This is a genomic window from Conexibacter sp. CPCC 205762 (assembly GCF_030646155.1).
GTDB lineage: Bacteria > Actinomycetota > Thermoleophilia > Solirubrobacterales > Solirubrobacteraceae > Conexibacter.
On record NZ_JAUTDN010000044.1, the window covers coordinates 1 to 45,988 of the forward strand.

The 45,988-nt window shown below is 73.4% G+C and carries 41 protein-coding genes; 17 read left to right on the forward strand and 24 right to left on the reverse strand.

All coding sequences use genetic code 11. From position 1 onward, the window contains the following. Positions 1 to 44 precede the first annotated feature (44 nt). Positions 45 to 1,541, reverse strand: coding sequence for a diguanylate cyclase (locus tag Q7L73_RS24190; RefSeq protein ID WP_304693626.1), 1,497 nt, complete (start codon positions 1,539 to 1,541; stop codon positions 45 to 47). Positions 1,542 to 1,985: 444 nt separating this feature from the next. Between Q7L73_RS24190 and Q7L73_RS24195 the strand changes: the two genes are divergently transcribed. The 3 genes from Q7L73_RS24195 (at position 1,986) to Q7L73_RS24205 (ending at position 4,383) form a co-directional block, all read left to right on the forward strand. Then, entirely contained in the window at positions 1,986 to 2,213 is a 228-nt protein-coding gene (locus Q7L73_RS24195) for a hypothetical protein (protein ID WP_304693624.1), read from the forward strand. Positions 2,214 to 2,314: 101 nt separating this feature from the next. Next, on the forward strand, positions 2,315 to 3,241 hold the full coding sequence (locus Q7L73_RS24200; protein WP_304693622.1) for an aldose 1-epimerase: 927 nt from the start codon (positions 2,315 to 2,317) through the stop codon (positions 3,239 to 3,241). Between the two features lie 197 nt (positions 3,242 to 3,438). Next, positions 3,439 to 4,383 (forward strand): magnesium and cobalt transport protein CorA, encoded by a 945-nt coding sequence (locus Q7L73_RS24205; RefSeq protein WP_370552442.1) that lies wholly within the window; start codon positions 3,439 to 3,441, stop codon positions 4,381 to 4,383. Between the two features lie 125 nt (positions 4,384 to 4,508). On the opposite strand, the gene Q7L73_RS24210 is transcribed toward Q7L73_RS24205, so the two are convergent. Together Q7L73_RS24210 and Q7L73_RS24215 are read right to left on the reverse strand one after the other, a co-directional pair. Beyond that, positions 4,509 to 5,522, reverse strand: a complete 1,014-nt coding sequence (locus Q7L73_RS24210; RefSeq protein WP_304693620.1) for a GGDEF domain-containing protein — start codon at positions 5,520 to 5,522, stop codon at positions 4,509 to 4,511. Positions 5,523 to 5,594: 72 nt separating this feature from the next. Beyond that, positions 5,595 to 6,380: a CPBP family intramembrane glutamic endopeptidase gene (locus Q7L73_RS24215; RefSeq protein ID WP_304693618.1), complete on the reverse strand. Its 786-nt coding sequence runs from the start codon at positions 6,378 to 6,380 to the stop codon at positions 5,595 to 5,597. A 114-nt stretch (positions 6,381 to 6,494) separates the two neighbouring features. Here Q7L73_RS24215 and Q7L73_RS24220 point away from each other — a divergent pair, with 114 nt between their 5' ends. Together Q7L73_RS24220 and Q7L73_RS24225 are read left to right on the forward strand one after the other, a co-directional pair. Further along, positions 6,495 to 8,399, forward strand: coding sequence for an alkyl/aryl-sulfatase (locus Q7L73_RS24220; protein ID WP_304693616.1), 1,905 nt, complete (start codon positions 6,495 to 6,497; stop codon positions 8,397 to 8,399). 42 nt (positions 8,400 to 8,441) lie between these two features. Next, entirely contained in the window at positions 8,442 to 9,431 is a 990-nt protein-coding gene (locus Q7L73_RS24225) for a Crp/Fnr family transcriptional regulator (RefSeq protein WP_304693614.1), read from the forward strand. On the opposite strand, the gene Q7L73_RS24230 is transcribed toward Q7L73_RS24225, so the two are convergent. The 4 genes from Q7L73_RS24230 to Q7L73_RS24245 all read right to left on the reverse strand — a co-directional run bounded on the left by Q7L73_RS24230 (position 9,428) and on the right by Q7L73_RS24245 (position 15,637). Next, positions 9,428 to 11,293, reverse strand: a complete 1,866-nt coding sequence (locus Q7L73_RS24230) for a CheR family methyltransferase (protein ID WP_304693612.1) — start codon at positions 11,291 to 11,293, stop codon at positions 9,428 to 9,430. The genes Q7L73_RS24225 and Q7L73_RS24230 overlap by 4 nt on opposite strands. A gap of 16 nt (positions 11,294 to 11,309) precedes the next feature. Continuing rightward, positions 11,310 to 11,924, reverse strand: a complete 615-nt coding sequence (locus Q7L73_RS24235) for a chemotaxis protein CheB (RefSeq protein ID WP_304693610.1) — start codon at positions 11,922 to 11,924, stop codon at positions 11,310 to 11,312. Between the two features lie 354 nt (positions 11,925 to 12,278). Next, positions 12,279 to 12,854 carry a hypothetical protein gene (locus Q7L73_RS24240; protein WP_304693608.1) on the reverse strand — a complete coding sequence of 192 codons (576 nt, stop codon included), beginning with the start codon at positions 12,852 to 12,854 and terminating at the stop codon, positions 12,279 to 12,281. A 143-nt stretch (positions 12,855 to 12,997) separates the two neighbouring features. Continuing rightward, positions 12,998 to 15,637, reverse strand: coding sequence for a hypothetical protein (locus Q7L73_RS24245; protein WP_304693606.1), 2,640 nt, complete (start codon positions 15,635 to 15,637; stop codon positions 12,998 to 13,000). A 206-nt stretch (positions 15,638 to 15,843) separates the two neighbouring features. Between Q7L73_RS24245 and Q7L73_RS24250 the strand changes: the two genes are divergently transcribed. Then, positions 15,844 to 17,142 (forward strand): PP2C family protein-serine/threonine phosphatase, encoded by a 1,299-nt coding sequence (locus Q7L73_RS24250; RefSeq protein ID WP_304693604.1) that lies wholly within the window; start codon positions 15,844 to 15,846, stop codon positions 17,140 to 17,142. A gap of 9 nt (positions 17,143 to 17,151) precedes the next feature. Here Q7L73_RS24250 and Q7L73_RS24255 read toward each other — a convergent pair whose 3' ends face one another. The 7 genes from Q7L73_RS24255 to Q7L73_RS24285 form a co-directional block, all read right to left on the reverse strand. Continuing rightward, complete coding sequence (locus Q7L73_RS24255; RefSeq protein ID WP_304693602.1) at positions 17,152 to 17,781, reverse strand: ferritin-like domain-containing protein; 630 nt, start codon at positions 17,779 to 17,781, stop codon at positions 17,152 to 17,154. A 29-nt stretch (positions 17,782 to 17,810) separates the two neighbouring features. Then, on the reverse strand, positions 17,811 to 18,491 hold the full coding sequence (locus tag Q7L73_RS24260; protein ID WP_304693600.1) for a ferritin-like domain-containing protein: 681 nt from the start codon (positions 18,489 to 18,491) through the stop codon (positions 17,811 to 17,813). Between the two features lie 35 nt (positions 18,492 to 18,526). Continuing rightward, entirely contained in the window at positions 18,527 to 18,889 is a 363-nt protein-coding gene (locus Q7L73_RS24265) for a cupredoxin domain-containing protein (protein WP_304693598.1), read from the reverse strand. 177 nt (positions 18,890 to 19,066) lie between these two features. Beyond that, complete coding sequence (locus tag Q7L73_RS24270; protein ID WP_304693596.1) at positions 19,067 to 19,351, reverse strand: hypothetical protein; 285 nt, start codon at positions 19,349 to 19,351, stop codon at positions 19,067 to 19,069. Then, positions 19,339 to 19,515 carry a hypothetical protein gene (locus Q7L73_RS24275; RefSeq protein ID WP_304693594.1) on the reverse strand — a complete coding sequence of 59 codons (177 nt, stop codon included), beginning with the start codon at positions 19,513 to 19,515 and terminating at the stop codon, positions 19,339 to 19,341. The genes Q7L73_RS24270 and Q7L73_RS24275 overlap by 13 nt, the downstream gene beginning before the upstream one ends. Positions 19,516 to 19,564: 49 nt before the next feature. Beyond that, complete coding sequence (locus Q7L73_RS24280) at positions 19,565 to 20,245, reverse strand: anti-sigma factor (protein WP_304693592.1); 681 nt, start codon at positions 20,243 to 20,245, stop codon at positions 19,565 to 19,567. Further along, complete coding sequence (locus tag Q7L73_RS24285; protein ID WP_304693590.1) at positions 20,238 to 20,810, reverse strand: RNA polymerase sigma factor; 573 nt, start codon at positions 20,808 to 20,810, stop codon at positions 20,238 to 20,240. Before Q7L73_RS24285 ends, Q7L73_RS24280 begins: the two co-directional genes overlap by 8 nt. 134 nt (positions 20,811 to 20,944) lie before the next feature. Between Q7L73_RS24285 and Q7L73_RS24290 the strand changes: the two genes are divergently transcribed. The 4 genes from Q7L73_RS24290 (at position 20,945) to Q7L73_RS24305 (ending at position 25,734) form a co-directional block, all read left to right on the forward strand. Then, positions 20,945 to 23,149 (forward strand): hypothetical protein, encoded by a 2,205-nt coding sequence (locus tag Q7L73_RS24290; protein WP_304693588.1) that lies wholly within the window; start codon positions 20,945 to 20,947, stop codon positions 23,147 to 23,149. 65 nt (positions 23,150 to 23,214) lie between these two features. Further along, positions 23,215 to 23,532, forward strand: coding sequence for a hypothetical protein (locus tag Q7L73_RS24295; protein WP_304693586.1), 318 nt, complete (start codon positions 23,215 to 23,217; stop codon positions 23,530 to 23,532). 97 nt (positions 23,533 to 23,629) lie between these two features. Next, the gene (locus Q7L73_RS24300) at positions 23,630 to 24,580 is read left to right on the forward strand and encodes an MbnP family copper-binding protein (protein ID WP_304693584.1); all 951 of its coding nucleotides are present in this window, start codon (positions 23,630 to 23,632) and stop codon (positions 24,578 to 24,580) included. After that, on the forward strand, positions 24,577 to 25,734 hold the full coding sequence (locus Q7L73_RS24305; RefSeq protein WP_304693583.1) for a methanobactin export MATE transporter MbnM: 1,158 nt from the start codon (positions 24,577 to 24,579) through the stop codon (positions 25,732 to 25,734). Before Q7L73_RS24300 ends, Q7L73_RS24305 begins: the two co-directional genes overlap by 4 nt. Here Q7L73_RS24305 and Q7L73_RS24310 read toward each other — a convergent pair. Both Q7L73_RS24310 and Q7L73_RS24315 read right to left on the reverse strand, forming a co-directional pair. Further along, positions 25,715 to 26,548 carry a sulfite exporter TauE/SafE family protein gene (locus Q7L73_RS24310; protein ID WP_304693582.1) on the reverse strand — a complete coding sequence of 278 codons (834 nt, stop codon included), beginning with the start codon at positions 26,546 to 26,548 and terminating at the stop codon, positions 25,715 to 25,717. The two genes, Q7L73_RS24305 and Q7L73_RS24310, sit on opposite strands and share 20 nt — an antisense overlap. Before the next feature lie 20 nt (positions 26,549 to 26,568). Next, positions 26,569 to 26,961 carry a helix-turn-helix transcriptional regulator gene (locus Q7L73_RS24315; protein ID WP_304693628.1) on the reverse strand — a complete coding sequence of 131 codons (393 nt, stop codon included), beginning with the start codon at positions 26,959 to 26,961 and terminating at the stop codon, positions 26,569 to 26,571. 18 nt (positions 26,962 to 26,979) lie between these two features. Between Q7L73_RS24315 and Q7L73_RS24320 the strand changes: the two genes are divergently transcribed. Then, complete coding sequence (locus tag Q7L73_RS24320; protein ID WP_304693580.1) at positions 26,980 to 28,218, forward strand: MFS transporter; 1,239 nt, start codon at positions 26,980 to 26,982, stop codon at positions 28,216 to 28,218. On the opposite strand, the gene Q7L73_RS24325 is transcribed toward Q7L73_RS24320, so the two are convergent. Continuing rightward, the gene (locus Q7L73_RS24325) at positions 28,199 to 28,414 is read right to left on the reverse strand and encodes a sigma-70 family RNA polymerase sigma factor (RefSeq protein WP_304693578.1); all 216 of its coding nucleotides are present in this window, start codon (positions 28,412 to 28,414) and stop codon (positions 28,199 to 28,201) included. The genes Q7L73_RS24320 and Q7L73_RS24325 overlap by 20 nt on opposite strands. A 101-nt stretch (positions 28,415 to 28,515) precedes the next feature. Between Q7L73_RS24325 and Q7L73_RS24330 the strand changes: the two genes are divergently transcribed. Beyond that, positions 28,516 to 29,730: a murein hydrolase activator EnvC gene (locus tag Q7L73_RS24330; RefSeq protein ID WP_304693576.1), complete on the forward strand. Its 1,215-nt coding sequence runs from the start codon at positions 28,516 to 28,518 to the stop codon at positions 29,728 to 29,730. Between the two features lie 24 nt (positions 29,731 to 29,754). On the opposite strand, the gene Q7L73_RS24335 is transcribed toward Q7L73_RS24330, so the two are convergent. Then, positions 29,755 to 30,960 (reverse strand): CdaR family transcriptional regulator, encoded by a 1,206-nt coding sequence (locus Q7L73_RS24335; RefSeq protein ID WP_304693574.1) that lies wholly within the window; start codon positions 30,958 to 30,960, stop codon positions 29,755 to 29,757. 142 nt (positions 30,961 to 31,102) lie between these two features. On the opposite strand from Q7L73_RS24335, the gene Q7L73_RS24340 reads away from it, so the two are divergent. Further along, complete coding sequence (locus Q7L73_RS24340) at positions 31,103 to 32,635, forward strand: flavin-containing monooxygenase (protein WP_370552441.1); 1,533 nt, start codon at positions 31,103 to 31,105, stop codon at positions 32,633 to 32,635. A 30-nt stretch (positions 32,636 to 32,665) separates the two neighbouring features. Here the strand turns inward: Q7L73_RS24340 and Q7L73_RS24345 are convergent, their stop codons facing one another. Together Q7L73_RS24345 and Q7L73_RS24350 are read right to left on the reverse strand one after the other, a co-directional pair. Beyond that, the gene (locus Q7L73_RS24345; protein ID WP_304693570.1) at positions 32,666 to 33,055 is read right to left on the reverse strand and encodes a helix-turn-helix transcriptional regulator; all 390 of its coding nucleotides are present in this window, start codon (positions 33,053 to 33,055) and stop codon (positions 32,666 to 32,668) included. Beyond that, the gene (locus Q7L73_RS24350; RefSeq protein ID WP_304693568.1) at positions 33,052 to 35,391 is read right to left on the reverse strand and encodes a cation-translocating P-type ATPase; all 2,340 of its coding nucleotides are present in this window, start codon (positions 35,389 to 35,391) and stop codon (positions 33,052 to 33,054) included. Before Q7L73_RS24350 ends, Q7L73_RS24345 begins: the two co-directional genes overlap by 4 nt. 72 nt (positions 35,392 to 35,463) lie before the next feature. On the opposite strand from Q7L73_RS24350, the gene Q7L73_RS24355 reads away from it, so the two are divergent. After that, positions 35,464 to 35,739, forward strand: a complete 276-nt coding sequence (locus Q7L73_RS24355; RefSeq protein ID WP_304693566.1) for a cupin domain-containing protein — start codon at positions 35,464 to 35,466, stop codon at positions 35,737 to 35,739. A gap of 4 nt (positions 35,740 to 35,743) precedes the next feature. On the opposite strand, the gene Q7L73_RS24360 is transcribed toward Q7L73_RS24355, so the two are convergent. From Q7L73_RS24360 to Q7L73_RS24370, 3 genes are read right to left on the reverse strand one after another with little or no spacing between them, the layout of a single operon-like run. After that, positions 35,744 to 36,730 carry an aldo/keto reductase gene (locus Q7L73_RS24360; protein WP_304693564.1) on the reverse strand — a complete coding sequence of 329 codons (987 nt, stop codon included), beginning with the start codon at positions 36,728 to 36,730 and terminating at the stop codon, positions 35,744 to 35,746. A 20-nt stretch (positions 36,731 to 36,750) separates the two neighbouring features. Next, on the reverse strand, positions 36,751 to 37,341 hold the full coding sequence (locus Q7L73_RS24365; RefSeq protein ID WP_304693562.1) for a TetR family transcriptional regulator: 591 nt from the start codon (positions 37,339 to 37,341) through the stop codon (positions 36,751 to 36,753). 48 nt (positions 37,342 to 37,389) lie between these two features. Beyond that, positions 37,390 to 37,983, reverse strand: coding sequence for a TetR/AcrR family transcriptional regulator (locus Q7L73_RS24370; protein ID WP_304693560.1), 594 nt, complete (start codon positions 37,981 to 37,983; stop codon positions 37,390 to 37,392). 126 nt (positions 37,984 to 38,109) lie between these two features. Here Q7L73_RS24370 and Q7L73_RS24375 point away from each other — a divergent pair, with 126 nt between their 5' ends. The 3 genes from Q7L73_RS24375 (at position 38,110) to Q7L73_RS24385 (ending at position 44,134) form a co-directional block, all read left to right on the forward strand. Continuing rightward, positions 38,110 to 39,069, forward strand: coding sequence for an SDR family NAD(P)-dependent oxidoreductase (locus Q7L73_RS24375; RefSeq protein WP_304693558.1), 960 nt, complete (start codon positions 38,110 to 38,112; stop codon positions 39,067 to 39,069). A gap of 122 nt (positions 39,070 to 39,191) precedes the next feature. Continuing rightward, entirely contained in the window at positions 39,192 to 41,402 is a 2,211-nt protein-coding gene (locus Q7L73_RS24380; RefSeq protein WP_304693556.1) for a hypothetical protein, read from the forward strand. Next, positions 41,399 to 44,134, forward strand: a complete 2,736-nt coding sequence (locus Q7L73_RS24385) for a hypothetical protein (protein ID WP_304693554.1) — start codon at positions 41,399 to 41,401, stop codon at positions 44,132 to 44,134. Before Q7L73_RS24380 ends, Q7L73_RS24385 begins: the two co-directional genes overlap by 4 nt. A gap of 57 nt (positions 44,135 to 44,191) precedes the next feature. Here the strand turns inward: Q7L73_RS24385 and Q7L73_RS24390 are convergent, their stop codons facing one another. Then, positions 44,192 to 45,565: an NAD-dependent succinate-semialdehyde dehydrogenase gene (locus tag Q7L73_RS24390; RefSeq protein ID WP_304693552.1), complete on the reverse strand. Its 1,374-nt coding sequence runs from the start codon at positions 45,563 to 45,565 to the stop codon at positions 44,192 to 44,194. Positions 45,566 to 45,988 lie beyond the last annotated feature (423 nt).

Consider the following 45,988-nt stretch of genomic DNA (forward strand, 5'->3'; position numbering starts at 1 on the left):
TGCACTGACGACGGCGAGGCGTCTCCGACGGTCGGCGGTCTGCGTCAGTCGATCGCAATCGCGGTCTGGTTGCGCCCGCGTTGCTTCGCGAGATAGAGACCGCGGTCTGCTCGATCGAGCAGCCGCCGCGCGTCGAGCGTGCCGGAACCGTCGAGCGCGACGCCGATCGAGACGGTCACGCCGCCGGGCACGAGCCCGGCGAGGCTCGCCGTCGTCGCGGCGCGCAGGCGCTCGGCGGCCGCGAGCGCGCCGGCATGGTCGGTGTTCGGCAGCACGACGAGGAACTCCTCGCCGCCGAGACGGATCGGGACGTCCTGCTCACGGGCGTGCTCGCGCAACAGCTCGCCGAACCGCTCGAGGACGCGATCGCCGGCATCGTGGCCGTGGTCGTCATTGACGCGTTTGAAGTGGTCCAGGTCGCACAGCAGCAGCGCGACCCCCGGCTGGGCTGCGATCAGCGCGTCCAAGCCGCGCCGGTTGCGCAGCCCGGTCAGAGCGTCGTGCCCGGCGAGCCTGTCGAGCGACTCACGCTGGAGGACGCCGCGGTGCGCGGCCGCCGCGAGATCGATCAGCAGCGCGATCGACTGGCAGCGTTCCTCGGTCGGGATCAGCCGGTCGACCGGGTCCTGCGCGATCACCAGCCCCGCGAGCTCGCCGGCTGCGTACCACGGCGCCAGGAGACAGTGGTCAGACCATCCTCGCGGGCCACGGCCGTTGCTCGGCGACCGGACGTGCTCCGCGGGCAGCAGGTCGCGGGCGGCGAGCAGCCAGCACCCGGAGCTGCGGGCGGTCGCGGCGAGCACCGCCGCGACCGCGGACCGCTGCAGCGGCGGCGGCCGCTCGTCGCCGCCGCGCCGCATGCTCGCGGCCAGCGGCGCCGCGACGCCGTCGGACCGGTACACGGTCACGCGGGCGAAGCCGAACTCCCTCTCGATCGTCGTCGCGAGCAGTCTGTCGACCGCATCGCTGGAGGCGCACCCGACCAGCTGCGCGGAGACCTGGCTCAGCCGTTCGAGCTCGAGCCGCCCGACCTCCGCCGTCCGTGCGCGTCGTGCCGCGCGCAGCGCCTGCTCGGCATAGGAGCAGATGACGCGCAGGAGACGCAGATCGCCATCGCCGGGGCGCTGGCCGGATGCGGGTTCGTCCATCGACATGAAGCCCAGCGGCGAGCCGTCGACGTCGGTCAGCGTCACCAGCAGCGCGTCTTCTGCCGTCCACGCTTGCGGATCGGCGGACGGCGCGATCTCCGGCACGTACACCTGCTCGATCTCGCTCCACGCCGAGGACCCGCCGTCGGAGCGGAAGAAGAAGACGTTCGCGGCACGCCGGTCGGCCTGGGCGAGCAGCCGGCGCAGCAGCTCGAGCGGCGTCGTGCTGCCGAGCAGCTGCTCTCGGCATGCCTGCTGACCGACGACGAGGGTGGCCTCATAGTCGTCCCACTGCGGCCGGTAGACGTTGAACACCACCGTGCGGTACCCCGCAGCGTGCAGAACCGTGTCAGCGACCACTTCCAGCACCTGCGGCAGCGGATCCTCGCTCACGCTGCGCGACAACCGCAGCAGCCGCTCCAGCGTAACGGGACCAGTGACAGTTCCCGAATTCTCAACCATCGACCAACCGCATACTAGAGCGGTCTGCGGTTGAATCCAATCCCAGGCCGGCGCGCCGGCTCGAAGACGTCGTCGTCACCGCGTCGCGCGTGCACCCGAGGCCTGACCGCGTCGGGGCGTTGACGAAATCTTGATGCGCGGGCGCCCGATCTTGACGAAGCCTCGACAGGGGCGGCGCGATCGTGTGAAGCGACCCGTCGTGCTTGTCCGAAAGTGAGTCGCGTTGTGCACCACGTCGCGCGCTACCGCCACCTGCTCCCTGTCCAGACGCGAGCCTTGCTGACCGTCCCTCGGCAACCGTCCCGCATCGATCGCATCCGTGCGTCGCTCGATCAGAGCGCGCTCGATCGGAAGATCGCAGCAGGCGTCGCGACCGTGGACGACGGGCCGCTGACGACCCGCTGCTGGCAGCTGACGCGCCCGCGCACGCGGCAGCATCTCGCCGACGCGCTGGACCGCGTCCTCGTCGGGGGCGCGCTCGTGTCGATGCTGCCGGCGGACGCCAACGGGCCGCCGTACGTCGCCGCGAGAGAGCGCAACCGCCTGTGGCACGAGCTGCACCAGTCACGCGAAGCGCTCGACCATGCGGCCGGAGGGATCTAGGGATGCCTCCGATCGTCAGCTCGGACTCGCCTGCGGTCCTGGACGAACCTCCCGCCCTACCAGATGCCCCGATCCTGGCGCCGTGCAGTCGCACGGTCGCGATGCACGACGGGTTCGAGGTCGTCACGCTCGCGTCGGCCGACGGGCTGGAGGCGTCGTTCGCGCCGCGCGTGGGCATGACCTGCTGCTCGCTGCGCGACCGCGGCGTCGAGCTGCTCGGGGAGCGGTTCGGGCTCGCCGCCTACGCGAGCTGCGGCCTTTCGACCGGGCTGTCGCTGATGCATCCGTGGACGAACCGGCTGTCGAGCTGGCGCTACACCGCCGGCGGCACGACCGTGAGGCTGCCGGTCTCGCCGCTGCTGCACACCGACCGCTGGGGCCTGCCTGTCAACGGCGTGCAGTCCAAGGGCCACGACTGGCACGTCGAGGACAGCGGCGCCGACGCCTGCAGCGCCTGGTTGGAGGCGACGCTGGCGTTCGAGCGCCCCGAGCAGCTCGCGCTGTTCCCGTTCCCCCACCGTGTTCATCTGCGGATCGAGCTGCGCGGGCGCGCGCTGTCGCTGGAGACGCGGGTCGAGGCGACGGGCAGGGTGCCGGTTCCGGTCTGCTTCGGCTACCGCGTCTACGTCAGACGCGATCCGGTCGCGTGCGCGGTCGTGCTGCCGCGCCGCCGGCAGCTCGTGACCGACGAGCGCATGCTCCCGACCGGCGCCGCCGAGCCGCGCGGCGGGCGCGCCTTTCAGCTCGAGCGGGGCGACGTGCGCGAGTTGTTCGCGCTCGGCGACGGCGGCCGCGTCGCGGTCATGGGGACCGGCCGGCGGCTGACGCTGGAACCGCTCGCGGGCTTCCCGTTCGCGCAGGTCTGCACGTACCCGGAGGAGCCGCACGCGACGTTGGAGGCGATGACGGCCGAGCCCGACGCGCTCAGCCACGACACCTACCCGGTCGCGACCGCCGCACGCCCGTACCACGCCGCGCTGCGGATCGCGGTCGACGACGCCTTCGAGCCGGCGGCGGTGGCGGCGTGACGCCCGCGAACGTGCAGCGCTCTGGCATGCGCCTGGGCGCGAGCCGTCCCGCGCTGATCGCCTCGGTCCGCCACCTCATCAGGGCACGCGCCGACGCCAGAACGCGGCAGGCGCCGCGTGGGCGCGCTGCCGCCGGAGGGCGCGAGTAGGGTGTCGGCGTGATCGTCGACGGGGCCATCTATCGCGATGGCAGACGGATGGCGGCGCCTGACAGCTTGGCGGAGCTGAACGCGGCTTGTCGCGGCGGTGAGGGGATCGCGTGGATCGGCCTCTACCGGCCCAGCGCGGAGGAGTTCGCGCACGTCGCGAGCGAGTTCGACCTGCACGACCTGGCCGTCGAGGACGCGGTCAAGGCCCATCAGCGGCCGAAGCTGGAGCGCTACGGCGACGCGCTCTTCCTGGTGCTGCGCCCGGCGCGCTACGTCGACGCGACCGAGACGGTCGAGTTCGGCGAGGTGCACGTCTTCGCCGGCCCGCAGTTCGTGATCACCGTGCGGCACAGCGAGGCGCCGGACCTGGCGAGCGTGCGGCACAAGCTGGAGACGCGGCCGGACCTGCTGCAGCGCGGGTCGGTCGCGATCGTGCACGCGATCCTCGACCAGGTCGTCGACGACTACGAGCCGGTCGTCGCCGGCGTGCAGAACGACGTGGACGAGATCGAGGACGACGTCTTCGACGGCAGCCCGAACGCCTCGCGGCGGATCTATGAGCTGTCGCGCGAGGTGATCGGCTTCGAGCGCGCGACCAAGCCGCTGCTGACGATCCTCGACGCGCTGATGAGCGAGCACGGGATGGAGGCCGAGGAGCGCCGCTATCTGCGTGACGTGCGCGACCACGCGGTCCGGATCGAGGAGCGCGTCAGCGCGTTCCGGCAGCTGCTGCAGAACATCTTGAGCGTCAACCTGACGCTGGAGACGAAGTCGCTCAGCGAGGCGGCCAACAGGACCAACGAGGAGGTCAAGAAGATCTCCGCTTGGGCGGCGATCTTCTTCGCCCCGACCCTGATCGCGACGATCTACGGCATGAACTTCAGACACATGCCCGAGCTCGGCTCGACGCTCGGCTACCCGCTCGCGCTCGGCGGCATGGTCCTCAGCTGCCTCGTCCTCTACGCGATGTTCAGACGGCGCGACTGGCTCTGAGAAGGAGACGCTGACGCCGATCCGCCCAGCGCGGCGACGCCGATCAGATGGGACGGCAGACGACCTTCCCCGTAAGGGTCTCGACGACGCCGGACGGCTCGTCCGCGGGCGGCTGGTCCTGCCCGCTACCGCGCCGTGCGGATCGTGTTGCGGCCGCCGTCCTTGGCGGCGTAGAGGGCGCGGTCGGCGAGGGCGAGGAGGGCTTCGGCGTCGTGGCCGCTGCCGTCGAAGGTCGTGATGCCGAGGCTGATCGTGAACGGCAGGCCGGCCGCGGAGGAGGCGGTCGCGACGCGGGTGCGGACGTCCTCGGCGTAGGCGAGCGCGTCATCGGTGTCGGCGCCCGCGAGCGTGACGGCGAACTCGTCGCCGCCGAGGCGGCCGAGCGCGTCGCCGCGGCGGAGGCGGTCGGTGACGGTGCTGGTCAGGATCCGCAGCGCCTCGTCGCCGGCGGCGTGGCCGCCGCGGTCGTTGATCGCCTTGAAGTCGTCGATGTCGAAGACGACGACCGAGGAGCAGCGGGTCGCGCGCGCGGCGGTCTCGGCGTCGAGGTGCTCGACGAAGGCACGGCGGTTGAAGGTGCCGGTGAGCGGGTCCTCGCGGGCGAGCGTCTCGAGCTGGCCGAGCAGCGTCTCGACCCGCTCCTTGAGCGCGACGGCGCAGAGCAGGACGCCCCCGCCGACGATCGCGACGGTGAGCCAGAGGATCGTCCGCGGCGCGTCGGTCTCGACCGCCGGCAGGATCGCGCCGAAGCTGCCGACGACGACCAGATAGGTCAGCAGCGCCTCGCGCCGGCGCAGGAACGACCCGGCCATCAGCAGCGGCAAGGCGTAGAACATCGGCGTCAGCGCCAGCGGCGGGTCGAGCAGGGCGACGGCCGTCACGGTCAGCCCGGCGACCGGGAAGGCCGCCAGCAGCACGACGTCGCTCGCCTCGCGCCACAGCAGCATCAGCGCCGCGACGGCGGCGGTGAAGGCGATCGCGCCGAAGGTGAAGTACCGCTCGTCGGCGGGGTCGCCGTCGGTCAGCAGCGCGAGCGCGAGCGTGACCGCCGCCGCGCCGTAGATCCCCGCGTGCATCTGGCGGATCAGCCGTCGCGTCTGCAGCGAGGCGAAGGGGCTGGTGAAGGGGTACGGGCTCAACCGCCGCAGCGTAGCGCCGCGCCAGGCCGTCAAACGCCTACGCTGCGGCGGCGACCAGGGGCGCGCGCCCGCTCAGGGCGCGGGCTCGATGCGCCGCCGGCGGTGCCAGACGAGCAGCGCGAGCGCGAGCATCGCGACGATCACGACGGCGACGAGCGGGGAGGCGTCGGGGTCGACGCCGACCTGGCCGGAGAGGATCGTGAAGTCCTGCGAGGCGTGGACGGCCATCGCCAGCCAGATCACGCCGGCCCAGCGGCGGGTGAGGTAGAGGAAGTAGCCGGTCAGCGAGACGGCGATCGCCTGGAAGATCGCTCTGGCGCCGGTCGCGAGCGCGTTGCTGAGATGGACGGCGCCGAAGACGATCGAGCTGTAGAGCGCGACCTTGGCCTCGGTCAGGCCCATGCGGCGCATCGTGACGACGCCGATGCCGCGGAACATCAGCTCCTCGGTGAAGCCGACGAGGCAGACGAGCGCGACGAGCATCACGACGAGCCCGGCCTTCTGGTCGAGCAGGTTGCCCCAGCTGGCGCCGACGAGCGCCGCCAGCAGCAGCGCGATCGGGATCGCGCCCACCCACCGCCGCGTGCGGCGCGGCTCGTGCACGATCTCGGGCCACCAGCCGAGCCAGGTCGCGACCGCGATCGCGAACAGGGACGACAGCGCGATCGGGATCAGCGTCGACTCCAGCAGGCCGCGCGCGGTCTCCAGCGCGTCGTCGGCGCCGACGTCGGTGCCGATCAGGCGACCGCCGCCCTGGATGATCGCGAGGTAGGCGATCACGACGAGCAGGAACTGCCACCACGTCAGCGAGCGGCCGCTGGTGGCGGTGGGGCCGGTCTCGGTCGGCGTCGCGTCCATGCTGCGGGCGAGCCTAGACGAGCGAGCGGCGTGCGACGCCTCACCCGGCCCGGGTGACGCCCGCTCACCCGCGGCAGCCGGACGATCGCGCCGGACCGAACGACCGAGGGGAAGATGAGCGATCCACGGCGGGACGCGACCGCGGCGACGCGCGCGGCGAACGAGGCGATGGCGGCCGGGCTGCCGTTCGAGGACAGACGCGACTTCGAGGAGGCGGCGCGGGGCCTGATCGCGCCGCTGCCCGACGGCGGCAGAGTGACGAGCAGCGACGGGCGCACGATCTGGGACCTGTCGCGCTTCGACTTCATCCACGCGCACGCGCCGGCGCCGGAGACGGTCAACCCGAGCCTGTGGCGGCAGATGCAGCTGACGGTCCAGGGCGGCCTCTACGAGGTCGTCCCCGGGCTCTACCAGGTGCGCACGCTCGACCTCTCGAACATCACCTTCGTCGAGGGCGACACGGGCGTGATCGCCTTCGACCCGCTGATCTCGGCCGAGACGGCGGCCGCGGCGCTGGAGCTGTACCACGCCCACCGCCCGCGCAGACCGATCGTCGCGGTCGTCTACTCGCACAGCCACGTCGACCACTTCGGCGGCATCCGCGGGATCGTCGACGAGGCCGACGTGACGGCCGGCAAGGTGAGAATCGTCGCGCCCGAGGGGTTCCTGGAGGCGGCGGTGGCGGAGAACGTGCTCGCCGGCAACGTGATGAGCCGCCGCGCCAGCTACATGTACGGCAACCTGCTGCCGGCCGACCCGAAGGGGCAGGTCGGCGCCGGGCTCGGCGTCACCACCTCGGCCGGCAGCGTGACGCTGATCCCGCCGACGCACACGGTCTCGGAGACCGGCGAGCGGATGACGATCGACGGCCTGGAGTTCGAGTTCATGATGGCGCCCGACAGCGAGGCGCCGGCCGAGATGCACTGGTTCATCGATCGCTTCAAGGCGCTGACGGCGGCCGAGAACTGCTGCCACACGCTCCACAACACCTACACGATCCGCGGCGCGAAGATCCGTGACCCGCTGGCCTGGTCGAAGTACCTGGAGCAGACCGTCGAGCTGTGGGGCGATCGCGTCGAGGTGATGTTCGGCATGCACCACTGGCCGGCGTGGGGCCGCGAGCGGGTGCTGGAGCTGCTGGAGCTGGGGCGCGACGGCTACCGCTTCATCAACGACGAGACGCTGCGGCTGGCCAACCACGGCTTCACGCCCGGCGAGATCGCCGAGCAGGTGCAGTTCCCGCCGCGGCTGAGCAGACACTGGGCGATGCGCGGCTACTACGGCACGCTCAACCACAACGTCAAGGCGACCTACGTCAACTACCTCGGCTGGTTCGACGGCAACCCCGCCAACCTGCACACGCTGCCGCCGGTCGAGGCCGGCAGACGCTACGTCGCGTTCATGGGCGGCGCCGACGCGCTGCTGGGCAGAGCGCAGGGGGCCTACGAGCTGGGCGACTACCGCTGGGTCGTCGAGGTCGTCAACCACCTCGTCTTCGCCGACCCGTCCAACGGCGCGGCGCGCGAGCTGCAGGCGGCGGCGCTGGAGCAGCTCGGCTACCAGTCGGAGTCCGGCCCCTGGCGCAACTTCCACCTGTCGGCCGCGAAGGAGCTGCGCGAGGGCGTCAGACGGTTCGCGACGCCGAGCACGGCGAGCGCCGACATGGTGCGCTCGATGAGCCTCACGCTCTTCTTCGACTACCTCGGCGTGCGGCTCAACGGCGCCAAGGCCGGCGACCGCGAGATCGCGATCGCCTGCGACATCCCCGACCTCGGCGAGCAGTGGACGCTGCTCGTCCGCAACGGCGCGCTGAGCGAGCGCCGCGGCCTCGCCGACGGCGCCGACGCGACGCTGACGGTCGCCCGCGCCGACCTCGACGCGATCATCCTCGGCACGGCGACGCTGCCGGACCTGCTCGCGGCCGGCACGGTCACGCTCGACGGCGACGCCGGCGCCGTCCGCGACTTCCTCGGCCTGCTCGACGAGTTCGACTTCTGGTTCGACATCGTCACACCGTGAGATCCGACATGTTTCCGGAAGAATGCGGGAACGTGCACGCCTGTGGGATCTGACGTCCGGCTGCTCGACCATGACAGCGCGCTCGCCGAGCGGGTGCCGCCGCATGTGCGCGAGGAGGCGCGCCGGCAGCTGCTGGTCGAGGTCGTCGAGCTGCCCGGCGGGATCCTCGCGCCGGCGTTCAGCCCGGTGGCCGGCGCCGGCCCGACCGGCCTGCTGCTGCTCGACGGCCTGCTCAGCCACAGCATTGAGCTCGCGGGCACGACGACCGTCCAGCTGCTCGGCGCCGGCAACCTGATCGATCCCGCCGCCGACGCGGCCGGCAGCGAGCTGCTGCCGATCGCGGTCGGCTGGTCGGTGGTCCAGCCGGCCCGCGTGGCCGCCATCGACGACGGGTTCGTGCGCCGCGCCCAGCGGTGGCCGGAGCTGATCGCCGCGCTGTTCGAACGCGTCGCGCGGCAGTCGTCGCGGCTGGCGACGCGCTGTGCGATCTCCCACCTGCCGCGGGTCGAGGACCGGCTCGAGACGCTGATGTGGTTTCTCGCCGAGCGCTGGGGCCGGGTCGGCGAGGACGACGTCGAGCTGCCGCTGCGGCTGACCCACGAGGCGCTCGGGCAGATGATCGGGGCGAAGCGCCCGACGGTCACGCTCGCGCTCAAGACGCTCGAAGGCGACGGCGCCGTTCGCCGTCGTCGCGCCGACGGCGTGTGGCTGCTGCGCCGGCCCGAGCGCACGTCGTCGCCGCTGTCGCCGACCGTCGCCGGCGTTCGCCTGCCGGCGGGCGCCCCGCTTGGCGACGGCGTCGCCACGCCGCCGCTGTCGGTCGCGGCGGTCGCACGCGATGCGCGCGCGGCGCGCGTGGACGCGCAGCAGCTCGTGTTGCGGATCGAGCAGCTGCGGACGACGCACGAGCGCACGAGCGAACGGGTGCGGACGACGCTGCTCGACGTCGCGCGGACCCGCGAGCGCAGCGCCGCGCTGCGGCGGCGGGCGCGACAGGAGGGCGCCGCCGCGCGAGCGGCGGGCGGTCGCTAGTCGTCGGCCGGCGTGCGTCGTTCCATCAACAGGATCGCGCCGGAGGCAGCTTCGTCGGCGGCGAAGGCGAGCGGCAGCACCGTCACCGTGCAGTTGATCGTTCTCCCGCGCCGGGTCGTCGCCGGCAGCGTCAGCTCGGTGCGATCGGGCTCGCCCTGCAGCGCCTGGCGGATCGAGGCCTTCAGCTGCTCGACTGGGAGGCCGATGTCCAGCTCGAGGAAGTGCGTGCCGATGACCTCCTCCGATCGCAGCCCCCACAGCTCCTGCGAGTGCGCGTTCCAGACCTGGATCTGCAGCTGGCGGTTGAGCACGACGAGCGCGACCCCGAGGCTGGTGAGGATCATCTCGAGAAAGTCGTTGACCTCGTTGAGCTCGAGCGTGCGCTGGCGCAGCTCGTCGTTCATCGTCTCGAGCTCTTCGTTGGTCGACTGCAGCTCTTCGTTGGTCGTCTCCAGTTCCTCGTTGGTCGACTGCAGCTCTTCGTTGGTCGTCTCGAGCTCTTCGTTGGTCGACTGCAGCTCCTCGTTGGTCGTCTCCAGCTCCTCGACCGTCGACTGCAGCTCCTCGTAGGCCGCCTCCAGCGCTGCTCTGGAACGGTCCAGCTCGTCGCGCAGCCGCTGCCGCAGCGTCACGTCGAGGTAGGCGATCGACATGCCGAGCAGGTTCGTCCCCGAGATCAGCGGCGTCAGCTCGACCTCGAGGTCGGTGGCGGTCCCGCCGGGGCCGGTCCACTCGACCGGCCCGAAGCGCATGTGGCGGCGCTCGCTCAGCGCCTGCTCGACGCTCGCGCGCAGGTCGAGCGGCCGGTAGGAGAGCCCGAGATCCTTCAATGGGCGGCCGATGTCGTCGCCGACGATCCCGAACAGCTCGCGCGCCTGCCGGTTGACGAGCGCGACGGAGGCGTTCGCGTCGATCACGATCTGGGCGATCGGCGAGGCGTCGAAGCCGCTCTCGCGGATCGCGCGGGCGGCGGCGTCGCGCTCGTTGCCGTCGGTGGTGAGCAGCAGCCGGTCGCGCAGCGTCGCGCGCGGGATCTTCGAGAAGATCCGCCTTCTCAGGCTCACCGGTCTGAAGAGGTCGGTGTGGGTGATCAGCATCTCGGACTTGCCGAGGAAGAGGCAGCCGTCCGGGGCGAGCGCGAAGTTGAAGCGGGTGAGGACCTTCTCCTGCGTCTCGGCGTTGAAGTACATCAGCGTGTTGCGGCAGACGAGCAGGTCGATGCGCGAGATCGGCGCGTCCTGGACGAGGTCGTTGCGACCGAAGATGACGGCGCGGCGCAGCTCCCGCCGGAACGCGAAGCGCTGGTCGACGCGCTCGAAGTAGCGCCCCAGCAGCGTCGGCGAGACGCCCTCGACCTGCTTCGCGCCGTAGATCCCGAGCCGCGCCGTCGCCAGCGCCTCCCCGTCGACGTCGGTCGCGTAGATCTTCACGCGCTCCATGAAGGCCGCCTCGCCGAGCGCCTCCGCCAGCACGATCGCGATCGTGTACGCCTCCTCGCCCGACGCGCAGCCCGCGCACCAGACGCGGATCGGGCCGCCGTCGTCGCGCGCCTCCAGCAGTCTCGGCACGACCTCCTCGGAGAGGTACTCCCACGCCGGCGCGTCGCGGAAGAAGGCCGTGACGTTGATCAGGATCGTGTTGAAGAGGAAGGCGAACTCCTCGGGGTGGACCTCCAGGAAGTCGAGGTACGCGAGGTAGTCGGCGCACTCGACGGCCGCCATCCGCATCGCGATGCGGCGCTCGAGGCTGGTGCGCTTGTAGCCGGTGAAGTCGAAGCCGCGCGAGCGCTTGACGTGGTCGAGCAGCAGGTCGAGCGGCTCCGCGTCGGTCGCTTCCCGCTCGGTGTTGGGTTTGGCGGTCACGCCGGAATCCTTGCAGTCATGGCGGCGAGTGCTCGATCGCCGTGCCGGCGGCCGCCCGCCCGGCGAGCAGCGCCAGCGCGGCCCCGATCTCGGCGAGCGGCAGGATCGCGTCGACCGCGACGTGCTCGATCGCGCTCAACGGCATGCTCGGATACTGCGCCGTCAGCGGGTCCTGCGCGATCGCGACGCCGCCGCAGCGCGCGAGCTGCCGCAGCCCGGCCGTGCCGTCGTCGCGCGCGCCGGTGAGGATCGCGGCGGCCGCGCGGGAGCGGAACGCACCTGCGAGCGACCGCAGCAGCGGGTCGATCGCGGGCCGGTGGCCGTTCTCCCGCGGCTCCTGCGAGAGCCTGATCCGCGCACCCTCGACCGTCATGTGGCTGCCCGGCGGCGCGACGTAGACATGTCCCGTCGCGAGCGGATCGCCGTCGCGGCCGGCGGCGGCCGGCAGGCGCCCGGCACGGTCGAGGATCGCGGGCATCACGCTGGTGCCGACGTCGGAGACGTGCAGCACGATCAGGACCGCCGCGCCGAGATCGGCGGGCAGCGTCGCGACGACCGCCGACAGCGCCTCGACGCCTCCGGCCGAGGCGCCCAGGGCGATCACGTCGACCGTCCCCCCCAGCGGGGTCAACGCGGCTACGTCTCGCTTCGGCGCCGGGGCCGTCGGCTCATGTCGCATCGCGCCACAGAGGCTACCCCGGCTCGGCAGCTTCTGCCTGGTTTCGCGGCCGCTCCCGGAGCAAGGACCGCCGGGCTCGCGCCGTCCCGCAGCGGAAGGGCGCGTACGGGGTGGGAGTCCTCGTACGGCGACGCTGCGCCGCGAACCCAGGCGGCCCTTGCCACGGGCCGGCACAAGGGGTCCGGCCGTGCACGCAGACACACTAGCGCTCTGATAGTTGTAAAACAACATTATGGTCGATCGATTGAATTTGCCCGAGGCGCGACGGCCGGGCGCGGCCTGCCGAGCGGCAGGCCGCGGTCGGTCCTATATCTCGCTGACTCTCTGCACCGGGCTGAGCGCGAGGCTCCCGCTCAGTATCAGGTTCGCGGGGCAGAGGCCGCTCGCGTTTAGGTCGAGCCACAGCGGGACCGGCATCGGTAGCAGCGTCAGGGCGTTGCCGGCGGCGGGGATTAGGACGCCGAGGTTGCCCCGGTATAGGCATCTCAACGCCCCGGCCGCTATTAGTATCGCCGCGGGCGTCGCGTCATATAGCAGGTTTCCGGGCGATAGCCGGAAGACGAATCGCAGCACCCACGGCAATAGCAGCGTGACCGCGACCGGGACTCCTGCAGCATTGCAGCCGGCGACCGTCCCGCCGGTGACGTTGCCGAGCGGGGCGCCGGCCGTCTCCGGTATCGGCCCGGTCGGGAGCGCGGCGTTCAGCGAGACGCCGGTGCAGGTGCCGCTCAACGAGCCGGCGCTGAACGAGAGCGCGCCGGAGGCGGTCACAGGACCGCCCGGCGTGTACTGGACGGTGAGCGCGCTGGCGGCTGAGACGAGCGTGAACAGGCCGACGACCGACAGCGCAGCGGCGAGGAACGTCCTCGCGCGTGCAGACATGGTGTGCCCCTTCTGTTCGAGAGAGAACAACGAACCAACGGTGCACGCGGCCGGCGTCCGATCACCCCCCGGTGGCGGCCGCGCGGTCAAACGCGGACGCCACCGATCTTAGTTCAGAAAGGCAGTAATTCAAACTGCCGGGTTCAGTTGCCGCCCGGCGTCATGTAGAACGACGCGTTGACCGGCCGCACCAGCAGCGTCGAGCCGGCCCCTCTGCCGCACTGCACCGGCCCGCTCCACGACACCTGCGGGAAGCTCTGCTGCGTCGTGTCGAGCGTCTGCAGGTTGAACGTCAGCGGCGAGCTGGCCGCGGTCCAGTTGACCGGCGAGCCGCTGAACAGCCCGGTGTCGTTCAGGTAGAACTGGAAGTGCTGGCCGTCGGAGGTCTCGAGGCCGCCGGCGATCTGCCAGTAGCTGCCGCTCTGCGGTGCGGTGCCCTGCGTCGAGCAGGCGCGCGCGTCTCTCTGCGCGACGAGGTTCTGGCGCAGGAAGACGTCGTCGTTGCTCTGGTTCCACGGCTGCGTCGAGATGTCGGAGGCGCCGACCGTCTGGCCCGGGTACGGGTAGGAGCCGGGCAGCGGCCCGCCCGGCGGCATGTCGTAGACCGGCAGCGGCAGGCTGCACTGCGGCTGGATCATCGAGACGCCGATGAAGTTGAACGTCAGCAGGTACGTCTGCCAGTTCGAGAAGCCGTTGCTGCCGCCCCAGGTGCAGAGCATGTCCTGCTGCTGGTTGGTCGGGTCCCAGGCGCTGACGTTGACGATCGGGACCGGGTAGGTCGGCACGGTCCCGTCGCCGAGCAGCACGCGGTCGCCGACGATGCCGGGGTCGAAGCCGGCGGCGCCGCCGAGCCACTGCTTGACGGTCGCGGGCACCTGCGGGCCCGTCGCGCCGGAGGACGGCAGCGTCGGGTTGCCCGGGACGAGCGAGCCGATGTCGGCCTGCGTCGCGGCCGAGAAGGCGGCCGCGCCGCCGTCGACCGCTCTGCCGGAGCCGTTGGTCGCGACGCCGGGCAGCTGCGTGCTCGGCACCTGCCACGTCGTCGCCGGGCCGAGCGTCTGGTAGGCGTCCTCGGCGTCGGCGACGAGGCTGCCGGGCATGGAGAACATGCCCGTGCAGTTCGCGCTGCAGCCGCTCGGCGTCACCTGCGCGGATCTGTCGAGCGCGGTCACCCACATCCGCCCGGCGGAGAGGTCGAGCACGGTGTTGGGCGGCAGCACCGGCAGGACCTGCTCGGGGTAGTCGCCGAGGTCGTTCTGCGCCGCCGCGATCACGCGGCACGAGGGCGTCGCGGCCGGCGTCGCGCAGGCCTCCGCGTCAGGCAGTCCGCCGCCGCCGTAGCTCGTCGGCGAGCGGTACCAGAGCGCTTCGAACTGGGCGGCGCTCGCCTCGTACGCGGCGTAGTAGAGCATCGTGCGCAGCGGCACGTACGACTCCTGCCAGCCGTAGAGCCCCTGCTGGCCGTTGGCGTCGGCGTACGTGACGACCTGGTTGGCCCAGTAGAGCAGGCCGTTGCCGACCGGCGGGTCGAGGTAGGAGCCGAGCAGCGTCGAGAGGGTGCCCTCGCCGGTGGCGTTGACGAGGTCGTTGCCGAGGTTGGTCATGAAGGCGGTCCAAGCGGCGCTGATGTCGGCGGCGGAGCGGCCATCGGCGGCGAACTGCGCGATGCCGCTGAGGTTCGCCGTCGTCGTGTCGACCGCGTTGGTGATCTTGAGCGCGTTCTGCGTCAGCGTGTCGAAGGTCCCCTCCGTGACGAGCTGCTCGAGCTGGTAGACCGACGACTGCAGCGCGTTGACGCTCAGCTGCAGCTGCGTCAGCTGGGCGGAGATCTGCTCCAGCTGCTGCTCGACCTGCTCGAAGCCGTTGTCACCGGAGAGGAACGACAGGAACGGCACGTTCTGGCCCAGCCATGACAGCGCGAGGTCGGTGATCGAGCTGGCGATCCCGTCGGCGCCCTTCTCCAGCGCGCCGCCGAGGCCCGTCAGCAGCAGGCTCTCGACGCCGTTCGGCAGCCAGCTCGGCAGGCTGGGGGTCGATCTGGCGAGGCGCGCCGTCGGCGCGCCTGTCGCGACGGTCGCCGTCGCGGCGCGGCCGCGCGGCGCGAGGTCCGGCCCCAGCGGCGGCGTCTTCGTGCGGATCCGCCGCGCGAGCCGTCTCGCGTAGCGGTCGTAGCCGCCGGAGGCGCGGGCCGTGCCGATCATCCGCAGGCCCGAGAAGCGCAGGTCGGCCGGGCGCGCGAAGCGGGAGGCGTGCGCGAGCGCGAAGCCGCGCGGGATCCGCAGGAAGCGGCGCACGCGCTGCTCGGCGACCCGCGCCCGCACGCGCGGGTGCGCGATCCGGTAGTGGGTCAGCACCGTCGTGGCGGGGCTGACGAGCATGAAGTCGCCAGAGCGGTGGCGCGACACCTGCGCCAGCATGCGGCCGCCGAACGGCTTGCCGGCGACGCGGCCGCCGCTGACGACGACGCGCAGCGTCTTGGGGACGTGCCGCAGCCGGAAGATCACCGCGCCCGAGCGGGCGCGCTTCGCTCTCGCGACCAGCCGCGTGACCGTCCGGCCGCGTCTGCCTCTCGTCACCGCGACGAGCCGCACCGTCGCGCCCCGCAGCGGCTTGCCCTGCTCGACGTCCGCGGCGACGCCGACGACGTGCAGCGGCCTTGCTCTGCCCCTCACGGCGGCGTGCGACGCCGGCGGCGCGAGCAGCGGCAGCGCGAAGGCTGCCGTGGCCGTGGCCGCGGCGAGGACGGAGAGACGCGAGCGGGCGCGTGCGAGGCGGAGGGACATGGACGATCCAGTCGGTGGGGCTGCGGACGAGGACGGTGACAGCCGTCGGCCGGGTTGATCGACCGCGCGCGAAGCGGCCTTGAGCGCGGACGTGCCAGGTCGGGCGAGCGGCGGTACTGGCATCGCCCGGTCGCACGTCCGGTCGCGTGCGCGCCGCGCATGTCGTGATAGAAGGATGCACACGATGTCGACCTGCGTTCTCGACGATGAGCAGGATCTCTGAGCGGACAGCGAACGAGTCGCGCGCGCCGCTCGGGCGGGCGTTGATGCTCGACACCGCCTCCGAGCCGTTCTTCGGCCGGCTGCTGCGCTTCGCCGCCGAGCAGCTCGGCGTGCCGATCGCGTTCCTGGCGATCCCCAGCGACGGCGAGCAGCAGGTCAAGGCCGGCTGCGGGCTGCCCGCCGCGGTCAGACGCCTGCAGCGGACGGCGGTCCCGCAGCGGCTGGAGGTCGTCGCCGACACGGGCGGGCAGCCGGCGCTGGTCGCGGGCGTGGCGATCGGCGCCTACGTCGCGCTGCCGCTGCACGGCCGCGACGACGACCCGATCGCGACCTTCTACCTCGCCGACCGCGATCCCCGCGACTGGGCCGCCGGCGAGCTGCGACGGGCGCGCGACTACGGCGAGCTGATCGAGGAGGCGGTGCGGGCACGGCGCGCGGCGCTCGCGCTCGGCGCCGACCAGGACCGCGAGCGCGACGTCGCCGCTCGCCGCCACAGAGCCGAGACCGACGCCCACCGTCAGCACGCGCAGGAGTCGGCCGCCGTCGAGCAGCTCAGCGCCCGGCTGCAGCGCGCGCTGCTGCCCGCGCGGCTCGACGCCGACCTCGACGCCCGCGTGACCGTGCTCTACGAGCCCGGCAGCGAGCGGCTGCTGCTCGGCGGCGACTTCCTCGACGTCCGTCTCCTCTCCGGCGGGCGCGTCGCCTTCGTGCTCGGCGACGTCTGCGGTCACGGCCCCGAGGCGGCCGCGCTCGCCGTCGCGCTGCGCGCCTCCTGGAACGCGCTGCAGGACGACGACCACTCGCTGGAGACCGTTGCCGACCGTCTCGGTCACACCGTCGAGCGCGAGCAGCCCGGCCAGTCGCTGTTCGCGACCGCGCTGCTCGGCGTCCTCGACGACCGCAGCGGCGTCGCGACGATGCTCAGCGCCGGCCATCCGATGCCGATCGCGATCGACGGCGACGCGCGGCCGCTCGAGCTGCCGCGCGGCCTCCCGCTCGGCCTCGCCGCCGACCACCCGGCGCCCTGGACGGCCGCGACGGTCCAGCTCGGCGAGCGCAGCCTGCTCGCCTACACCGACGGTCTCGTCGAGGGCCGCCTCACGCCCGGCACGGCCGCCCGCCTGGGGGAGGACGGGCTGCTGACCGCGATCGCCCAGGCGCTCGAAGCGCAGACGCCGCCGCGCGCGCTCGCCCGCCGCCTGCTCGACCACGCCACGCGCGCCCACGGCAGCCCGCTGCCCGACGACGTCGCCGTGCTGCAGCTGTTCCCGCGAGCGCGCTGAGGCGGCGCGTCAGCTCTTGATCAGCGGTCTGACCGCGGCGAGGACGGCGTCCTGGGTGAGCGGTCTGTCGAACGCGTCGGGCGCGGGAGAGGTGCCGTTCAGCAGCCGGATCGCGGCCGCGTGGCGGGCCTCGACCTGGACGATCGAGCCGGCGGCGCCGAGCACTTCTCTGGATCTGATCGATGGGGCGGCGCCGTTGTAGGCGCCGACGCCGGTGTCCTCCAGCGTCTGGGCGAGCTTGAGGAAGCTCGCCTCGTCCGTGATCGGGAACGTGAACGTCGGTCTGGCGGCGGGGGTGCCGCCGAGCTTTCTGGCGGTCGCGGCGAGCGCGGCGACGTGCTGGGCCTCGTCGCCGTGGAGCAGTCTGGCCAGTCTCATCGTCTCGGCTCTGAGACCGAGCGTCAGCGCCTTCGCGTAGAAGGCGGTCTCGAGGTACTCCAGCGTCAGCGCGAAGTTGACGATGTCGATGTCGCCCGCGTCGGACTGGGCGAGCGCCTCACTGACGAACGGGCCGACCGTGCCGACGCCGTAGACGGCGCCGGCGGCGAGCGCGCCGCGGGCGAGGAAGGCGCCGCGGGAGATGCCGTGGATCTCGATGCCCGCGAGTTCGGGAGCGGCCGTGCTGCGGTGGGGAGCCATGGGGGAAGTCCTCTCGGAACGGGCGGGCATCAGCTGACGATGAAGGGCTTGACCTTGGGCAGGACCTGGGCCATCGAGGCCGGTTTCGCGAACGCGCCGTCGGGCGTGATCGTTCTGCCCGCGAGCGTGTTCAGCGCCGCGGCGTGTCTGCCCTCGACCGAGTGGATCGAGAGCGCGGCGGCGAGCACCTCCTTGCTGCTGATGCGGGGCGCTTGGCCGAGGTAGGCGGCGGCGCCGAGGTTCTCGACGACCGCCGCCAGCTGCACGACGGCGCCGGCGCTGCCGAGCGGGAATCTCGTCTGCGGTCTGGCGACCGGCGTGCCGCCGAGCTGCTTGGCGGTGGCGGTGAGTGCTGCGACGTGCTGGTTCTCGGCGTCGGCGATCTGCTTGAGCAGGTCCTGCTGTCTGCCCTTGAAGAGGCCGCTGGCGACGACCTTCTCGTAGAAGGCGGCCTCGATGTACTCCAGCGTCAGCGCGTAGTTGACGATCTCCAGGTCGCCGGCGTTGCCGGCGGCGGTGGTTCTCGTCATCGTGCCGGTGCTGGTGGCGGCGCTGCTCGCCGTCGTGGAGGACGAGTCGGAGCTGCCGCAGGCGGCGATCAGCGTCGCGAACGCCGCCGCGCCGCCGCTGCCGACGAGCTTCATGAAGCTGCGGCGCGAGCTGTCCTCGCGCGTCAGCTCCGCGGCCGCGGACTGCGTTGGGTCTGCCATCGGAATCCCCTGTCGTTGATGCTGCGGTGAGCCGTTCATCTGACGAGCACCGTCCCGTGCATGAAGGGATGGAAGTCGCAGTGGTAGGCGAACGTCCCGGCTCTGGAGAACGTCACCTGTCTGGTCGCCCCGACCGCGATCGTGCCGCTGTCGAAGCTGCCGTCGTCGGCGGTCGCGGTATGCGCCGCGTCGTCGCGGTTGTCGAACCTCAAGCGCGCGCCGACGCGCACGGAGACAGCCACCGGTCTGTACTTGAACGACGCGATCGTGACCGCCTCAGCGGTCGTCGGCGCGACGCCCGTGGAGGTCGTCGCCGCGGCGGTCGAGGACGACCCGCCGGAGCTGCCGCAGCCGGCGAGCGCGCAGGCGGCGAGCGCCAACGCGGCAGCTGCGGACATGGCGGCGCTGCTGGTTCTCGGCACAACAGTCCCTCCCGCGGGACGACGACAGACCTCAAAGAGGAGATTCGCGCGGGAGGCGCGAACGGATCAGTCGCCGTGTCAGCGGGTCGGCCCGTGCCGCGGGCCGGGCGCTCAGCTCAGCTCAGCTCAGCGTGACCGCTGGGGGCGGGAGGCTCAGCTCAGCGCGTCAGGAGGCAGCAGGTAGCGCGTTGGCGCGCCACCGCTCGCCCGCTGTCTGCCGGCGTCGGTGCGGGCGCCGTGGAGGCCGCCGCTTCTGGCCGCAGCGCCGGCGAGCTCGGGCTCGCCGCCGTGTCTGAGGATCCACGCCTCGATCGCGCCGAAGTCGGAGCCCTCGGCGACGAGCGCGGCGCGCTCGATCGTGCGGCCGCCCTTCGCGTCGACGCGCGCGAGGCGGTCGATGGTCTCGCGGATCGACGACTCGTCGATCACGTGAGCCACGGGCGCCTGGTGCGCGAGGCGTCGTCCGACGCCTCCGCTCTGGCGGCCGCGGCCGCGCGGCGCTCGGCCGCGAGTTGCTTCAGGCGCACCTGCTCCGCCTTGTACGAGGCCGCTCTGGCGGCGGCGGCGATCTGCCGCGGATTGTCTGCGCTTGCCCTGGCCATCCTGTCACTGACGGTACTCGATTTCCTGGATCCACGAGCAGATTGGCGGTCAGCCGACCTCGGCGCGCATCACCTCGGGGCCGGTGGCGGCGGGGTTGCCGTCGCCGGGCTCGGCGGTGATCTCGACGGTGGGATAGAGCGCCGGATCGACGGCGGCCTTGAGCTGCACGTTCGAGCGGCCCGCTCTGTCGGGGTGGAAGGTGCCGGCGGAGATGCGGTTCGGTCTGCCGGGCCTGTCGCCGGGGCCGACGAACCAGACCTCGTAGTAGTCGCCTCTAGGCAGCAGCGGCAGCGCGTCGGTGCGGAGGTCGACGGTGCGGCCGATCCCGATCTCGCGGATCTCCAGGCTGCCGGCGTCGGCGCCGTCGGGGAGCCTGATCGCGCCGGCGTACTCGACGACGCCCGCCGGCGTCGCGTCGCCGCCGTCGTCGAGCGCGACGACCGCGAGCGCGCTGCCGATCGCGAGCGCAGCCGCGGCAAGCGCCGTGCCGACGGTCAGCCGCGGGCGCGTCAGCCAGGCGGGGGCGGCGAGGCGGCGGCGACGACGCGGGGCGGGCGCCGGCGGCGCGGGGGGCGAGGCAGGGGCAGCGGTCGAGGCCGCTTCGGCGTTGCGCGCGGCGACGGCGCGGCGGAAGGCGGCCAGCCGCTGCGGATCGGGCTCGGCGTGCGGGCCCGCGTCGGCGCGCAGCGCGGCGGCGAGCTCGTCGAGCAGGCGCTCGTCGTCAGGCATGCTCGCTCTCCCGCAGCTTGGCACGCAGCCGGTCGAGCGCGCGCGTCTGCGCCATCCGCACCGCGCCCGCTCTGCGGCCGACGACGGTCGCGACCTCCTCGGCGCTCAGCTCGCCGACGACGCGCAGCTCCAGCAGTTCGCGATCGCTGTCGCTGAGCCGCGCGAAGGCGCGCCGCAGCAGGCCGTGCCGCTCGGCCCGCAGCGCCTGCTCGGCCGGCTCGTCGCCGGCCGGCGCGGCGCGCTCGGGCAGCTCGGCGACCGGCCGCGCGCGCCGGTCGGCGCGCTGGTGCTCGAGCACGACGAGCCGCAGGATGCCGAACAGCCACGCGTCGAAGCCGCCGTCGCGCCAGCGGAAACGGTCGATCTTCTCCAGCGCGCGGGTCATCGTCTCCAGCACCGCGTCCTCGGGCGAGGCGTCGCCGGGCAGGCGGCGGCGGGCGTAGGCGAGCAGGCGCGGGTAGGCGTGCCGGTAGAGCAGCTCCCAGGCGGCCTGGTCGCCTGCGCGGGCGCGTTGGACGAGTGCGCGAAGGTGCGGGTCGTCATGTCGGGCGTCGTTCGATGGCACTCGTAGATGAGGCAACGCCCGCGAACGTCACACGGATCAGCATGCGCCGACAGCGACCTGTGACGTTCTCGTCGCTCGCTGCATGAGAGGAGGAGTCAGGGCATTCCGATCCCCTCCCAGGAGGCCTCCGTCACATGCATCGCTCATTGCTGGTCCTGCTTTCCGCCCTGGCGGCCGCGCTCGCCGCGGCGCTGCTGCCGTCGCTCGCCGCCGGCGCGAGCCGCTTCGCCGTCGACACGACCGCCGACACGCTCGACAGAAGACCCGGCGACGGCCGCTGCGCCGACAGCGCCGGCCGCTGCTCGCTGCGCGCCGCGATCATGGAGGGCAACGCGAGCAGAGACGGCGCCCGCATCGCGCTCAGACAGCGCCGCTACACGCTCACGCGCGCCGGCGCAGGTGAGGACGCCGCCCGCAGCGGCGACCTCGACGTGACCGGCACGATCACGCTCGTCGGTGGCGGCGCGCTGATCGACGCGGCCAGAATCGACCGCGCCTTCGACGTCGCGGCCGGCGGCCGGCTGACGATCGGCAGAGCGCGGATCGCCAACGGCGCCCCGCCCGCCGGCCAGAGCGGCGGCGCGATCGAGAGCGAGGGCCGCGTCGAGCTGAAGGGCGTGCGCGTGCTGAAGAACGCGGTCCAGGGCGACGGCGCCTCCGGCGGCGGGCTGTTCAACGCCAGAGGGACGCTGATCGTGCGCGACTCGCAGGTCAACCGCAACAGCGCCCCGCGCGCCGGCGGCGGGATCGAGGCGAGCGAGGGCACGACGCTGCTGCGCAGAGCGTCGCTGCTCGTCAACACGACCGCGGGCGGCCCCGGCAACGGCGGCGGGCTCCACCTCACCGGCAGCGGCGTCGTCGACGTGCACGACTCGCTCGTCGACCGCAACAGCGCCAGCGCCGAGGGCGGCGGCCTGTGGAACTCCGCCGGCGGCGCGATGAGCGTCGCCGACACGACGATCACGAGCAACGTCGCGGCCGGCGCCGACGCCGACCAGGGCGGCGGCGGGATCTTCAACGACGGCGGCCGGCTGCGGCTCGACCGCGGCACGCTCGCCGGCAATCAGGCGACCGGCGCCGCCGGCTCCGGCGGCGGCCTGCTGAACAACCTCGGCAGCGTCCTGATCGACGGCGCCGACGTCAGCGCCAACAGCGCCAGACGCGCCGGCGGCGGCATCGAGGCGGTCGCCGGCTCGACCAGCGTCCTCGACGCGAGACTGACCGGCAACGCGACCGGCGCCGCGCCCGGCAACGGCGGCGGCCTGCACCTGACCGGCAGCGGCCAGGTCGAGGTCACGAGAACCGTCGTCAGCGGCAACAGCGCCAGCGCCGAGGGCGGCGGCCTGTGGAACTCGGCCGCCGGCACGATGCGCGTGCTCGACACGACCGTCACCGGCAACAGAGCCGACGGCGCGGCCGCCGACCAGGGCGGCGGCGGCCTCTTCAACGACGGCGGCCGGCTGATCGTCGAGCGCGGCACCGTCGCCGACAACCGCGCCCCCGGCGCCGCCGGCTCCGGCGGCGGGATCCTCAACGACAGAGGCACGCTCGCGGTCAGCGGGACGATGGTCCGCGGCAACAGCGCGACGCGGGCCGGCGGCGGCGTCGAGGCCAACCTCGGCAGCACGACGCTCGACTGGACGACGCTGGAGGCCAACGCCACCGGCCCCGCGCCCGGCAACGGCGGCGGCCTGCACCTGACCGGCGCGGGCACCGTCACCGTTCGCGACGGGCAGATCGCGCGCAACAGCGCCAGCGCCGAGGGCGGCGGCCTGTGGAACTCCGCTGCCGGCACGATGACGATCGCGCGCACGACGCTCGTCGCCAACGTCGCCGCCGGCGCGGGCGCCGACCAGGGCGGCGGCGCGCTCTTCAACGACGGCGGCAGAATGACTGTCACGGGCGGCACGATCGCCGACAACGCGGCGACCGGCGCGGCCGGCTCCGGCGGCGGGATCCTCAACGACAGAGGCACGCTGACGGTCGACGGCAGCCAGCTGCGCGGCAACAGCGCGCCGCGCGCCGGCGGCGGGATCGAGACCAACGTCGGCACCGTCGCCCTCAGCGGCGTCACGCTCGCCGGCAACAGCACCGGCGCCGCGCCCGGCAACGGCGGCGGCTTCCACACCACCGGCGCCGGCACGGTCACGATCGCCGGCGGCAGCGTCAGCGGCAACAGCGCGGCCAACGAGGGCGGCGGGCTGTGGAACTCGGCGGCCGGCACGATGACCGTCACCGGGACCGCGATCTCGGGCAACACGGCACCGAGCGGGGCGGACGTCTTCAACCAGCCGCCCGGCGGCAGCTTCACGATCGACGGCGTGCCCGTCCCCGCCTAGCGGACGGCGCTGCGACCGCGTCAGCGGTCGTGGTATGACTCGCGGCTCTCCATGGGCCGCGAGTCATGAACATCGGCAGGACGAGAGCGCAGCCGCTGGCGCTCGTCGCGCTGGTGCTGGTGTCGCTGCTGGCGCTGCTGACGACGCCGGTGGCACTGCTGATGCTGTCGCCGGCGCTGCTGCTGCTGAGCCTGCTGTACGCGGGCCGGACGCCGGGCGAGGAGCTGCTGCTGCGGTGGCAGCGGCGCGTGCCCGCGCCGCGTCGCCGCGCGACGCGGTTCGTCGCGCGCGGGCATGTCGAGCTGCCGCTGCGGCGGATCGAGCGGATGAGCGCGTCGGCGCTCGCGATGCGCCCGCCGCCGTTGCGCGCTGTCTGCAGCTAACAGGGCGCGCGCGGTGCACGGGAGTGGCCGGGCTGTCGCCCGGTCCTCGCCGCGCCGGCATTCGGCGCGGCGCGTTTCCCGCATCCAGGAGAACCACATGCACCGCTTTGCATCCGCGGCCGCGGCCGCCGGCGCGCTCACGATCCTGCTCGCGCCGGCCGCCGCCGGCGCGCGCATGCCCAAGCCCGCCAAGAGCCAGCGCGTCGCGATCGAGTTCGCCGCCGTCGCCGGCACGACGCCGGTCCGCTGCGGCAGCCCGATCGGCGGTCTCGGCACGACCGCCCGCAGCGCCACGCTGACCGACCTGCGCTTCTTCGTCTCGGACGTGCGGCTGCTGCGCAGAGACGGCCGCGCGGTTGCCGTCAGACTCGCCCCCGACTCGCCCTTCCGCGTCACGCGCGGGAAGGCGGCGGTGACGCTGATCGACCTGGAGAACGGCCGCGGCGGCTGCGCCGAGGCCGGCACCAAGGCGACGAACGCGTTCGTGCGCGGCAGCGTCCCGCAGGGCGACTACGTCGGCGCGCGCTGGAGCGTCGGCGTGCCGTTCGCGCTCAACCACAGCGACGCGACGACCGCGCCCGCCCCGCTCAACAGCGCGGCGATGGCGTGGTCGTGGCAGGTCGGGCGCAAGTTCACGAAGATCGAGGTCAGCGACCCGGGCGGCGGCACGCCGTGGGCGGCGAGAACGTTCTTCGTCCACCTCGGCAGCACCGGCTGCACGGGCAACCCGGCGACGGGCGAGACCGCGAACTGCAGCGCGTCGAACCGGCCCCAGATCGTGCTGAGACGGTTCGACGCCGCCAGACAGCGGGTCGCGGTCGACCTGAAGGCGCTGCTGGCCGGCGTCGACGTGACCGTCAACGGCGGCGGCGCCGGCGGCTGCATGGCCGGCATGAGCGATCCCGAGTGCGGGCCGATCTTCCGCGCCTTCGGCCTCAGCGCGCCGGCCGGCGGCGGCATGGAGATGGGCGGCGGCATGGAGATGGGCGGCATGAGCGCCGCCGCCTCCGCGGCGCCGCGGCAGACGGTCTTCCGAGCGATCCGGTGAAGCGGCTGCTCGCGCTGGCGGCGGTCATCGCCGCCAGCGCCGGGCTGTGGGCGATCGCCTCCGCGGGCGCGGAGAGACCGGTTGCGGGCGGCTGGAGATGGACGCTGCCCGGCGACTTCCCGCAGCCGCGCGTGCCGAGGTCGAACCCGATGAGCAGGGCGAAGGTCGCGGTCGGCCGGCGGCTCTTCTACGACGTGCGCCTGTCCGGCAACGGCACGCAGTCGTGCGCGAGCTGTCACCGGCCGGAGCTGGCGTTCAGCGACGGCAAGGCGCTCGCGGTCGGCTCGACCGGCGAGGTCCACCCGCGCAACGCGCAGTCGCTCGTCAACGTCGTCTATCAGCAGACGCTGACCTGGGCCAACCCGGCGCTGGTGACGCTGGAGGCGCAGATGGCGGTGCCGCTGTTCGGCAGCGACCCGGTCGAGATGGGCGTCACCGACGGCAACAGAGCGCGCGTGCTGAAGCGGATCGCCGGCGATCGCTGGTACCGCAGGAGCTTCTCGCGCGCGTTCCCGGGCGTGAGAAACAAGATCGGCTGGACGACGATCGTGCAGGCGATCGCGGCCTTCGAGCGCAGCATCGTCGCGGCCGACGCGAAGTACGACCGCGCCGCGCGCGGCAGCGCGCGGCTGACCGCGCCGGAGAGACGCGGCGCATCGCTGTTCATGGGCGAGCGGGCCGAGTGTCACCACTGCCACGGCACGTTCATCTTCAACGACCAGGCGACCTTCGTCGGCTCGGCGCTGGAGCGGCCGCTGTTCCACAACACCGGCCTCTACAACGTCGGCGGCACGGGCGCCTTCCCGGAGCCCAACCGCGGCCTCTTCGAGATCACCGGCAGAGCCGAGGACATGGGCAAGTTCAAGGCGCCGTCGCTGCGCAACGTCGCGCTGACCGCGCCGTACATGCACGACGGCTCGATCGGAACGCTGGCGGAGGCCGTCGACCACTACGCCGCCGGCGGCCGGCTGATCCCCGACGGCCCGCTCGCCGGCGACGGCCGCAGCAACCCCTACAAGGACCCGCTGATCGCCGCGATCAGGCTGACCCCGCGCGACCGGGCCGATCTCGTCGCCTTCCTGCGGACGCTCACCGACACGACGATCGCGACCGACCCGGCGTTCGCTGACCCGTTCAGAGGGCGGAGACCGTGACGGCGGCGCGCGGCGCCTCGCGCTCGCCGCCGCCGCTGCTCGCGAGCTGGATGTAGCGGGCGGCGACGAGGCAGGCGATCAGGCCGAGCAGGCGGCGCAGCGCGGTCTCGGGCAGGCGGGACTGGAGGCGGGCGCCGAGGTAGCTGCCGGCGAAGCCGCCCGCGCCGAGAAAGGCCCCGAGCGTCCACTCGGGGCCGATCGCGCCGCTGCCGGTCGCCTGCAGCACGACGTAGGTGGCGATCCCGGCGATCGAGGTGAGGAAGGTCGCGGCGAGCGTCGCGGGCGCGGTCTCGAAGGCGCTGAAGCCGAGCGCCAGCAGCAGCGGCGCCAGCAGCGAGCCGCCGCCGACGCCGTAGATCCCGCCGACGGTGCCGATCGTCAGCGCCAGCGCCCAGATGCCGAGCCGCAGCCGCGGCGTCAGCTCGCGCCGCTGCGGCTGCATCCGCTGGCCGGCGAGCAGCAGCCAGAGGCCGAGCGGCAGCAGCACGCCGGCGGCGACCCACATGAAGGCGTGCTCGTCGGCGAGCAGCTCGACGCGCACGATCGCGCCGGCGATGACGCCGGGCAGCGTGCCGGCGACGAGCAGGCGTGCGAGCGGGCCGCCGAGCCGCCGCTCGCGCCCGAAGCGCAGCAGCCCGCCCGGCACGGCGGCGACGTTGAAGAGCAGGTTGGTCGGCGTGACGGCCGGGCTGGCGACGCCGAGCACGCTCACCTGGACCGGCAGCAGCAGCACCGCGCCGGAGACGCCGGCAGGCGTCGTCGCGAGCGCGACGAGGAAGGCGAGCAGCGCCCCGACGGGCCATTCCCACGGCATCGCCGCAGCCTAGCCGGCGTCTAGCGGCTCCGTGCCGCTCTGGCGGTCGCGCCGTCGGGCAGCGGCATCGGCGCGGGCGGGTTGACGTGCTCGTGGTGGTGGCGCAGCGCGGCGAGCAGGTCGACCATGTGGTGGTCGTGCAGGCCGTAGTAGGCGTGGCGGCCGCTGCGGCGGACTCTCACGAGCCGCCCCTGGCGCAGCAGCCGCAGCTGATGGGAGGCGGCCGACTGCGACAGGTCGGCCTGCTCGGCGAGCTGCTCGACCGTCAGCTCGCCGTCGAGCAGCGCCCACAGCAGCCGCAGGCGGCTGCCGGTCGCGAACGCGCGCATCGACTCGGCGAGCGCCTCGGCCTCGTCGAAGTCGAGCGGGCGGGTCGCGTCTTCGTGCTCAGACGGGTGCGGCACGAGACGCATGATACCGTGCATGAAGACATGTTCATATGTAGGGACGATCACTCGCCGCTCCGCAATGCCACCTACCGCCGGCTGTTCTCGGCGCAGCTGATCGCGCTCGTCGGCACCGGCCTGACGACGGTCGCGCTGACGCTGTTGGCCTACGACCTCGCCGACCGGAACGCCGGCGCGGTCGTCGGCATCGCGCTCGCGCTGAAGATGGTCGTCTACGTCTTCGGCGCGCCGCTGATCACGGCGCTCGCGACGCGGCTGCCGCGCCGGCGGCTGCTGGTGACGCTCGACCTGCTGCGCGCCGCCACCGTCGTCGGGATGCTGTTCGTCACCGAGGTGTGGCAGGTGTACGTGCTGATCGTGCTCGTCAACGCCTGCTCGGCCGGCTTCACGCCGACCTTCCAGGCGGCGATCCCCGACGTGCTCGACGACGAGCCGGCCTACACGCGGGCGCTCTCGCTCTCGCGCCTGGCCTACGAGCTGGAGGGGCTGCTGAGCCCCGCGCTGGCGGCGGCGCTGCTGGCGTTCATGAGCTACAGCGGGCTGTTTGCCGTCAACGGCATCGCCTTCCTCTGCTCGGCCGCGCTCGTGCTGTCGACGCGGCTGCCGGCGCGCCGCCCGGCGCCGGACGCGGCGAGCTGGCGGGCGCGCGTGACGGCCGGCACGCGCCAGTACCTCGCGACGCCGCGCCTGCGCGGCCTGCTCGCGCTCAACGTCGCGGTCGCGGCGGCGAGCGCGACGGTGGTCGTCAACTCGGTCGTCTACGTGCGCGACCAGTTCGGCCGCGACGCCGCCGACGTCGCCTGGGCGCTCGGCGCCGCGGGCGCCGGCGCGATGGTCGCGGCGCTGCTGCTGCCGCGCCTGCTGAAGCGCGTCCACGACCGCACGCTGATGCTCGCCGGCGGCGCGCTGCTGCCGCTCGGCCTCGCGCTCGCCGCGACCGTCGTCAGCGGCTTCGCCGGCCTGCTGGCGGTCTGGCTGCTGCTCGGCGCCGGCCTGTCGCTCGTGCAGACGCCGAGCGGCCTGCTCGTCACCCGCTCCGGCAGCGAGCAGGAACGGCCGGGGCTGTTCGCTGCCCAGTTCTCGCTCTCGCACGCCTGCTGGCTGGCGACCTATCCGGTCGCCGGCGTGCTCGGCGTCGCGCTCGGCCTCGCGACGACCGCCTGGCTGCTGGCCGCGCTCGCCGCCGCGGCTGTCGTGGCGGCGGCGCTGCTGTGGCCCGCGGCGGCGCGCGGCCACGTGCGGCTCAGCCCGGCTCGTCGCTGACGATCCGCGCGAGCCGCTCGATCGTCTGGCGCAGGATGCGTGAGATCTGCATCTGCGAGCAGCCGAGCCGCTCGGCGATCTGCGTCTGCGTCAGCTCGCGGTCGAAGCGCAGGCAGAGGATCGTGCGTTCGAGCTCGGGCAGTGGCGCCGCAGCTCGCCGTCGATCGCCGGGATCGCGAACGCGCCGCGTGAGCATTGCCCGTGCGCGCGAGGGGTGAGCGCCAGGTTCCTGAGCCGCGGCGCAAGATCCAGCCCAGCGCTCGCCGGGCCCAGGCGCCGTTGGTAGAACGTGAGCGAATGCGGTTCCGGATCCTGGCCTCCTGCCTGCTGCTGCCGCTCGCGCTCTGGATCGCGCTGCCGCTCGTCTCCGACGCCGCCGATCCGCAGCGCGAGCTCGAGCGCGTGGAGGCGGACATCGACGAGAAGAAGCGGCGGCTCGGCAGCGTCGGCGCGAGAGCGAGAGTGCTGACGAGCGACGTCACGGCGCTGACCGGCAGGGTCGACGCGCTGCAGGGCACGATCGACGGGCTGCAGCGCAGACAGGACACGCTGCAGGGCGAGCTGGACGCGAAGCGGCGCGAGCTGGGCGAGACGCAGGGCGAGCTGCGCGACGTGCGCGCCAGAGCGGTTCGGCTGAGAACGCGGCTGACGAGCGCGCGGCAGGTGCTCGCCGCGCGGCTGGTCGAGCTGTACAAGTCCGGCGAGCCGGACGTGATCTCGGTCGTGCTCGACGCCGACGGCTTCGGCGACATGCTCGCCAACGGCGCCTACCTGCAGCGGATCGGTGAGCAGGACCGCCGCATCATCACCGCCGTCAGAGCGGCGAAGGGCGCCGCGACGACGACCGTCGGCAGGCTCAGAACGCTGGAGGCGCGCCAGCGGCGGATCGCCGACGAGATCTACGTCAAGCGCAACGCCGTCGCGCGCACGCGGATCGACGTCGAGTCGCGCCGCGACGAGATCGACCGGGCGCGCGCGGCCAAGCGGCGCGTGCTGCGGCAGGTGCGCGCGACGGCGACCGACCTGCACGAGGACGTCGGCCGGCTGGAGGCCGAGCAGGCGAAGATCGAGCGCCGCATCCGCGCCGCACAGACGCAGAACGCGACCGGCGGCATCGCGCCCGGCGCGATCAGACGCGGCGGCCGCTTCATCTGGCCGCTCGACGGGCCGATCACGAGCCCGTTCGGCTGGCGCACCTCGCCGGTCACGAGATTCCACCAGGGGCTCGACATCGGCATGCCCGACGGCACCCCGATCCGCGCCGCGGGCGCGGGCACGGTGATCATCGCGGGCGTCAACGGCGGCTACGGCAACTTCACCTGCCTCGACCACGGCGGCGGCCTCTCCAGCTGCTACGCCCACCAGTCGTCGATCGGCGTCAGCATCGGCCAGCGCGTCGCGCAGGGCGACGTGATCGGCGCGGTCGGCAACACCGGCTTCTCCTTCGGCGCCCACCTCCACTTCGAGGTGCGCGTCAACGGCAGCGCGGTCGACCCGCTCAGCTACCTGTGACGAGCTGAGCGGCGGGCCGCCGGCTCAGCGGCTCCAGTGCAGCACCTCGAGCGCGACGGCGACGTCGATCGCGGCCTCCTCCAGCGGCCGCGGCAGCAGCGCCTCGGCCTTCGCGATGCGGCTGACGACCGTGTTGCGGTGGGTGTGCAGCTCGCGCGCGGCGCGGGTCGCGTTCGACTGCGCGCGCAGGTAGGTGCGCAGCGTCTCGCGCAGCTCGCGCGGCGCTCGCGCGAGCGCGCCGACGGTCTCCTCGACGAAGCCGCGGGCGCGCTGCTCGTCCTGCGTCAGCAGCGCGGCGACGCGGATCTCGTCGTAGCGCGCGAGCGCGACCGCGGAGCCGAGCCGCTCGACCGTCCGCTGCGTCGCGAGCGCGTCGAAGTGGCTGCGGCGGAAGCCCTCGACGCCGCGGCCGCGCGAGCCGAGCGCGACGCGCACGCCGGGCAGCTGCCGCAGCGCCTGCTCGAGCCCGCGCAGGTCGGGCTCGGCCGGCGCGGCGGCCCAGCACCAGACGGTCGCGCTGCTGGCGGTGACGCTCAGCGCGGTCGTGCCGGTCGCGGCCGCGAGCGCGCCGGCGGCGCCGTCCAGCAGCGGCTCGGCGGCGGGATCGCTCGCCCACGCGACGGCCGCGACGTGGGTCCGTCTGAGGTCGTAGCCGAGGCGGCGCTCGGCGCGGTCGAGGTCGATCTGCGCCGCCTCGATGATCCGCATCACGGTCGACAGCCGCTCGGCGTTGGTGCCGCCGGTGAGCGCGTCGCGCTCGCGCCCGAGCTGCTCGGCGATCGCGACGTTGGTGGCGTCGACGTAGGTGAAGATCTTCTGCGCCGAGAGGCGCAGGAACTGCTGCAGCTCGTCGGGGTCGGGGATCAGCGCGAAGGCGATCTCCATCCACGCCTGCCAGGCGCTGTTCTGGCCGGCGCGGAACGGCTCCAGCGCGCGCGTGTCGAGGCCGCGGCGGACGAGGTCGCGCGTGACGCCGAGCATCTCCGGGCCGGTGAACGGCGGAACCGGCCGCGTCGGGTCGGCGATCGTGCAATTCGCCCAGTGGATCATCATCGCGCGGCTGGAGCGCTTGATCCCGGCCAGCAGCACCGGGTCGGCGGCGACCTCGGGGTCGTGCTCGCTGAGGCTGGCGCGGTCGACCGCGTCGTAGACCTCGTCGGGCGCCTGCAGCACCGCGGTCGCGGCGGCGACCAGCAGCGCGTTGATCCGTTCTGGGGCGACGGGCGGCATCGGCCGGAGACACGCTACCCGCTGCGCTCACGCTTGTGTGCAGTTTGCACAGACGATTACATCAAATCGTGTCATTCTGACGTTGGGCGCGAGGCCCGCAGCACCGATGCTTGACCAGCACCGTCCCGACCTGGAGATCCCGATGACCGCCGACCTCACCAGCAGCACCGCCGTCGAGCAGCTCGACGTCCTGATCGTCGGCGCCGGCGTCTCCGGCATCGGCGCGGCCTACTACCTCCAGCAGAGCCACCCCGGCAAGTCGTACGCGATCGTCGAGGCGCGCGAGGCGATCGGCGGCACCTGGGACCTGTTCCGCTACCCCGGGATCCGCTCCGACTCCGACCTTCACACCTTCGGCTACGCCTTCAAGCCGTGGGAGGGCGAGAAGGCGATCGCCGACGGCCCCTCGATCCGCGCCTACATCGAGCAGACCGCGAGCGAGAACGGGATCGACCGCCACATCCGCTTCGGCCGCCGCGTGCTGAAGGCCGAGTGGTCCAGCAGCGCCGCCCGCTGGACGGTCGAGCTGGCCGACGTCGCCAGCGGCGAGACGACGACGGTCTCGACGCGCTGGATCCTCGGCGCGACCGGCTACTACCGCTACGACGAGGGCTTCACGCCCGCGTTCCCCGGCCTCGACCGCTTCGGCGGGCAGCTGATCCACCCGCAGCACTGGCCGGAGGACCTCGACTACGCCGGCAAGCGCGTCGTCGTGATCGGCTCCGGCGCGACGGCGGTCACGCTCGTGCCGGCGATGGCCGAGCAGGCCGGCCACGTGACGATGCTGCAGCGCTCGCCGACGTACATCCTGCCGCTGCCGTCGGAGGACAAGCTCGCCAACTGGCTGAGAGGGAGACTCGGCACGCGCCGCGCCTACGCGCTCGCGCGCTGGAAGAACATCCTCCGCCAGATCGCGCTCTACAGAGCGTCGCAGCGCTTCCCGAAGCAGGTCCGCAAGGTGATCCGCAGCGTCAACGAGCGGCAGCTGCGCGGCAGCGGCCACGACGTCGACGTCCACTTCAACCCCGCCTACGAGCCGTGGGACCAGCGCCTCTGCGCGGTCCCCGACGGCGACTTCTACCGCGCGCTGCGCAACGGCTCGGCGTCGGTCGTGACCGACAGGATCGAGACGTTCACCGAGCGCGGCGTGAGACTGGCCTCGGGCCGCGAGCTGGAGGCCGACATCGTCGTCACCGCGACCGGCCTCAACCTGCTCGCGATCGGCGGGATCGAGATCGTCGTCGACGGCCGCGAGGTCGCGCTCAACGACACGATCGCCTACAAGTCGCTGATGCTCAGCGGCGTGCCGAACTTCGCCTTCGCGGTCGGCTACACGAACTCGTCGTGGACGCTGAAGGTCGACCTCGTGTGGGAGTACGTCTGCCGCCTGATGGCGCACCAGGACGCGACCGGCACCGACACCGCCGTCGCGACCCCGGCCGACCCGGCGATGGCGACGCGGCCGCTGCTCGACTTCAAGGCCGGCTACGTGCTGCGCTCGCTCGACGCCTTCCCGCGCCAGGGCGAGCAGGCGCCGTGGAGAGTCGTGATGAGCTACCTCGCCGACGTCCGCCAGCTGCGCCGCAGCCCGGTCGAGGACGGCACGATGCGCTTCACGCGCGGCGCCGTCGCGCCAGCCGCGGCGGAGCCGGTCGAGGCGGCCGCGAGCGCGTGAGCGCCGGGCGCGGCGCGAGGCGGCATGCGCCTACGCGCTGCCGCCGTCGCCGTGCTCGTGCGTGACGTGCTGCAGCGCGAGGTCCATCAGCAGGCGCACGTGCGCGTCGTCGAGCGAGTACCAGACCATCCGCCCGTCGCGGCGGTTGCGGACGGTCCGCTCGGCGCGCAGCACGCGCAGGTGCTGCGAGGTCTGCGCCTCGGTCATGCCGACGGTCGCGGCGAGGTCGCAGACGCACAGCTCGCCGGCCTCCAGCAGCGCGGTCACGATCCGCACGCGCGCCGGCTCTCCGAGCACGTGGAAGACGCGCGCCATCCGCTCGGTCGCGTCGCCGTCGGGCAGCCTCGCGCGCACTGACGCGACGCGCTCGGGGTCGACGAGGCGGACGGAGCAGCCGTCGAGCGGGATCGGCTCGCTCATCTGGCCGACTGTACGCCGTTCAGCAGCGGCAGGCCGCGCGGGCTCGCGACCAGCAGCCGCAGCCCCCACAGCACGACGACGAGCGAGGCGCCGACGTCGGTCGCGACCGCGGCCCACAGCGGCAGCAGCCCGAAGGCGAGCAGGACGGCGGCGGCGACCTTGGTCGCGAGCGAGAAGGCGATGTTCTGGCGGACCGTGCGGCGGGTCCAGCGGGCGAGGCCGACCAGCCCCGCGACCTTGCGCGGGTCGTCGCCCATCAGCGCGACGTCGGCGACCTCGATCGCGGTGTCGCTGCCGGCGCTGCCCATCGCGATCCCGAGCGAGGCGCTGGCCAGCGCGGGCGCGTCGTTGACGCCGTCGCCGACCATCGCGACGTGGTCGCCGAGCCCGCCGAGCAGGCGCGCCTTGTCCTGCGGCAGCGCGTCGGCGCGCAGCTCGGCGACGCCGGTCGCGGCGGCGACCGCCTGCGCTGCGGCGGCGTTGTCGCCGGTGATCATCACCGTCTTCGTGATGCCGAGGCGGGCCAGCTGCTCGACCGCCTCGCGCGCCTCCGGCCGCGGCGGGTCGGCGAGGCCGAGGACGGCCAGCGGCTCGCCGTCGCGCGCGAGCACGACCGCCGTCTGACCGGCTTCCCGGGCGGCGGCGAGCGCGCGTTCGACGGCCGGCATCAGCGTCGAGACGTCGGCGGACGCGCCGATCGCAGGCGAGGTCGCCGCCAGGTCGCGCTGCGCGGGCGCGCCGACCGCGGACGAGGCCGTCGCCGCGCTGAACAGCGCCGGCTTGCCGATGGCGACGAGCGCGCCGTCGACGACGCCGGTCGCGCCGAGGCCGGTGCGAGCCTGGAACTGCTCGACGGCGCTGATCGGCAGGCCGCGTTCGCGCGCGGCGGCGACGATCGCGGTCGCGAGCGGGTGCTCGGAGCCGGCCTCCAGCGCGGCGGCGAGCCGCAGCGCGCGGTCCTCGTCGCCGCCGAGCGCGTCGATCGTCACCAGCCGCGGGCGGCCGGCGGTCAACGTGCCGGTCTTGTCGAAGGCGACGGTGTCGATCGCGGCGGCGCGCTCGAGGAACTCGCCGCCCTTGACGAGCACGCCGGCGGCGCTCGCGCGGCCGAGCGCGGAGACGATCGTGACCGGCGTCGACAGCACCAGCGCGCACGGGCAGGCGAGGATCAGCAGCGCCAGCGCGGTGTAGAAGCTGCCGTCGAAGCCGGCGCCCCAGGCCAGCGGCGGGACGGCGGCGACGAGCACCGCCGCGGCGATCACGGCCGGCGTGTAGATCCGTGCGAACGCGTCGACCCAGCGCTCGGAGGGCGAGCGGCGCGCCTGCGCGTCGGCGACGAGCTGGCCGATCCGCGCGAGCGTCGTGTCGCCGGGAGCGGCGCCGACCTCGATCACGAGGCGGCCCTGCGCGTTGAGCGTGCCGGCGAAGACGCGCGCGCCCGGCTCGACATCGACCGGCACCGACTCGCCGGTGATCGCCGCCTGGTCGACGGCGGAGGTCCCTTCCAGCACCGTCCCGTCGGCCGGGAGCCGCTCGCCCGGCCGCACGACCACGACGTCGCCGAGCTCCAGCGCCGCCGCCGGGATCTCGCGCTCCGCGGCGGGCGCGGCGTCGCCGTCGCGCACGCCGGCCGAGATCTCACGCTCCGCAGCGGCGCCGTCGTCGCGCACGCGGATCCGCGCCGTCTCCGGCGCGAGCGTGACGAGGCTCGCCAGCTCCCGTCGCGCCCGTTCGACCGCGCGGCCCTCCAGCCACTCGCCGATCGAGAAGAGGACGACGACGAGCGCGGCCTCCATCCAGGCGCCGATCGCGATCGCGCCGATCGACGCGATCGTCATCAGCAGCTTGATCTCGGGCCGCCGCGTGCTCCACAGCGCGACCAGCCCGGCGCGCGCGATCGGCCCGATCCCGACCGCGACGGCGGCGCCGTACAGCCACGCCGCCGGCAGGCCGGTCGCGAGGTCGGCGACGACCGCGACCAGCAGCAGCGCGGTCGCGACGATCGTCAGCAGGTCGGCGCTCGGCCAGCGCAGCAGGGCGCGGCGGTCGGCGGCGGGCGCGGCGGCGTCGTGCGCGGACCCGGCTCCCGCGGCGCCGCCGGCCTCGCCCGCGACGCGCGTCGTGTAGCCGAGCCGCTGCACCTGCCGCGCGACGGCGGCGCGGTCGAAGCCCTCGGGCGCGTGCTCGACGACCATCCGGCCGGCGGTGAAGCTGACGTCGACGTCGATCACCGCCGGCATCCGCGCGACCGCCTGCGAGACGGTCCGCGCGCAGCCGGCGCAGTCCATCCCGCCGACCTCGATCGTCGTCTGCTCGGAGTGGGTGGCCGAACTCATGCCATCCACGGTCCTGCACATCTGCGCAGAAATCAAGATGTCACGGAGAACGTCAAAAGAGGACTCATTACCGTGAACGCATGCCGCTTCACCTGCGAGCCCGGCGCGCGGATGCCGTGGGGCCACCGCCACCGCGAGCAGGAGGAGGCCTACGTCGTCGTCGGCGGGTCGGGGCGGGCGAAGCTCGACGACGAGGTCGTCGAGCTGGCCACGTGGGACGTGCTGCGCGTCGCGCCGAGGGTGATCCGCTCGTTCGAGGCCGGCCCCGACGGCCTCGACGTGATCTGCATCGGCGGGCGCAAGCCGCGCAGAGGCGACACCGAGCGGTTCGACGACTTCTGGCCCTGAGGCGTCAGCCTCTCGGCATGTGCTCCGCCGGGTAGCGGCTGCCGTAGGAGCCGTCCGGGACGATCGCGTGGATGCGGGCGAGGTCGTCGTCGGTCAGCGTCACGTCGGCGGCGGCGACGTTCTGCTCCAGCCGCCGCGGGCTGCGCGTGCCGGGGATCGGGACGACGTCGTCGCCCTGCGCCAGCAGCCAGGCGAGCGCGAGCTGCGTGACCGCGATCCCCTTGCTCTCGGCCAGCTCCTTCAGCTGCTCGATCGCGCGCAGGTTGGCGCTGTAGTTGTCGCCCTGCCAGCGCTCGTCCCAGCGGCGCATGTCGCCCTCGGGGTACTCGTCGGCCGGCTTCACGTCGCCGGTCAGGAAGCCGCGGCCGAGCGGGGAGTAGGGGACGAAGCCGATCCCCAGCTCGCGCGTCACCGGCAGCACCTCCTCGGCCGCCTCGCGCTCGAAGATCGAGTACTCGGTCTGCAGCGCGCTGACCGGCTGGACGGCGTGGGCGCGGCGGATCGTCTCCGGCCCCGCCTCGCTGAGCCCGAACCAGCGCACCTTGCCGGCGTCGATCAGCTCCTTGACGGTGCCGGCGACCTCCTCGATCGGCACGTCCGGGTCGACGCGGTGCTGGTAGAAGAGGTCGATCGTCTCGACGCCGAGGTATCTGAGGCTGTTGTCGGCGACTGCGCGGATGTTCTCCGGGCGGCTGTCGAGCGCGCCGGTGAACTCTCCGCTGGAGAAGTCGAAGCCGAACTTGGTCGCGAGCACGATCTCGTCGCGGAACGGCTTGACGGCGCGGCCGAGCAGCTGCTCGTTGCTGCCCGTGCCCATCCCGTACAGCTCGGCGGTGTCGAACAGCGTCACGCCCAGCGCGTGCGCGCGCTCGATCGTCGCGATGCTCTCCTGCTCGTCGCCGGCGGGACCGTAGGCCATCGTCATGCCCATCGTGCCCAGCCCAAGGGCCGACACGACCAGGCCCTGCTGGCCGAGTGCGCGTCTCTGCATGGTGTCTCTCCTGTTCGGGTTCAGGTGGGGCGTGGAGCGGGGCGGAAGCCGGCACCGGCCTCCGTGAAGCCGCGGCGCAGCAGCGCGAGCAGCTGCTCGACGCCGGCGTCGCCGTCCCACTGCGCGAAGGCGGCGTTGAGGACCGCCTGCGCGGTGCCGAGCTGCAGCGCGATCGCGAACGGGTCGCCCGGCTCGCGCCGCGCCGCCCACTCGCTCAGCTCGCGCCAGAGGCGGTCGCTCGCCTCACGCGAGGAGGCCGCCAGCGTGCTCGACGAGGTCTTGATCCGGTGGATCGTGACGAGGTGCTCGGAGAAGCCCTCGACGTTCTTCAGCAGCAGCGTCTGCAGCGCCTCCCACAGCGGCGTCTGCTCCGGGATGCTCTCCAGCAGCGCGTGCCACTGCCGCACCGTCTCGGGATCGGCGTCGAAGACGACCGCCTCCTTCGACGCGAAGTAGTTGAAGAAGGTCGTGCGCGAGACGTTCGCCGCCGCCGCGATCCGCTCGATCCCGACGGCGTCGAAGCCGTCGCGCTCGAACAGCTCGAAGGCGGCGGAGTGGATCGTCCGCCACGTCTCCAGCTTCTTGCGCTCGCGCAGGCCCGTCGGCTCCATCTGCTCCACCGTAGCAAAAGGTGGACGGAGTTCAACTTTGGCCGGAGTTCAGCGAGCGCGCAGGCCGGCGAGGACGGTCTCGACGAGCGCGTCGGCGAAGGCGGCGGTCAGCTCGCCGCCGTCCTGCCAGCGTCTCCAGAGCGGGCTCCAGAGCAGGTCGACGGCGAGGTCGAGGTCGGTGCCGGGCGGCAGCTGGCCGGCCGCGACGGCGCGCTCGACGCGGGCGCGCTTGACGGCTCGCAGCGGCTGTTCGAGCCGCTGCTCGTATTCGGCTCTCAGCGACGGGTCGGTCAGCATCGCGGCGGCGAGCGCTCTCATCGGCAGGTCGTAGCGGGGGTCGACCAGCTCGGCGGCGGTCGCGCGCAGGACCAGCTTCAGATCGGCCTCGAGATCGCCGCTGTCGGGCAGCGCCGGGTCGCCCTGCGGGTCCTCGGAGAGGGCGAGGAAGGCGTCGAGCAGGACGACGCCCTTCGACGGCCACCAGCGGTAGATCGTCTGCTTGCCGACGCCGGCGCGGGCGGCGATCCCCTCGATCGTCAGGCGCGCGTAGCCGACCTCGCCGACCAGCTCGAAGGCCGCCGCCAGGATCGCTCTGCGCGAGGTCTCGCTGCGCCGAGCCCCGCCTCTCGCCGCTCTCGTCACGTCGGGCACGTTAGCAGCGCGACGAAACGAGACGGTCCGTCTTGACAAGGGTGGGTGGCGGTGGCATCCTCTCGGCTCCGATCAACGAGACGAACCGTCTCGTATTGAAATCGAAGGAGCTGTGGAATGACCTCATCTGCGGACATCGCCGCCGCCGCCGCCACCGACGCCGCCGGCATCGCCGCCACCGACGCCGCCGGCATCGCCGCCACCGACGCCGCCGGCCGCGTCTGGCTGATCACCGGCGCCAGCCGCGGGCTCGGGCGCGCCTTCGCCGAGGCCGCGCTCGCGGCCGGCGACCGCGTCGCGGCGCTCGCGCGCAGCGCCGACGCGCTCGACCGGCTCGCCGACGAGCACGGCCGCGAGCGCGTGCTGCCGCTGCCGGCCGATGTGACCGACCGCGCCGCCGTCTTCGCCGCGGTCGAGCGGGCCGTCGAGCGGTTCGGGCGGCTCGACGTCGTCGTCAACAACGCCGGCACGATGGCGCTCGGCGCCGTCGAGGAGTTCGGCGAACAGGAGGCGCGGGCGGCGCTGGAGGTCAACTTCTTCGGCGCGCTGTGGGTCAGTCAGGCGGTCGCGCCGCGGCTGCGCGCGCAGGGCGGCGGCCGCCTGCTGCAGATCTCCAGCGTCGGCGGCGTCGTCGCCGGGCCGATGACCGGCCTCTACGGCGCCTCGAAGTTCGCGCTGGAGGGGATGAGCGAGGCGCTCGCGCAGGAGCTGGCGCCGTTCGGCGTCAGGCTGACGCTGGTCGAGCCGGGCGGCTACTGGACCGACCTCTACCGCGGCGGCATCCGCTGCACCGAGCCGCTCGACGCCTACGCGCCGCTGCGCGCGGCGCCGGAGGGCGCCGCCGGGGAGCCGACCGACAGCGAGCCGCGGCTCGCGGCCGCGGCGCTGCTGGAGCTGGTCGCCAGCGACGACCCGCCGCTGCGGCTGGTGCTCGGCGGCAGCGTGCTCGACGCGCTGATCGCGGTCACGCGCGAGCGGATCGAGACGTGGCGGCGGTGGGAGCCGGTCAGCCGCGCGGCCGAGCAGCCCGTTCCGATGCCGGCCGGCTATCTGGAAAACAAGCGTATCGAGGGGTGAATTGCTGTTTGCCGTGTGGTCGGACCGGTGATTTGACGTTTCAAAAAATCCTCGTATATGATCGCTCCCGTTCAGAAAACGGCCGTGTCTCGTAGGTCCAGGGAGGGAACGTGAGGAGAAGGTTGTCCCCGCGCCGCGGGTTCGCGGCGCTCGTGCTGCTGGGCGGAGCGCTGACCGTCGCGCCGCCCGCGCAGGCGGCAGACGGCTGCGCCAACGCCGCCTTCCGCAGCGGCGCCGGCGCGCGCCTGCCCGACTGCCGCGCCTGGGAGCAGGTCTCGCCGGTCGAGAAGGACGGCAACGACGTCGTCAACTCCGGCACGATCGCCAGCGTCGCCGGCGGCGACCGCGTCTACTTCAACGCCGCCGGCGCCTTCGCCGGGGCCGAGTCCGTGCTGTACGACACCGCCTACCTGGGGAGCCGCGGGGGCGACTGGTCGACCCGCGGCACCGACCCCGGGCTGACGCCGACCGGCCTGCTGGTGAAGGCGACGCTCGGGCTCTCCGAGGACGGCACGCACGCCGTCGTCGTGACCTCCAACGCGCTCGCCGCGGGCGCGATCGAGGGCGGCAGCAACCTCTACCTCCGCGACCTCACGCAGCCGGCCTCCTACCGGCTGATCGCGGCGACCGCGACGCGCGCGATGTACGAGGACCTGACCGGCTTCGGCGGCCAGGGCAACTACATCGGCGGCACCGCCGACCTGTCGGCGATCGCCTTCCAGACGACCACGCCGCTGCTCGCCGACGCGCCCGTCGGCGTCCGCTCGCTCTACCTCTGGCACGACGGCAGACTGTCGCTCGCGAGCAGGCTGCCCGACGGCTCGGCCGCCGACATGTCCTATGACGGCAACTCGCCCTCGCGCCGCCAGCACCGCCTCTCCGACGACGGCACGCGCCTCTGGTTCCGCTTCGACCGGACCCTCTACCAGTACGTCGAGGGCGAGGGGACGACGCTGATCACCCGCTCGCACCGCGCCGGCGACGATCCGGCGAGAGCGGTCCAGATAGACGGCGACGTCGTCGCCTCGCGCGACGGCCGCACGCTCTGGTTCCTCGGCTTGCAGCCGCTGACCGACGACTCGCAGCTCAGCGGCATCTACCGCTGGTCGGCCGGCGACGACAGCCTCGCCGCCGTCGGCGGCGACGGCGCGGCCGCGCTGATCGACGTCTCGGCCGACGGCCGGCTCGCCTGGATCGGCGCGCGCAGCAGCCTGACGCCCGACTCCGGCGGACCGGCCGACTTCGACGCCCGCCTCTACCTGCTCGACACGCAGAGCGGGGAGATCCGCTACGTCGCGCGCTTCAGCCGCGAGATCGGCGGCGTCGACACCTATCGCTTCAGCCCCGACGGGCGGCGCGTCGCGTTCGTCAGCTTCTCGCCCGTCACCGGCGTCGACAACGCCGACGCGGCCTGCAGAGAGCCGGGCTACCCGGGCGCGGACGGCTTCTGCGGCAACGTCTTCACGTGGGACGCCGGCAGACCGGAGGAGCCGGTCCGCTGCCTCTCCTGCGGACCGCCCGGGATGGCGCACGCGGGCCCGTCGGCGACCTTCGGCCGGCCGGTCACCTTCTTCGACGGCCGCGGCAGCCGCGCGGTCACCGACGACGGGCGCGTCTGGTTCGACAGCCCCGACCGGCTCGTGCCCGCCGACACCAACTCCGTCGGCGACGTCTACGAGTACACGCCGGGCAGCGGCCTGTCGCTGCTGACCTCCGGCACCAGCGGCGAGCCGGCCGGCTTCGGCGACGTCTCCGAGGACGGCCGCGACGTCTTCTTCGTCACCGCCGAGCGGCTCGTGCCGCAGGACGCCGACGTGCTCGCCGACCTCTACACGGCGCGCGTCGGCGGCGGGATCGCCGGCCAGCAGGTCGCGCCGCGTCAGGCCGGCGGCGGCTGCGGCGGCGACGCCTGCCGCCCCGCGCCGACGGTCGTCCCCGACAGCAGCCCCGTGCCCGGCAGCGAGCTGTTCGCGCTGCCCGCGCAGGCGCCGCTGCCGCGGCTGACCGTGGCGCGCCCGTCGGCGAGCGCGCTGCGCGCCGCCGGCACCAGCGGGCGGCTCGTGCTGCCGCTGCGCGTGAGCGCCGCGGGCACCGTGCGGGCGACGCTGCAGGGCCGCATCGGCGGCACACCGCAGCGGATCGCGGCGCGCGCGAGCGGGAAGGCCGGCGCGGCCGGGACCGTCCGCCTGACGCTGCGGCTGTCGGCCGCCGCGCGCAGACAGCTGCGGCGCACGCACAGACTGCGGCTGCGGTTGACGGTCACCTCCACGACGGGCGCTCCCGCGTACCGCACGACGCTGACGTTCACGAGCAAGAAGGGCGGTTCCCGATGAGGTCGTCGATCGTCGCGCGGGTCGCCGCGCGCGCCGCGGCCGTGCTGGTCGCGTTCGCCGCCGCGCTGCTGCTGGCGGCGCCGGCACAGGCGTTCGAGCTGAGCGGCTTCGGCGTCGGCCTGACCGACCCCGGCACCGCTGCCAACCCGACGCCGGACGCGCCGCAGCTCGCCGCCGGCGCCCACCCCGACGTCACCTTCGACCTGCAGTTCCCGACCAGACCGACCGACTGGGGCGGCGTCGAGCCGACCGAGAGCGTCAAGTCGATCGACACCGACCTGCCGCGCGGGCTGCTGTTCAACCCGACCGCGGTGCCGCGCTGCACCGCGCAGCAGCTGTCGCTCGACTTCGCCGCCCACTGCCCGCTGGCGAGCCAGATCGGGATCGCGTGGGTCGGGCTGTCGGGCTTCGAGCAGGCGTTCCCGATCTACAACGTCGTGCCGCCTCCGGGCGTGCCGGCGCAGTTCGGCTTCAACGTCGCCAAGACGACGATCAAGCTCAACGGCGCCGTGCGGACCGGCGGCGACTACGGCCTCTCGGCGCACGTGCGCGGGATCTCGCAGGCGCTGCCGCTGACGGGCACGCGGATCGTCCTGTGGGGCGTGCCGGCCGATCCCGTCCACGACGCCGAGCGCACGACGCTGGCGCCCGACGGAGGGCAGATCGGCCCCGGCCCGGCGAACGTGCCGGCCGTCCCGCTGACCGCCAACCCGGGCCGCTGCAGCGGCGAGCCGCTGCGCTTCACCGCCGACGCCGCCTCGTGGCCGACGCCCGGCGCGTCGAGCCCGCGGACGACGACGACCCAGCGCGTCGGCGGCGCGCCGCTGACGATCGGCGGCTGCGAGTCGCTGCCGTTCGAGCCGTCGGTCGAGATCCGCCCGACGACGACCGCGGCCAACAGCCCCAGCGGCCTCGACGTGACGATCTCCGTGCCGCAGTCCGACAGCCCGCAGGTGCGCGCCAGCGCCCACCTGAAGGACGCGACGATCCTGCTGCCGGAGGGGATGACCGTCAACCCGTCCTCGGCGGACGGCCTGGCCGCCTGCACGCCGGCGCAGATCGCGCTCGCGAGCGCCGGCTCGCCGTCGTGCCCCGACGCCGCGACGCTCGGCAGCGTCACGATCGACACGCCGCTGCTGGCGACGCCGCTGCGCGGCAGCGCCTACCTCGCGTCCCAGGACGACAACCCGTTCGGCACGACGCTGGCGCTGTACCTCGTCGCCGAGGGCGACGGCGTCGTCGTCAAGCTCGCCGGCCGGATCGACCCCGACCCGGTCAGCGGGCGGGTGCGCGTCACGTTCAGCGACAACCCCGAGCTGCCGTTCCGCTCGCTGCGGGTGTCGCTCGACGGCGGCCCGCGGGCGCCGCTCTCGACCCCGTCGCAGTGCGGCAGCGCGACCGCGACGGCGACGCTGACGCCGTGGAGCGGCGGCGCGCCGGTGGAGGCCTCCAGCGGGTTCGCGATCGCGCGCGCGGCCGACGGCGGGCCGTGCCGCCCGCGCGGCTTCGCGCCGCGCTTCGGCGCCGGCGTGCTGAACGCGGCCGGCGGCGCGTCGAGCACGTTCACGCTGTCGTTCGGCCGCGCCGACGACGATCAGCTGCTCGACGGCGTCACGGTGACGATGCCGGAGGGCCTGACCGGCATGCTCGCGACCGTCGACGAGTGCCCCGAGGCGCTCGCGGCCGGCGGCGGCTGCGGTGAGACGGCGCGGATCGGCTCGGTCGCCACGCGCGCCGGCGCCGGCACGAACGCGCTCGCGCTGCCGGGCAGGGTCTACCTGACCGGGCCGTACAAGGGCGCTCCGCTCGGCCTCTCGATCGTCGTGCCGGCGGTCGCCGGGCCGTTCGACCTCGGCACCGTCGCGGTCCGCGCGGCGCTGTTCGTCGACCGCCGCGACGCCTCGCTGCGCGTCGTCACCGACCCGCTGCCGCGGATCCTGCGTGGGATCCCGCTGCAGATCCGCACCGTCGACGTGGCGATCGACAAGCCGGGCTTCATGCTCAACCCGACCGGCTGCGCGGCGAAGCGGATCGCGGGCCGCATCAGCTCCGCGGAGGGGGCGACGGCGGAGCGCGACGCGCGCTTCCAGGTCGGCGGCTGCGCGAACCTGCGCTTCGCGCCGAAGCTGGCGGTGCGGGTCGGCGGCAGAGGGCGGACGCGGCCGCGGATGACGGTGCCGTTCCGCGCCGTCGTGCAGATGCCCAAGGGCGACGCGAACCTGCGCTCGGTCCGCGTCAAGCTGCCGAGAAACATCAACGCGCGGCTGCGGGTGATCAGCGACAACGCCTGCCCGCAGGCCGACTACGACGCCGGCAGCTGCCCCGCCAGCCGCGCGATCGGCACCGCGAAGGCGGTCACGCCGCTGCTGAAGCGACCGCTGGCCGGTGACGTCTACCTGGTCAGAAACCCGGCCCGCAGAATCCCGGACCTGGTGCTGGCGCTGCGCGGACAGGTCGCGATCGACGTCGTCGGAAAGATCACGATCCCGCGCGACCTGTCGCTCGCGACGACGTTCGACACGATCCCCGACGTGCCGATCTCGTCGTTCTCGCTCGCGCTGCGGCCGGGCAGATTCGGGCCGGTCGGCACGGTCGGCAACCTCTGCAAGGCGAGCGTCAGAAAGGGGATGCGGGCACAGGTGACCTACATCGGTCACAACGGCCGCTCGATCGCCCGCACGCAGGCGGTCGGGATCGACGGCTGCGCCGGGAGGGGCGCAGCCGGACGCTGACGCGGATCGCCGGGCGGAGCGCGCCTGCGCTCCGCCCGGCGCCGCGCCGGCTGCGGATCAGCCGATCCGGATCAGCTTCTTGTTGACGAACTCGTCGGCGCCGAAGCGGCCCAGCTCGCGGCCGAAGCCGGAGGCCTTGACGCCGCCGAACGGCAGCTCGACGCCGTCGGCGTCGACGACGTTGACGAAGACCATGCCGGCCTCGATCTGGTCGGCGACGCGGTTGGCCTGGTCGGCGTCGCTGGAGAAGACGTACGAGCCGAGGCCGTACGGCGTGTCGTTGGCCAGCGCGATCGCCTCCTGCTCGGAGCCGACCTTGTAGACCTGCGCGACCGGCCCGAAGAACTCCTCCGAGTAGGCGGGGTTGTCGGGCGTGATGTCGGCGATCACGGCCGGCTTGTAGAAGGCGCCGTCGCGGCCGCCGCCGGCGACGAGGCGGGCGCCGCCCGCGAGCGCCTGCTCGACCTGCTGCTCCAGCCGCTCGGCCGCGGCGACCGACGACAGCGGGCCGAGCGTCGTGTCGTCCGAGGTCGGGTCGCTCGGCGTCATCCCGAGCATCGAGTCGGTCAGCTTCTGGACGAACTCGTCGTAGTGCTTGTCGAGCACGACGAACCGCTTGGCGGCGTTGCAGGCCTGGCCGCCGTTGCCCATGCGGGCGGCGGTCGCGGCCTCGACGACCGGGTCGAGGTTGTCGTTGTCGAGCACGAGGAACGGGTCGGCGCCGCCCAGCTCGAGCACGACCTTCTTCAGGTGGCGGCCGGCGATCTGCGCGACGGCGGCGCCGGCGCGGCCGGAGCCGGTCAGCGAGACGCCCTGCACGCGCGGGTCGCCGATCACCCACTCGATCTGCTCGTTGGTCGCGTAGATGTTGATGTAGGCGTCGGTGGGGACGCCGGCGGCGTGGAAGATCTCCTCCATCGCGGCCGACGACTCCGGGCACTGCGGCGCGTGCTTGAGCAGGATCGTGTTGCCGATCAGCAGGTTCGGGCCGGCGAAACGAGCCACCTGGTAGTAGGGGAAGTTCCACGGCATGATCCCGAGCAGCAGGCCGACCGGCGTGCGGCGCACGACGGCCGAGCCGTCGCCGTCGAGCAGTCTGATCGGCTCGTCCTTCAGCAGGTCGCCCGCGGTGTCGGCGTAGTACTCGTAGATCGCGGCCGCGAAGTCGACCTCGCCGAGCGCTTCCTGCACCGGCTTGCCCATCTCGCGCACGATGATCGCGGCCAGCTCCTCGCGCCGCTCCGTGTGGAGCGCGGCGACTCTGCGGATCGCGGCGACCCGGTCGTCGAGGCTCGTCTCCCGGCCCCACGGCCCGGCGGCCGCGGCGGCGCGGCCGATCGCCGCCTTCAGATCATCGTCGCTGATCACGTCGTAGGTCTTGAGCGTCTCGCCCGTGGCGGGGTTGACGACGGCGTACGTCGGTGCGGTCACGGAGTGCCTTTCTGCTGGAGTCCTCAGACACATCATGCCTTCGCGAGGGCGCGTGAAACAAACTCCGGCGGCGATCTCCGCCGCGGTGTCCAACTCGCGCCGCCAGCTTGTCCGTTGCTGTCCTTGACGGCGTGGCGCGCGCTCGCTTCAGCGGCGGCGGGGGCGCGCTTGTCCACAGCAGCGCGTGGGCGAGTCGGTGAATTGACGTCTGGCTCAACGCGTGGGGTGGTCGGCGGGGTGGGGAAGCGTCGTCACGGCGCGGCTGCGTCCGCGAGCGCTTCGAGCACCGCGGCCTCGAGCGGCCGCCGCTCGGCGCCGTCGCGGACCGCGGCGAACAGTTGGCGGCGGACGGGGGAGACGAGCGGGCGGGCCGCCGCGCTGGCGCCGCCCGCCGCGCCGCCGCCCGCCGCGCCGCCGCCCGCC

What these genes read in the sequence shown, in the direction of transcription:
- Q7L73_RS24360 (WP_304693564.1), bottom strand. Translation starts at nt 36,730, where the DNA reads ATGCAGAGACGCGCACTCGGCCAGCAGGGCCTGGTCGTGTCGGCCCTT.
- Q7L73_RS24325 (WP_304693578.1), bottom strand. Translation starts at nt 28,414, where the DNA reads ATGCTCACGCGGCGCGTTCGCGATCCCGGCGATCGACGGCGAGCTGCG.
- Q7L73_RS24320 (WP_304693580.1), top strand. Translation starts at nt 26,980, where the DNA reads ATGTTCATATGTAGGGACGATCACTCGCCGCTCCGCAATGCCACCTAC.
- Q7L73_RS24290 (WP_304693588.1), top strand. Translation starts at nt 20,945, where the DNA reads ATGCATCGCTCATTGCTGGTCCTGCTTTCCGCCCTGGCGGCCGCGCTC.
- Q7L73_RS24385 (WP_304693554.1), top strand. Translation starts at nt 41,399, where the DNA reads ATGAGGTCGTCGATCGTCGCGCGGGTCGCCGCGCGCGCCGCGGCCGTG.
- Q7L73_RS24255 (WP_304693602.1), bottom strand. Translation starts at nt 17,781, where the DNA reads ATGGCTCCCCACCGCAGCACGGCCGCTCCCGAACTCGCGGGCATCGAG.
- Q7L73_RS24265 (WP_304693598.1), bottom strand. Translation starts at nt 18,889, where the DNA reads ATGTCCGCAGCTGCCGCGTTGGCGCTCGCCGCCTGCGCGCTCGCCGGC.
- Q7L73_RS24330 (WP_304693576.1), top strand. Translation starts at nt 28,516, where the DNA reads ATGCGGTTCCGGATCCTGGCCTCCTGCCTGCTGCTGCCGCTCGCGCTC.
- Q7L73_RS24215 (WP_304693618.1), bottom strand. Translation starts at nt 6,380, where the DNA reads ATGGACGCGACGCCGACCGAGACCGGCCCCACCGCCACCAGCGGCCGC.
- Q7L73_RS24310 (WP_304693582.1), bottom strand. Translation starts at nt 26,548, where the DNA reads ATGCCGTGGGAATGGCCCGTCGGGGCGCTGCTCGCCTTCCTCGTCGCG.
- Q7L73_RS24365 (WP_304693562.1), bottom strand. Translation starts at nt 37,341, where the DNA reads ATGGAGCCGACGGGCCTGCGCGAGCGCAAGAAGCTGGAGACGTGGCGG.
- Q7L73_RS24315 (WP_304693628.1), bottom strand. Translation starts at nt 26,961, where the DNA reads ATGCGTCTCGTGCCGCACCCGTCTGAGCACGAAGACGCGACCCGCCCG.
- Q7L73_RS24345 (WP_304693570.1), bottom strand. Translation starts at nt 33,055, where the DNA reads ATGAGCGAGCCGATCCCGCTCGACGGCTGCTCCGTCCGCCTCGTCGAC.
- Q7L73_RS24295 (WP_304693586.1), top strand. Translation starts at nt 23,215, where the DNA reads ATGAACATCGGCAGGACGAGAGCGCAGCCGCTGGCGCTCGTCGCGCTG.
- Q7L73_RS24280 (WP_304693592.1), bottom strand. Translation starts at nt 20,245, where the DNA reads ATGCCTGACGACGAGCGCCTGCTCGACGAGCTCGCCGCCGCGCTGCGC.
- Q7L73_RS24375 (WP_304693558.1), top strand. Translation starts at nt 38,110, where the DNA reads ATGACCTCATCTGCGGACATCGCCGCCGCCGCCGCCACCGACGCCGCC.
- Q7L73_RS24205 (WP_370552442.1), top strand. Translation starts at nt 3,439, where the DNA reads ATGGCGGCGCCTGACAGCTTGGCGGAGCTGAACGCGGCTTGTCGCGGC.
- Q7L73_RS24260 (WP_304693600.1), bottom strand. Translation starts at nt 18,491, where the DNA reads ATGGCAGACCCAACGCAGTCCGCGGCCGCGGAGCTGACGCGCGAGGAC.
- Q7L73_RS24350 (WP_304693568.1), bottom strand. Translation starts at nt 35,391, where the DNA reads ATGAGTTCGGCCACCCACTCCGAGCAGACGACGATCGAGGTCGGCGGG.
- Q7L73_RS24240 (WP_304693608.1), bottom strand. Translation starts at nt 12,854, where the DNA reads ATGTCTGCACGCGCGAGGACGTTCCTCGCCGCTGCGCTGTCGGTCGTC.
- Q7L73_RS24200 (WP_304693622.1), top strand. Translation starts at nt 2,315, where the DNA reads ATGCACGACGGGTTCGAGGTCGTCACGCTCGCGTCGGCCGACGGGCTG.
- Q7L73_RS24335 (WP_304693574.1), bottom strand. Translation starts at nt 30,960, where the DNA reads ATGCCGCCCGTCGCCCCAGAACGGATCAACGCGCTGCTGGTCGCCGCC.
- Q7L73_RS24300 (WP_304693584.1), top strand. Translation starts at nt 23,630, where the DNA reads ATGCACCGCTTTGCATCCGCGGCCGCGGCCGCCGGCGCGCTCACGATC.
- Q7L73_RS24250 (WP_304693604.1), top strand. Translation starts at nt 15,844, where the DNA reads ATGAGCAGGATCTCTGAGCGGACAGCGAACGAGTCGCGCGCGCCGCTC.
- Q7L73_RS24275 (WP_304693594.1), bottom strand. Translation starts at nt 19,515, where the DNA reads ATGGCCAGGGCAAGCGCAGACAATCCGCGGCAGATCGCCGCCGCCGCC.
- Q7L73_RS24340 (WP_370552441.1), top strand. Translation starts at nt 31,103, where the DNA reads ATGACCGCCGACCTCACCAGCAGCACCGCCGTCGAGCAGCTCGACGTC.
- Q7L73_RS24245 (WP_304693606.1), bottom strand. Translation starts at nt 15,637, where the DNA reads ATGTCCCTCCGCCTCGCACGCGCCCGCTCGCGTCTCTCCGTCCTCGCC.
- Q7L73_RS24220 (WP_304693616.1), top strand. Translation starts at nt 6,495, where the DNA reads ATGAGCGATCCACGGCGGGACGCGACCGCGGCGACGCGCGCGGCGAAC.